Genomic DNA, 51,566 nt, shown 5'->3' on the forward strand with positions numbered 1-51,566 from the left:
CGCAAGTGATCTTCTACGCCGGGCGCGACCGCGATCTCGCCGATCTCGTCCGTGCCCTGTCCACCCGCAGCCAGTGCGGTCACGACGCGCCGATCACGGTGATGACCGGGGCGACCGGGGCGTTCGCGCAGGGACAGCAGATACGGAGCCTGCTCAGGGACAACAAGATCACCATTCTGGACGTCTCGGCGACGAGTCCCGCCCAGTGGGTCCGCGGCATCCATGCCCCGTCCGGCTTCAAGCCCTTCCACCAAGCCCTGCGGGACCTGCAGTTCCCCGACTCGGTGATGGATGACGGCTACGCGATCATGCACCACGACGCCGTGCTGACCGCGATCTGGGCCACTCGCAATGTCACCGGCCAGACCGGCAAGGAAGCGCCCGACGTCCAGGACGTTTACAACGAAATCACCAATCTGCATGACGCGAGCACCGTTCCCGCGGCCGGCGGAGAGCTCAGCTTCGACGACGCCTCCCACGGCTGGCCGCACAACAAGCCGGTTCCCGTGATCCGGCTGCCCGAGCCCCTCAAGGATCCCGGCCCGCCCTACCTGGTGCCGTGACCTGGGACGGAGCAAGGGAGCGCCGCCCGTACGCCGAGACCACGTGAGGCGGCGTCAACTTGGTGGTTAAACTTTCCAATACCGACGTGGCGATGGCGGCGTCCCGGGCAAGGGGAACTCGATGGCAGACGGACTCAAGGCGGACATCGGGTCGTTGCGTACGGGCGGCACCGACTTCGACCGGATCGGCAAGGACTACCAGTCCCTCGTCGACACGCTGCAGAACGGCCTGACCTCCCTCGAAGGCCAGGACACGCCACCGTGGGGGGACGACGACCTGGGGGAGAAGTTCGGCGTCGTCTACGAGGGTCTGCGGGACGGCATGTACGAGTCGATGGGCCACCTGGCGTCGAAGCTCCAGGAAATCGGCGGCGGGTTGGCCAACATGGCCAAGAACCACGAGGCCGACGAAGACTTCAACGAGTCCATGATGAAGCAGCATGTGGCGAACGAAGAAGCGGAGAGCCGGCTGATCGCCCAGGTCAAGCGGCCCAGCGTTTAGGTTCTCCGGCCTCCGGCCCGGTTCACCGACGGGCACCCGCGCCTTTTGCCGGGGTCGGCTCTCGCTCGCGCTCGGCTCCCGATCCGCCTCGATTCCCGCTCACGCTCGATTCCCGCTCACGCTCGATTCCCGCTCTCGCTCGGCTCCCGATCCGCCTCAACTCCCGCTCCGGCTCGGCTCCTGCTCTCGCTCGGCTCCCGCCACCTCAACTCCCGCTCCGGCTCGGCTCCTGCTCTGCCTCGATGACGCCGTCCTGGCATCCGCCAGCAGTCCTTGATCCGTACGTACCCGAACCTCCTCCGTACGTGCCCAAGCCTCCGTACGTAACCAAACCTCCATACCCACCCGAATCACATCAGCCAAGGGGAACGCCGCCGTGTCGTTGATGCTGCCGGACGCACTTGAATGGGTCCTGGAAATGCTGGGGTTCAACTGGCCCACGGCGGACGAAGACAAGTTGATGGAAACCGCCCAGAAGTGGCGGGACTTCGCGGCCGGGGTGGAGGATCTCCAATACCAAGGCGTCAAGGCGGCCGGCAATGTGACGTCGCAGAACTCCGGCGACTCCATCGACGGTTTCCACACCACATGGGAGAAGTTCGCAGGCGGCTCGGGCTACTTCGCCGACGCCCGTAGTGCCGCGAACGCCATCGCGACCGCTCTCGACGCCGCGGCCGGACTCGTCATCGGGATGAAAGTCGCGGTGATCACGCAGTTGGCGATCCTCGCCGCGGAAATCATCGCGGCCCAAGCAGCGGCACCGTTCACCTTCGGGTTGTCCGAGGCTGCGGCCGTGGCAGCGACCGCCGCGACCCGTGCGATCGTGCGGAAGATCATCAAGGAGGTCGCCAAGCAGCTTCTCGACGCGGTCCTGGAGACGGCGAAGGAACCCGCCGTCTCGGCACTGCAGGCCATGATCTCGGACGTCATCGCGCAGTCCGTGAACATGAGCTTCGATGCGCAGAACGGCTTCGACGTCGGCCGTACGGTGAACAAGGGCGCCGAGGAAGGCGTCAACGCGCTCAAGAACTCCGGCCAGACATTCGCCGAGTCGCTGCGTGACGGTGCGGGCGCCAAGGCCGGACATCACGTCCGCAACGGGCTGGACTCGGCGGCGGGGCACGGCTCCGACACAGATTCCGGGCACGATTCCGCCGCGGCTCCGGACGGAAGGTCCGGTAAGGGGTCGTCCGGTAGCGGCAGTGAGACCAGCAGCGGCGCCGACAGCGGTAGTTCGGGGGCGGACTCGTCTTCCGCGTCGCCCCCGTCTTCCGCGTCTTCCGCGGGATCCTCCGGGTCCGGGGAATCCGGTTCGGGAGACTCGTCGTCATCAGGTGGGACGTCTTCCCCGGGGGTGTCGGGTGGTGCTCCGGGCGGCGCTTCGGGTGGTCCTTCGGGTGGTCCTTCGGGTAGTCCTTCGGGTGGTGACGGATCGTCCAGTGGCGGCGCTTCACCGAGCGGCGGTTCGGACGGCGGCAGCTCCGACGGCGACACCGGCGTTTCGGCCGACTCAGCCCCCAGCAGCGCTGGTTCTCCGTCCGACGCCCACGGCGGCCCCGCTTCCGATGGCGGCCCTTCCCCGGACGGCGGCGGTCGGACCGGACCTTCGCATTCGGACTCCCCGTCTTCGGAACACCTGACTCCGTTCGACGCGGGATACCGCGCATCGCAGAGCGACGGCGACGCGCCGTCGGGTCCCCCGGCCGATTCCTCGCACTCGTCGTCCACGCCGCCGACGCCCTCGTCCTCATCCTCGGCGTCCCCGTTCTCAACGTCCTCCCCTTCGGCGTCCCCTGACTCAAGCCCCTCCCCCGACTTGAGCTCCTCCCCCGACGCAAGCCCCTCTCCTGACGCCGGGCCGTCCCGGCCCGATGCGCCGCCGCCCTCCGACTCCTCGGCCCGTCCGGACGGGGCTCCCCCCACCGATTCCGGGCCAGGTACCGGGCCGGACTCCGGCGCGGGGCCGTCCCCGGACCAGAGTGCCCGTCCCGACGTGAGCGGTACCCCGGACGCCGGCTCACCTCAGGGCAACCCCCCGGCCGCACCGGAGCCTGCGCACGCCCACGCCCCTTCCGCCCAAGGGCCTGACACCACGCCCGATACACAGCGGGACACCACACGGGACACGACACCGGACGCCGCACCGGCCCCCGACCGATCCCCGGATTCGGGAAACCGGCCGGAGGCGCATGTCCCCTCTCCTTCGTCTCCTTCGTCTCCTTCGCCCGCACCCGACAACACCCCCACGGGGTCGGACTCCTCCTCTTCGCCGTCGCAGAACGACAGCGGCGACAGCGGCGACAGCGGCGACAGCGGCGACAGCGGTAACGGGAGCAGAGGCGGCGCCGACAACGGCAACGCGAGCGGAAGCCGGGTCGGGATGCCTTCGGCCGCTCCTATGCCTCATGCGGCTTCGTCGAACGCCTCCCCCGCTTCCTCGTACGGCTCACCTCAGCAGCACAGCCCTCACCAGCCGCACGACGACAGCGACGTCACCATGCACAGGGACGGCGCGGCCACGCTCGCGCCCCCCTCCGGTGTGCCGAACACGTCGCAGACCGGCAGCGATCCGTCCCACTCCCAGACCTCGCCCACCCCCGCGGCTGCCGCCGCGCCGCCCGGTGTGGCCACGGGCGGCGGCGTCCCCGTGCCCACCCCGAGTGCCCCCGCCGGAGCCCACGCTCCATCGGACACTCGGCCCGCCCCCGCGCCCCCGCGCTCCACACCGGCGGACAACGGCACCTCACACCGCAGCACGCCCACCCGGGACCCCCGCACCGCGCCCCATGGCGATCCGCGCAGTACTCCGCCGCGCCAGCGCCCGGGCACTCCCGACCACGCCTCGCGTCCCCGGCCCACGACTCCGCGCGACAACCCGCCTCGTACCGAGCAGCCGCGCGGCGACGAGGCGTCGCCGCACCAGCCGCAGACTCCGCCGCCCAGCACGGCACCGGAGAACCACGGCTCCGGCCAACACACTCCGGAACAGCCCACTCCCGGTCCGCAGCCCCCGCGAAGCGACGATGCACCGCCCGCACCCGACCGCGGCACGGATACACCCGAGTCCCGCCCCACGGACCATCCGGCCCCCCACACGGACGGCGACCGGACGCCGGACGCCGAGCAGCAGCAGCCGCCGCCCGACGACATCAAGAACGACAACAGCACGAGCGACGCCGCCCGCGGGGACGATCCCGACCCCGATGGCAAGGACTCGCCTGAGCCGGACCCAAACGCAGACGCGGACACAGACGCGGACTCAGACGCAGACTCCCCCTCAGACGCAGACTCCCCCTCGGACGCCGAGTCCCACCCGCAGGACGACCGGCCCACCCTCGATGACATCCGCGCTGGTATCCACGAGGGGCCGGGCGGCCTGTTGCCGCCCGACACCGCGGATCAGCAGGCACTCGTCGACGCCATCCCTCGTAACGGCGACGGCACTCCCCAACGCTTTCCCGATCCGTTCGGGGGCTGGTCCCAGTTGCAGAACGACGGCGGTACGAATGTGCCGGGACGGTCCAACAACTGTGCCGACTGCAGCCGCTCGTTCCTTGAGACCTGGTACGGAAACCCTCAGGTCTCGGCGCCCCGTACGCCGGATCTCGCTGCGGACGGGACCCCGGACCACTGGTCGCCGGAGGCGGACGCCAACGAGAACATCATCGGCTGGACCGGTGCGCCGCACTCGTATGCGGGCACCAGCCCCGACGGCCACGCCGCGATCGCCCAGGATCTCCTGAAGGCCGGTCCGGGCTCGTCCGCGATCGTGCAGGTCAACTGGGACGGCGGCGGAGGCCACGCGTTCAACGCCGTCGACCACAACGGCCGCATTGTGTGGGTGGACACCCAGAGCGGCGAGGTGAGCGAGCAGCCGATCAACACCAAGGGCGCCACCGATGTGTTCTACATCCCGCTGGACGCCGATCGAAACCCGCTGCATCCCGCTCAGGATCCGGCAGCCGACTCCGACCCATCACAGGAATCCGACCCGTCACAGGGCAACCACGCCACCTCGAACACGAAGGGCCCCACCGACCACCCGGCGGCCGGTGACGCCCCGCACGAGTCGCACGGGAACCACGACGTCAACGCGAGTGACACCGCGCCCCACACACCCGCGGAGGGCACGCCGGACGCCGACTCCGGCAGCTCTTCGGGCACGGACACCGCAACACCCGGCCCGGACAACACACCACCCGCCCCGGACAACGCCCAGGTCGGCCGCGGCGGTCAGGACGCCCAGGACGACCACGGCGACCACGGCGACCAGAAGCAGGACGGGCCGGAGCCGGCGCACGGGCAGGGCCCGGTGCGCGGGCACGAGCCAACGCACAGCCACGGGCAGGGGAACGGGCACGAGCCCGTGCACCGGAAGGAGAACGGGCACGAGCAGTCCACCCCCGAAGCTCCCGGCGGGAAGCGGAAGGCCAGCGATCCGCCCCCCACGGACCACCAGCCGTCCGGCTCGGGCACCGGGTCCTCGTCGGGTCCCGGAAACAGCCACAAAAGGCCGCGAACGGAGCCGGACCACCACGGACTCGCCGCGCTGAAACTGGACGACTCCCCCTCACCGTCACAGCCACAGTCACCACCATCGTCGTCGGCGCCACCGAAGAGCGATGACGACGCGATGGACGTCGACAAGAAGGAGCCCTACTCCGACCCGCACGACCGCGGGGACAGCGATACCTCCGAACAGGAGCGGAAAGGTGATCGCACCCTCGACGCGGAGGCGGAGGGAGCCAAGGAGTACGGGATTCCGCCGGACAAACTGCAGAACGAACTCCGGCGGGACCGGGACGTACACCGCGTCCCGCTCGACAACGTCCACAGCCATCTGGACAGTTGGGCCAAGGACGGGAATCTGGCGCAGGTTCTGCGTGCCTCGACCGGTGATGCCACTCCCTCTTCACCCGATGCCGGAAAGGGGCCGCGCGCATTCACCCAGAGCGATCTGGAGCAGCGGCTGCCCGGCTTCAAGGACTTGGAGCGCGGTGAACGGCTGGCGGTCGTTTCGTCCCTGGCCCGGCTCAGCGTCGGATTCCACGAACAGCACGGCGTGGGAAAGAATCCGGAGAACGTCGACAAGCCGTACCGCAAGAAGGGCGAGGGTGAGCCCAAGGCGGAGAGCCCGGACAGTGCGGCCAAGAACTCGGATGAATCGCTCGGTGTGCGAGGACACCGGAAGAGCAGCGACAAACTCCTCAACGGCCTCAAGCTCGGCACCATTCCCCCCAGCCTGAAGCACAACAGCCCCGACCTCACGGACCGCAACTATGCGGTGCTGGAGGTCGAGGGCCCGCTGCCCGGAGGCGAGACGCACTACGTCACCGACTCCTCGGTGCCGGTGGGTGAGAAATACGTGTCGGGCCGGCACTCGGAAAAGCATCTCGCCGAATGGCTCAAGCGGGTCAATCAAGGCGACGGGACCTACACGCCCAAGTCCGTTTACACGGAGCGTGAGCCCTGCGGAATGGGGCAGGGCCATGCGAAGTGTTCCACGGTGCTGCGGGACAAGACACTCGACGGCACAAAGGTGTACTACAGCACGACCTATCGCACGGACCCGGCCGATGTCGCGGCGAAGAAGAAGCTCGATACGGAGAAGACCGCGGAGAAGAAGAAGGTCGACAAGATGACCGCTGCCGATGTGCAGCAGAACATCGCCGACCGTATCAACGCGCGCCCGGACAAGTCCGCCGAGCGGGCCGCCAAGGAAATCGCGGCAGCACAGAAACTCGGTGAGGCGGACGCGCGCAAGGAACTCAAGAAGATCATTGAGCGTGAATACAGCAAGCGGAAGGAAAATTCGACGACGGAGGAGAAGCAGGCCATGGTCCGGGAGATGGACCGGCACATCGATCACCTGGATGCGACCTGGCGGAAGATCCAGCCGAGTCTGAGGTGACCTGCCTCCCCGGCCCCGGGTGCCGCGCCCGTACGGGGGCAGCGGCACCGGGACCCGTCCTGGCCCTCAGATGTCCAGCGCGCCCCTGAACCTGCCGTGCCCGACGTCCGCGCTGGTCACAGCGAGCCAGCCATGGCCCACCCGGTCGAGCACCTCGACGGTCGTCGGCTGGATGGAGATCCACGACGCCACCTCCTCCGGGTCGCGGACCCCTTCGGCGTACTCCTCGGCCTCTTCGGGGTCGTACAGTTCGTCGTCCTCGTCCTGCATCAGGTCCCGCTCGAATTCCATGGGTTCGCCGACCCATTCGGGATCTCCGTAGGTCCGGTAGCCACGCTTGTCCTGCCCGTTCTCCGCGACCCACCACACCCGTGCGCCATTGTGCTCGTCCACTGCGTAGAAATGGGCTTCCCGGCACCGGGTGCTGAGTTTTTCGATGACCTGTGCCCAGTTGTCGTCGAGATAGTCGGCACCGTAGACGAGCCGCCAGCCGTCGAATTCGGGAGTGATGAACACGCGGTATTCCGTGGTGGTGGCACCGTCAGCGGAAAGATGGTCGAGCGAATTCTCCTCGTGGATGGCGGCGGACACACCCAGAGCCGTGGTGACGGGGCGCGCGTCGTGCAACCCCAACGCCCGCACGATGTCCTGTACTTCCGCCCGCGGCACCGCCACCCAGGACCACGCCGGAAGATCGCCGGGCGTTTCGTCCAGCAGCTTAATCCTTACGAGTCGCTCGACGGCCGCCCGGTCGGCGGGAGCCAGCGCATCGGCGCCGCCGACGCTCGCGAGCATGCGGAGTGCGGCCGACCGCAGACCGCCGGGGCCTGCGCTGCGCACCCTCCTCAGGGGCTCGATCGCCGCGGCGCCGAGGCGCTGCACGCACGACTCCGCGGCCGATCGCCCAGTCCCTTCCCCGTCGGCGACCAGCGGCAGAAGGTGCTCCACGGCCGGGGCGCCGAGCGCGACCAGCCGGTCCGTCGCTGCCCTGCGCTCATCCCGGTCCACGGCGGCCAGTTGACGTACCAGCCCGGCGATGTCCTCACTCATGGGAAGGACCCTAGCCGAGCAGATAACGCCCTGACCGAACAGGTAATGCCCCTGGCCGATCGGGTAGCGGGCACTCCAGGGGCGAGCAGCCGGAGAACCATGTGCGCTCCTCACTGGCCGGCCACGGCCACCTGTTGCGCCGCCCGCTGCTGCTGGTCCACGAGCTCGCGCACGACAATGTGGCCGCCGCGCACACCCTGGGTTTCCCGGCAGGGCTGCTCGCGGCGGGCAAACCGCGCAGTGTGCTCCCGCTCCCCGGCGCGGCCCATCCGGCGGCCGACGACGCGGGCAATGCGCAGCTGCTGCACTTCCAGCGGGACGTCCTGCTGGATGCGCTGGCGGGGCGCGTCGACGGGGACTGAGGGCTCTTGCGATCGACTCCGGGTCGTTCAGCTCGGTGGATTCCGCAGCCGGGTCCCTTCGGGCCTCCCCCGCCCGTCGTCCGACCTGGCGGTTCACCCTCGGCGCTGCGCCTGCGCAAAGGGATCGCGTCCCGCATTGAACACGCCGGGCCGTCCCTCCGTATGGACCTTGTGCAACGCCCATGGAGCACAACGCGCACCGCAGGCACCACCATGAACCGGAGGCAGACCATGGCTCGACAGGCAGCGTCGCAGCAGACGGAGACCGAAGCGATGATCGCGACGGAGGAGACCGGACAGACGGCGGCAGGGCGCGGGGCGGCGCGGCGGACCGTCGTCGCGGCGGTCGGCGCGGCCGGGCTGACGGCGGCGCTCGCGGCCTGTGGAGGCAGCATGGCGGACGCCGGGAGTGGCGATTCCAAGGCCGAGGGCGGCGGTCAGGCCGGCAGCTCGGGGGCGAGCGGTGGAGGCGGCGCGGCGGGTGGTGACGCCGCCGGTGGGGGCGCCGGCACCACCCTCGCCAAGACGTCGGAGATCCCCAAGGGCGGCGGCAAGATCTTCAAAGCCGACAAGGTCGTCGTCACCCAGCCGCAGGACGGCGACATCAAGGCGTTCTCCGCGATCTGCACCCACGCGGGCTGCGTCGTCGGCGAGGTCTCCGGCGGCACCATCAACTGCATGTGCCACGGCAGCAAGTTCGACATCACCGACGGCAGCGTGAAGAAGGGCCCCGCCACCAAGGGGCTGGCACCCGCCAAGGTGAACGTGAAGGGCGGCTCGGTCACCCTCGGCTGACGGCGCGGCCGCCCAGCCGCCCGCCGGGTTGCAGCCCCGGCGGGCGGGTGTCACGGGCGCCGCAGAAGCGCCATTCTCGACGCCCGGGCGTGCGGTGCCGTCCGTCGCGTCGGCTAGCGGACGACGTGGATGGTCACCGGCGCAGAGGTACGGTCCGTCTTCGCGTGCTGGTGGTTCTCGTCGGTCGAGTACAGCACCGAACGGAACTGCAGCTCGCCCGTGTGCGTGGCCTTGACGTCCGCGTGCACATCGAAGCTGAAGCTCTGCTTCACGGTCTGCCAAGGGCCCCAGTGGCCGGGCTTGCCGGACCTCTCCTGTATGACGAGCGTGGTGTACCGCTCGGCGTCGTCCCCGCCCTGGCCGTCCACCTTCACGACGTGGCCGACCTGCACCGTATGGGGAGTGGCCTGGATCGAGATGTCGCTCTTCGCGAACGCCGGGGAAGCTGCCAGTGCCGTCGAGGCCACACCCAGCGCGCCGATCACCGCGAACCGCTTCAGGTCACGCTTCATACTCGCGTCTCCTTGGATACCTACGTTCCCAATACGCCAACTAGGCCTCAAGAGTCCCTAATTGACGCGTTTACAACGAGATAGAGCTGCCGGCGTGCCACGAGGTTGACTCCCGATGGTCACTACCTCGTAACTATGGTCGGCCCATTCCCTCCCAAGGCACGCACCTGCTCGGTCGAAGACGCCCGCGCCCCGGAGCCCCTCTCCCACCTGGACGAGGCGGCCACCCGGCTGAGCGACGAGATCGCCCGGCCCTGGCCCCGCACTTCCGGGGCCCCCGCTCCGAGCCCTGCGGGGGGGGCGCGCCGCCACATCTCGCAGCCATGCTGAAGGTCGTGGATGCCGAGGTCGGAGCACACTACCGATCCGAACCGCTGGTCACCCACCGATTCTCGGCGATCTTGCACATGCTTCGAGCCACCGGAGCTTCAAGCGGTGGCTGAGTCTGTGGGCGGTTCCTCGATCGGGAAGAGGATCGGGCTGAGCAGGTACCGCGCGCGGTCGCTTGTGGGCTGGTTGGCCAGCCGGGGCGCGATCGCGCTTCGCAGTTCACCGATCAGCTCGTGGAGTTCACCGCGACTGAGCCAGACCGCGTGCTGCCGGTAGCCGACGAGGTCCGCGGCCGGGTCGGCGCCCTCTTGTTCGAGGTAGGCATGAAACTCCGCGGCCAACACGGCGAGTGCGGTGGCGAACGCGCCGCGGTGATCGTCCAGCGAGAGCGACTTGGCCGTCTCGGCGTCGATGACCGCGCGGTCCTGGCGCAGGCAGAAGGCCCGTTCCACCGCGCCCCGCACTCGCCGCTCCTCCGCCACTTCGAGGATTCCGCCCCCACAGAGCACGTCGACATGCCGGTAGACCATCGCCTTCGATACGTCCGGCAACAGGGCGCACATCTGGGCCGTGGTCAGCATCCGCCCGCCACGCATGGCGTGCACGATCCGCAGGCGCACCGGGTGCGCCAGGAGTTCCAACGTGTCCATGAGTCAATATTCTCGCAACATGCTACCGTTCGCAAAAAATGAGAAAGGTAGTGGGGGATGGGACCGAGCGCGATACAGAGTGCGACGCGAGTGGTCGACCTGGCATGCAGCGGGCAGTTCACCGAGATCGAAGAGCTCTTCGCGCCGCGGCTGCGAGCAGTCGTATCCGCGGAAACGCTGCGGACGGCCTGGGCGACCCAGACGAGCGCGCAAGGATCGATCTCGGAGATCGGACAACCGACGACCGAGCAGCGCCAACCGGGACTGGTCCACGTGAGCGTCCCGGTGATCTGCGAAGGCGGGGGCCTGACCGTGGTCATGTCGGTGGACGACACCGGCATGCTGCACGGCCTGCAGCTCGCACCCCCGTCCACCACGTCCTGGACACCGCCGCCCTACGCGGCCCGGAGCGAGTTCACCGAGCAGGAAGTCACCGTCGGCAGCGGGCCATCCGCCGTGGCCGGCACGCTCACGCTGCCCCGGAGGCGTGGTCCACGGCCCGGCGTCGTACTCCTCAGCGGCGGTGGCCCCTTCGACCGCGACGGGACCAGCGGACCGAACAAACCGCTGAAGGACCTGGCCTGGGGACTGGCCGGCCGCGGCGTGGCGGTGCTGCGGTTCGACAAGGTGACCCACACCCACCCGGACGTCGCCTCCGCGCCCGGTTTCACCATGTCGGAGGAGTACGTGCCGCACGCGGTAGCCGCCGTCCGCCTACTGCACCGTCACCCGGCCGTGGACGCGGAGCGAGTCTTCCTGCTGGGCCACAGCATGGGCGGCAAGGTAGCGCCGCGAGTGGCAGCCGCCGAACCGTGCGTCGCCGGCCTGGTGATCCTGGCGGGGGACACCCAGCCGATGCACCACGCCGCCGTCCGGGTCACCCGCTACCTCTCCACCGTGAGTCCCGGCCCTGACATCGAAGCCGCCGTCGCCATCGCCGCCGAACAGGCCGCACGTGTCGACAGCCGGGAGCTGTCTGCCGCGACGCCGGCCGCGGACCTGCCGTTCGGCTTCCCCGCGTCGTACTGGCTGGACATGCGCGGCTACGACCCGGTCTCCGCTGCCGCCGGTATGGACAAACCGATGCTCATTCTCCAAGGAGGACGCGACTACCAAGTGACCGTCGACGACGACCTCGCGCGCTGGAGGCGTGGCCTCGCCCACCGCTCGGATGTCACGATCCGCATATACGACGCCGACGACCACCTGTTCTTCCCCGGCGAAGGACCCTCCACGCCGACTGACTATGCAGCGCCCCAACACGTCGACCGTGCCGTCGTCACCGACATCGCGAAGTGGCTGGCACCCGGGCGATGACGCCACCAGGCCGGTGTCCACCGCGCATGCCCTGCGGTGGGCAGCCGGTCGGCTCGCTGGATACGGAAGGCCTGCGGCTGCTGATCAGCCAGAGCAGAGCCTGCCGTTGCGCCCGTAAGACGCAGAATCACGGCGCCGCCGTCATCAGGAGCGATCGCGTACCAGCCATTGCGGGCGACAAGCCGAGGCCCGCACGTGAAGACCACGATGTGCCGGCGGAGCGCTAACCGCCCCAACCGGTAGCGGCCACCACCTCACGGGCGATGTCGGCGACGAGCCGCCCGTCCGTCACCACCCGCACGATGTCAGCAGCTGCCCGCTCGTCCAAGAGCCGTGCTTTGCGGGCGCTCGCCTTCAGCTCCTGTTCCAGTTCCGAGCCGAGCTCCCGGCCCGCCAACCGCTCGCCGGCGGTGATGTCAGATGCGGTGAGCAGAACCCGTACGATCCGCGATCCGATATCGCTCTGTGCCCATGGCCGCAGCCCTACCCCACCAGCAAGATCACGATCTACAGGTGACGTACGAAGGGCCGTACACCCAGCGGCTCATGGGGTCTGCTCGTCCTCGGCGAACGCGGTGATCAGGCTGTGGGGTGTGTGGTCGCCGAAGAGGAGTTCGTGGAGCCGGGTGCCATCGGTGGCGGCTTCGGTGCCGCGGGGGAACATGGCCTGCTCGTACTCGGTAAGGGCGGCTTCGACGTCGTCGGGGTGCGCGGCGATGGCCTTGCCGAGCTCGGCGCCGTCTTGCAGGGCCAGGTTGGCGCCTTCGCCGTTCGGGGCCGAGAGGTGGGCGGCGTCGCCAAGAAGAGTCACGCCCGGCACCCGGTCCCACTGGTGCCCGATGGGCAGGGCGTAGAGGTGGCGCAGGGCCGGCGCGGTGTCGCCTTCGGTGATCAGCGCGGTGAGCTCCGGTGCCCAGCCGTCGAACTCCTGGGCGATCCGCGCGGCGGCCGCGGCGGCATCGGTGAAATCGATGGCGGCGAACCAGTCCTGCGGCTCGGTGAGCGCCACGTAGGTGTGCAGGGTGCCGCCCCTCTCCCGGTGAGCCTGGATCCCCTTTCCCGGCGCGAGCGCGAGCAGCGACCCGCCGCCGACCGCCTTCGCGGTGGCCGGGTGCCGGGCGTCGCTGTCGAACAGGTACGTCTCGATGAACGACCTGCCGATGTACTCGGGTGTGGCGTCGGAGAGCAGCGGCCGGACCCGTGACCACGCGCCGTCCGCACCTACCAGCAGGCTGGTGACGACGGTGACGCCGTTGGCGAAGGCCACCTCGTGGCGGGCGTCGCCGACGGTACGGACGCCGTCGGCCTTGTGGCCCCACCGGACGGTGCCGGCCGGGAGCGAGTCGAGCAGGATCTGTCGGAGCTCACCACGCTGCACCTCGGGGCGTCCACCCGTGCCGTCGTCGGGTTCGTCGAGCAGAACGGTCCCGTCCCGGTCGAGGACCCGCATCGCCTCGCGGCCCTCCAGAATGAGGCCGCGGAACTCGTCGGTCAGGCCTGCCGCCTGGAGAGCCGGTTGGCCGTTGTAGTCGTGGATGTCGAGCATCCCGCCCTGCGCGCGCGCCGTCGGTGCGGCCTCCGCCTCGTAGACCGTGGCCGGGATGCCGTGGACGTGCAGGACGCGGGCCAGAGTCAGTCCTCCGAGCCCGGCGCCAATGATCGTGACGTCAGTGGTCATGGTGATTCCTTGTGTGTCGCACGCCTGCCGGATGGGTATCCGGCAGGATCTCCGGCAAATTGCCAGGCCCCGCCGACAAGCCGCCGACATCGGACCGACAGCCCCCGCTATGTGGCCGACACCCGACACCGCACATCAGTCCCGACACCTCACCGGAATGGTGTTCCAGAGGGAGGAGGCTGAGCGCTGAGTCAGCACTGGCGCAGCACTGACTCAGCACTGACTCAGCGCACGATCCGATGCGGATGTTCCAAGCGCCGCCCCTTGGATCGGAGGCGAACTGGCGAGGAAATCGATGGCGCGTTCGTCGAGTTCGGCCGCGCAGCATACGCCGCGGGCGCGGAGGCCGGCGAGGCGAGGACACTGCGCAGGTGGGGGCGGCCTTCCGGGAGACAGCCTTGCGGGAGACGGCCTTGCGGGAGACGGCCTTGCGGCTGCGGACAGGGGCGCGCCTCGCCTCTTTGGGGAAACCGGTGGTCCGCCCTCCGGGGCTGCGGCATCGTCGTCTCCGGCGCCCCGCCCCGGGCGCGCTCGGGTGAAAGCGAAGCGGTTGGAGGGTGCCATGAGCGAACGGGAGACATGGACGACGGAGGAGTTCGGCGCCTCGCACGAGGGCGCGGTCGGTGTCCTTCTGGCTGACGGCACCGTTCCGGGCCCGGTGTTCTTCCAGATGAACTCTGGTGGAGGCGGGCAGTCGGTCGCGCAGTGGAGTGTCTACGACGGCCATTTCGCGCACGTACCGCGGGCGGCGGCGCTGCGCGCGGTGTGTTCCTGCGGCTGGACCGGCACGGAGCACCGGCTGGACTGGGACGAGTTCGGCGAACAGGAGCTGGCCGAGGCGGGCGCGTTCGCAGCAGACGTGTGCCTGCAGGACTGGGATGAGCACACCGTTGAGGTGGAGAATTCGGCCGTTTCCCTGCCGGAGGCGGTCACCGGACTGCTGACCCGACTGGAGGAGGAGATCGAGAAGTTGGCGAAGTCCTCACCGCTGACGGCCGTACGGGCAGCCCGTCGGCTGGAGGTGACCGCTGTACGGGTCGGGTACTGGCCGGCCCACGATGCCCGGCAGGACGCGACCGCCGAGCAGGCCGCCGCCGCACTCGGCCTGGACGAGGACGAGGCACGGAAGCTGATGGCACGTTTCGGCCGGTGGAGCCCCTACCTCTGAGCACCGGCCTGGTCGTGACGGCTCGGGAGCGGCCGGGCGCAACCGAGTGCGCCGTTCTCGTCGAGGCTCGGCGAGTTGAGCCGCCCTCCGTGGACCCCGCACCGGGGCTGCCTGTGCTCGCCGGACAGGAACCGCGCCCCCGGCATCGTTTCCGTATGTGCCTCGATAAGTCCTGCACCTCGAACTCGGCTCGGTAGGACGCGGCGTGGACTCCGTCGCGCCGCTCTTTGCAGCGTCCGTCCGGACGAGCCGCGTGCCGGAATTCCTGGCACCGAAGGCTTTGGACGGAGTGATCGGAACGGCGAATTTCCGTGCCGGACCGTCATGCGAAGTTCGGTCCGGACCGTCACGCGAAGTTCCGTCGGACCGCCGCACGAGGAGAGTGCAGGATCTCTCCACCCCAGGGCGCCACCGCCACCGGCACCGGCACCGGCACCGGCACCGGCACTGGCCGGAAACGGACCCGGACACTCCCGGACGAATTCCGGCCATTGGCCGGAGGAACCGTCCCACATTGTCATGGGTGCGGTAGGAAAGGTGCCGGTCCGTGGAACTTCCCCAACCGGTAACGGAGGAAGTAGATGAAGGACATGGGCGGTATCTGCACGAGGCTCAGCCGGCGCCGGAGGTCCGTCTCGTCCCACGGGCATACCTGAACCGCCCGGCCGCGGACCGGTGTGGATCGTCCGGATGCCTTAGGAACCATTCCCTGGGCTCCCTTTCCCTGGGCGCCCTCTCCCTGGGCTCCCGTTTCCTGACCTCCCGCACTGATTCCTGAAAGCTCCCCCAAGCCACGGGAGTCTCCTGGAATCCATGGGATGCCCCAGGAAGTCACGGGACTTTTCGGCTCATGCGGAAAACTCTGCAACATCACGGGGAATCCCGGCACGTCGCGGGGAATCCCAGCGCCTCACGGACCGCGCAGAAACTCAGTCACTCTCTGCTCCCTTCAAGTGTTCACGGCACATTCCAGCGTTGATGACGGGGGACCTTCCAGTGTTCTCGAAACGGAGACCATGATGCGAAGACATATCCGTGCCGCGGTGGCAGTTGTCGCGGCCGCATTCCTCACTCCCCTGCTGACGGCGAGCCCGGCTCCGGCCGCGCCGACCGCACCGACCGCACCGGCCCGGCCCGCCGACGGCGCCGGCAAGCCCACGGACTGCCGGCCCGCCCTCCAGGTCCTGGCCTCCCTGCCCGGTTCAGGAGGCAGCCAGGTCAAGGGACTCGGACCGAAAGCCCTGGCGGTGGGAGCATCACGCGGCCTGCCCGTGTACTGGACCGGTACCCGGGTCCATCGCGTACCGCTGCCCGCCGGATTCACCGGCGGCGAGGTCGCGGCCGTCAACGCGCAGGGGCTGATGGTCGGATCCCTGAACGGAGCAGGCCGTACCGCCGCCTTCAGCTTCCGCTCCGGGGCCCGCACGGTGACCCTGCTCCCGGACGGGGCCCACGCAGCGGACGTCAACGACCGGGGTCTGATCGTCGGCGACGGGGTCAAGGGCGGCGCTCTCCTCGGTCTCGAATGGGAGGGCGCCCGGATCCACCGCCGGCTGACGCCGCCGGCCGGATACTCGCTCAGCTCGGTGACCGCCATCAACAACGCCGGGCAGATCGCCGGTTCCGGCGAGGCCGTCAAGGACGAGGAGTCGTGGTCGGCGGGCCTCTTCTGGTCCGCCCGGAGCGACGCCGCGGCCGTACCGCTCCAGCGGTACTGGCCCTCGGGAGTCCCCTACGACTACTGGTACCCCCGGGACATCGACCGCGCCGGACGCATCGTGGGCACCCACGACTTCACCCGGCTGGACACCCGGACCCCCACCCAGTGGCTTCCGCCGTACGCGACCGAGAGCGAACCGGGGCTGCTCGGGGAGCGCACCAGCGGCACCTTCGAGGCCATCAGCCCCACCACCGATGTGAGTGTGGGCACCGCTCTGGACAGCCACATGGTCGGGCCGTTCCCTCCGGAGACGGCTCCCCCGGAGCAGGCCCAGATATGGCCGGGCACCGGCCCCCTCCTGGCGCTGCCCCGGCTCTCCCCGGAGGGCGCCTCCCAGGCGTACGCCGTCGGCGACGACGAGCGCGTAGGCGGTTCCGCGGCCGACGCCACATCGACTCCCCGTGCCGTCATCTGGACCTGTGCCCTGCGCCAGGCGTACCAGCCCTGATATCCCGGTGCCGCCCCTGGCTTCCGGTGTGGGGCATGAATCCTTAACTTCCGGTGCCGCCCTGACCTTCCGGTGCCGGTCATGACCTTCCCGTGCCGTACGTGCCGTACGTGACATCCGGGAGCGTCAGGCGGTCCAGCCGACGTCGGGCGCCCCGGACCCGGGTCAGCGGCCACCGCGCGGTCGTCGCCAGTTGGTCAGAACATCATCGGTGGTGGTGACGGTGGCGACCAGAGCGAGGGTGTTACGGACCATCGCGGTGGTGTAGTCGGCGGGCACCCCCGCGATGGCGTCCGCGGGCACCACGGCCGTGTACCCGAGATTGACCGCATCGAACACGGCATTGGGGATCGCCACATTCGCCGACACCCCGGTGACGACGAGCGTCCGGCATCCGAAGTTACGCAGCAGCGCATCCACTTCGGTGCCGGCGAGCGGCGAGAGACCGTGCAGTCTGCGCACCACCAGGTCGTCCTCGGCGACGGGTATCGGATCGGCGATGCGTACTGCGGTGGATCCGGTGAGCTGCTGGACGGGCAGCCGCTCGGCCGCCCGGAAGAGGCGGGCGTTGCGGCTGGCGCCGCGGCCGTCGGGACGGCGTTCGGCCACGGCATGCAGCACCTGGACGCCGGTGTCGTGGGCAGCCGCCACCAGCCGGGCCACCCGCGCCAGCGCACCCGACTTGCGGACCGCGTCCGCCAACTCGGGCAGCGCGCTGTCCGGGCCGACCACGCCGCGCTGGCACTCGACGGTGAGCAGCACCGTTGAGGCCGGGTCCAGTTGATCGGTGAGCTGTGCAGCGCCCGAAGACATCGCATTCCCCTCTGGCGGACGTGATTCCCTGCCGGACTCCCTCCAGCCGGACGGACTGATTCCTGTCGAGCCCTACTTCCGCCGGGCCGGCATCCTGCCGTGCCTGATTCCTGGCGTGCCTGCTTTCCTGGCCTGCCTGATTTCCTGCCGCGCCTGCATTCCCGGTGGGCCAGGCCCCTGCTCGCCGTGATTCCTGGCGGACCTGGTTCCTCGGCCGGCCCGGGCCGGCCGAGGGTATCGGGCATTGCGCACGCCAGGAAGAGCCCGCATGATTTCTGACACCTCGTCAGATAGTCGCGAGGCCGGTGTCAGGCAAGCGGGTCAGTTCAGTGCCGCCCCATGAGCGGGGGCACACGGCGGAGGGCGATGAAGGATGGCCGACACACAGCGGCGCGGGCGCCGGATCATGATGACGCAGAGCGAGCTCGACGCGTTCCTCGGGGCGCAGCGCACCTGCCGGGTCGCGACGGTCGGTGGCGACGGTATGCCGCACGTCGGGGCGCTCTGGTTCGTCTGGGACGGCACGGCGCTGTGGCTGTATTCGATCACCCGGAGCAAGCGGTGGGCACAGCTTCGCAGGGACCCGCGGCTCGCGGTGATCGTCGACGACGGGCACGAGTACGGCGAGCTGCGCGGGGCCGAGCTGACGGGCCGCGCGGACTTCGTCGGCGAGGCGCCGCGCACCGGCGAGCCGTGCCCCGGGCTCGATACCGCGGAGCGGCTCTTCGCGGAGAAGTACTTCGGGATGTCCGCGATGCCACACGACGGCCGCCATGCGTGGCTGCGCCTGACGCCGGAGTCGGTCGCATCGTGGGACTTCCGCAAGCTCCCGGGGTGAGCATCAGGGCGCGGGCGCGGTGACGTGGGGGCGATCACCGCCCACGGAGGGATCGGACCCGGGATCCGATCGCGTTGTCGGTGGTCTCTGCGAGAGTGGTGTGGGTCAGCCCGTTTCGGTACCGGCAGGGGTACGGGAGCGGGACGGCCCGGCCGCGACGGGCCGGGCGCCGACGAGGACGAAGGAGATCCGGTGAACGTGCTCTTCCCCGCGCTGCGCGACGCTTCGCCCACACCCGCGCTGCGCTTCGGTGACCGCACCCTCAGCTATCGCCAATTGGCGTCGGTGGCGGGTGCGCTCGCCGAGCGGATCGCCGGTGAGACCCGTATCGCCGTGTGGGCGACGCCGACCCTGGAGACGTCGGTCGGTGTGGTGGGCGCACTGCTCGCCGGAGTGGCCGTGGTGCCGCTGAATCCGAAGATCGGCGAGCACGAGCTGGCGCACATCGTGGCGGACAGTGCGCCGTCGCTCGTCCTTGCCGAACCGGGCGCCGATCTGCCGGGGCCGCTCGCCGCGCTTCCCCGCGTCGACATCGAGGCAGCCGAGCCCCCGGAGGACGCCGAGCCCGGCCCGCTGCCGTACGAACCGGGCGACGAGGCACCGGCCCTGATCGTCTACACCTCCGGCACGACCGGCCCGCCCAAGGGCGTTGTCCTCCCCCGGCGTGCCATCGCGCACACCCTCGACGCCCTGGAGGACGCCTGGCAGTGGACCGCCGACGACGTCCTCGTCCACGCCCTGCCGCTCTTCCATGTCCACGGCCTGATTCTCGGCGTCCTCGGACCGCTGCGCCGCGGTGGTTGCGTCCACCACCTGGGGCGCTTCAGCACCGACGCGGTGGCCCGTGAGCTCTCCGCGGACGGCACCATGCTGTTCGGCGTGCCGACGATGTATCACCGCCTGGCCGCCGAGGCCGGCAGTGACCCCGCACTCGCCAAGGCGCTCTCCCGGGCCCGGCTGCTGGTCTCCGGCTCGGCCGCACTGCCGCTGACCGATCATGAGCGGATCGCGGCGGCCTCCGGCCGACGGGTGATCGAGCGCTACGGCATGACGGAAACGCTCATGAACACCAGCGTGCGGGCGGACGGCCCCGATGCCACGGGCACGGTGGGGGTACCGCTGCCGGGGGTGTACGTCCGGCTCGTCGACGATGCGGGCCGGGCCATCGAGGAGAACGACGGCGAGACGGTGGGCGAGATCCAGGTCCGGGGTCCGAACCTCTTCGTCGAGTACCTCAATCGCCCCGATGCCACCGCCGCCGCCTTCGACGGGGGATGGTTCCGCACCGGCGACATGGCGGTCCGGGACGGCGCAGGAAATTACCGCATCGTGGGCCGCAAGGCCACCGACCTGATCAAAAGCGGCGGCTACAAAATCGGCGCGGGCGAGATCGAGAATGCGCTGCTGGCCCACCCCGGGATCGCCGAGGCCGCCGTCACCGGCGCGCCGGACGAAGATCTCGGCGAGCGGATCGTCGCCTGGGTCGTGGCGGAGACCGGTCCGGACGCAGGCCCGGCACCCTCCGGCCAGGAGCTCGCCGATCATGTCGCCCGCCAGCTCGCCCCGCACAAGCGCCCACGCACCGTGCACTTCCTGGACGCCCTGCCGCGCAATGACATGGGCAAGATCCTGAAGCGTGAGCTCCGTGCGTAACGGCGGGCGGGACACGGCCGGGGCCGGAAACGCGGCCGGGGCCGGGGCCGGAAGCGGGCGCCGCGGCGCGGACGACAGCCAGGGCGCGGGAGGCGCGGGCCACGAGGCCGCGGACAACGACCGGACCCCGGCCACCCCGGCCACCCCGGCCACCACTGCCACCACTGCCACCACTGCCACCACTGCCACCACTGCCACGACTGGCACGACTGGCACGACTGGCACGACTGGCACGACTGGCACGACTGGCACGACCATGCCGTATGCCCGGCTGACGGCGCGTCAAGCCATTGCGGCGGTAGCGGATACGTACACCGAGACGACTGTTCCCGCCGGCCGTGAAACGCCGGCTGCTGCATCGGCCCCACCGGACGGTCCGCTCGGCTGGCGCGGTTACGACGACGCCCGGGCCCGCGCGCACGCACGGACCGGCGAGGAGGAGTCGGTGGTCACCGCCCTGGCCACGATAGGTGGCAGGGAAAGCGTGGTGCTCTCCTTCGAATTCCGCTATCTCGGCGGCTCCCTCGGCGAGCGTACCGGCGACCGGCTGGAGGCCGCCTACGCGCACGCCCGCGAGCACGGTCTGCCGGTCGTCTCACTGATCGCCACGGGCGGCAGCCGGATGCAGGAGGGGATGCGCGCGCTGACCCAACTCCAGCGGGTGGCCCGGCAGTCGGCGCTGAACCGTGCCGCGGGGCTGCCGCAGATCGCCGTGCTGCGCGATCCGACGACCGGTGGTGGCTGGGCCACCCTCGGCGCGGCTGCCGATGTGATCCTCGCGCTTCCCGGGGCACAGGTCGGCTTCGCGGGCTCACGGGTGCGCCCCCCGGATGCCGACCCGTTCGCCTACTCCGCCGAGGGGCAGCTGGCCTCCGGCCAGATCGATGCCGTCGTGCCGCCCGACCGGCTGCGGGACACGCTCCAACGGTGGATGCACCTGCTGTGCCCGCCCCAGGAGTCCCGTACGCGCGCCGTGGAGCCCGCGCCTCTGCCGTACGCGCTCGGGGCCCGCGGGCTGCCGGAGACCGGCTGGGGTGCGGTGGTCCGCGCCCGCGAGCCCGGGCGGCCGCGTGCCGAGGCATATCTGCGCGCGTACTTCGACGACCGTGAGGAGATCAGCGGCGACCGCTGTGGCGGCGTCGACCCCGGGATACGGTGCGGTTTCGGCCGTCGTGAGGGGCGCACGATCGCCTTCGCCGCCCAATGCGGCACGGCCACCCGCCCGGCCGGCTTCCGTACCGCCGCGCGTCTGGTCCGGCTCGCCGACCGGCTGGGCATCCCGGTCCTGACCCTCGTGGACACCTCGGGCGCCGCCAACGATGCCGCGGCCGAGCGGGCCGGTGCCGGCGCGGCCATCGCCGATGTCTTCGCGGCGCTCGCCACGGCCGAGGTGCCGGTCACCTCCCTGCTCATCGGTGAGGGCGGTTCGGGCGGTGCACTGGCCCTTGCCGCACCGGACCGGCTGTGGGCGACTCCGGACAGCTACTTCTCCGTGATCGCCCCGGAACTGGCCGCGGCCATCCTCAAACGCGACGAAACGCAGATCCACGACACCGCTGACCAACTCCGCATCCGCCCGCAGGACTTGCTGGAACTGGGCGTCATTCACGGCATCGTTCCACCGCCCTGAGCGGGGGGCGGCGGGAGGCAGCAGACTTCCGGCAGGAGACGGCCGGCAGCAGGCTCCGGTCCGGCTCCGGTCTCAGCGGACCTCCACGCCCTTCCCGGCCGCGCGGAGCGCTCCCACGGCGGCACGGATCGAGGGCCTGCGGTCAGCGTCCGCGCGCCAGATGGCGTAGACATGACGGCGCATCGTATGGCGGACGGGCACCACACTCACCCCCTCCGGTACCGGTCCACGGCCGAGGCGCGGAGCCACCGCGACTCCCAACCCCGATGCGATCAGGGCCAGCTGGGTGTGGTGCTCCTCGGCCATATGCGCGATATGCGGTTCGATGCCCTTGCCGCGCAGCGTGAACATCAGCCATTCATGGCAGAACTCCCCCTGCGGCCAGGAGATCCACTCGTCCTCCGCGAATTCCTCCAGCTCCACCGACCGCCGGCCTGCGAGCGGATGGGTGCACGGCATCGCCACATCGGCCGGATCATCCAGGAGCGGGGCCTTCGCCAGCCCTTCGGGCAGCGACAGCGGCCGGTTGTACCAGTCGAGGACGACGGCCAGATCGATATCGCCGCGCACCACGCCACGCACCGATTCGTCCGGTTCCATTTCCGTCAGCCGCGCCCGTAGCTGCGGGTGCTCGGCCCGGAGGGCGACCAGCGCGGCCGGGAAGAGCCCCCGTGCCGCGGTCGGAAACGCGCCCAGCCGCAGTTCGCCCACCGCCTGGCCGCGATGCGCTTCCAGTTCGGCCTGGGCCAGCTCGACCTGGGAGAGGATGCGCATCGCATGGTCGGCGAGCAGCCGTCCGGCGTCGGTCAGCCGGACCCCGCGCCCGTTCCTCGCCAGCAGTTGCTGTCCGGTCTCCCGCTCGAGTTTGGCGATCTGCTGCGAGACGGCGGAGGTCGTCACATGCAGTCCGTCGGCGGCCGCGCTCACCGAGCCGTGCCGGGCGACCGCACTCAGCGTCCGTAGGCGATCAAGGTTCAACATATAAGCAATGCTAAGCGATACCCGCCACGAATTCTCGCTTGTGCTACGAAGTTGTACGCCGCATCGTGGTCGTCATGAGCACCGCCACCGGCGCAGCCACCGCCGCCTCCGCCACCACCACGCACACTTCGGCCACGACCGCGCCGCCCGCCGCCGACGCGCGCAGCACGGCAACCGCGACCGCCTCAGCTCGCTCCGGCGCCTCGACTCGCTCCGGCGTCGCGGCCCCGAAGTCCACCGGCCGAGCCCGCGGTTGGCCGCTCCGCTTCGCCGTCCTCTCGCTGGTCTGGGGCTTCAGCTTTCTCTTCATCAAGGTGGGCACCCAGGGCTTCGCCCCGCTGCAGGTCACGCTGGGCCGGGTGGCGTTCGGTGCGCTGGTGCTGCTGATCATCGTCGTGATCAAGCGGGAGCGGCTCCCCCGCTCCCCCCGCGTCTGGGCGCACCTCACCGTCGCCGCGTTCTTCCTCAATGCACTGCCGTTCTCCCTCTTCGCCTACTCCGAGCTGACCATCCCCTCCACACTGGCCGGCATCTGCAATGCCACCTCTCCGCTGTGGGGCATGGCGCTGTCGGTCATCGCGCTCTCCGAGGACCGCCCCAGCCGGCGCCGGGTCGCGGGGCTCGGCCTCGGATTCCTGGGTGTGCTCACCGTGCTCGGCGCCTGGCAGGGCTTCGCCGGTACGGATCTGACGGGCACCGCGATGGCGCTGGGCGCCTCGCTCAGCTACGCCATCGGCTGGATCTACGTTCGCCGCACCCTGGCGGGCGTCCCGCACTCCCACCTGTCCCTGTCCAGCGCCCAGCTGCTGCTGGCAACCGCCCAACTGGCGGTGGTGACCCCCCTGTTCACCACCGCACCGGCCGGCTACCCGGTCATCCCGCTGCTCGCCGTCTTCGCCCTCGGCGCCCTGGGCACCGGCCTCGCCTTCCTCATCCAGTACGGGCTGGTCGCCGAGATCGGCCCCACCACCGCACAGATGGTCACGTATTTCATCCCCGTGATCGCCACCGCGGCCGGAGTGGCCCTCCTGCACGAACAGCTGAGCTGGAACACACCCGTCGGCGCCCTTGTGGTCCTGGCCGGCGCCGCCCTCACGCAGAGCAAGCCCCGCCCGAGCACCTCCACGCTCTCCCGGCCCGGTTCCACCACCGGCTGACGGGTCCGTCCGGACAACGAGCCCAGGCTCCCGAGCCCCCGAGCCCCGGGGGCTCCGGCACTTCGCACGAGGTTGCCGCACTTCGGCGCGGGGGCTCCCGCACTTCGGCCCGGCCTTCTCACTCGTACCGCCGTGCCTCCCCCACCCCCCTTGCCGCGGCAACGGCGTCCGCCACGGGGGCGATGTCGTCATCGGTAAGGGCGGAGACGGTGATGCGGATGCCGGGCGGGGAGTGCAGACGGAAGCGCGCACCGGGCGCCACCGCCCAGCCGGAGTGCAGGAGCCGGGACACCGCACCGGTCTCGTCCGGAACCGGTACCCACACGTTCATTCCGCTGCGGCCCCGGGCGAGGATTCCACGCTCCGCCAGGGCCCGTATCAGCGCCTCACGCCGTCGCCCGTACGCTCCGGCCACCGCTTCCGGGTCGACCGCGGACGTCCGCCAGAGGTGGACGACCGCATCCTGGAGCAGATGGCTGATCCAGCCCGGCCCGAGGCCCTGACGGCCCCGCACCCGGTCGACGGTCAGCGCATCGCCGGTGAGCACCGCCAGGCGCAGATCCGGACCGTACGCCTTGGCCGTCGAGCGGACCAGGACCCAGTGGTCGGTGACGCCGGAGAGTGGATGAAGCGGGAGGTCGACGATGCCGTGCCCGTGGTCGTCCTCGATGAGGAGGGCACCGGGGTGGGCGGCCAGGAGGGTGCGGAGTTCGGTGGCGCGGGCGCGGCTGACCGCGGCTCCGGTGGGATTCTGCGCCCGGTCGGTGACGACAACGGCACGGGCGCCGTCCTGGAGCGCGCGCGCCAGTTGCTCCGGCAGCGGGCCTTCGTCGTCCACCCCGACCGGGGCGGGGCGCAGCCCGAGCGCCGGGATGAGATCCAGCAGGCTGCCCCACCCCGGGTCCTCCACCGCCACGGTGTCACCGGGCCGCAGATGGGCGGCCAGCACCCGCTCGATGGCGTCCAGTGAGCCGCTGGTGACGGCCACGGGGCCGGCCGACACGCCGTCGCCGTCGAACGCCGCACGGGCGAGGGCCGCAAGGTCGTCGTCCACCGCAGGCGTGCCATAGAGCACGGGGCGCCGCGCGCTGCGCGCCGCGGCCTGCGCCAGTGCCCGTTCGAGCGGGGGCAGCAGGGACGGATCGGGGTTTCCGTCGGAGGCGTCACGGACGCCGGGCGGGACCTCCGCCCGCAGCGCCTCACGGGTCGTGCTCGCGGGACGGGGGCGCACCCGGCTGCCGCGCCGCCCCGCGGTTTCGATCACCCCGCGGTCGCGCAGCGTGCGGTACGCGGCCGCAACCGTATTCGGATTGACTTCGAGATAGACGGCCAACTCCCGCAGTGGGGGCAGGACTTCGCCCGGTTGGAGCTCACCGGCACCGACGGCGCGCTCGACACTGGCGGCAATCTCCGATGCGCGCCGCCCTGCGATCCGATACTCTCCTAGCACAAACATGATTATGCACTAATGCAATGGAGTTGGCAATGACCTGCAGCGAGGCGTACGAACCCACCACGCGCACGACCCCCACCCGCGCCCGTGCACGCGCGGCCTACGACCATGAAACGGTGCACGCCATCCTCGACTCGGGATACGTCTGCCATCTGGGCTTCGTCCGCGACGGCTCCCCCGTCGTCCTGCCGACGCTCTACGGCCGCGTCGGCGACCGCCTCTATCTGCACGGATCGTCCGGTTCCCGTCCGCTGCGGATGGCGGGTGAAGCCCCGGACCCCGGCCTGGAGGTGTGTGTCACGGTCACCCACGTCGACGGTCTGGTGCTGGCCAGGTCCGCGTTCCACCACTCCATCAACTACCGCTGCGTCGTGGTGCACGGCACCGCGCGCCAAGTGACCGACCCCGACGAGAAGAAGGCCGCCCTCGACGCCCTCGTCGATCATGTGGTGCCGGGACGTGCCGCGGACTCCCGGCCGGGCAATGCCAAGGAACTGGCCGCGACCGCCGTGATCCGTCTCGACCTGCGCGAGGTCTCCGCCAAGATCCGCAGCGGTGGCCCCAACGACGAGCCGGAGGACCTCGCGCTGCCGTACTGGAGCGGTGTCCTCCCCGTGGCACCGGTCTACGGCGCGCCCAGAGCCTCCGACGATCTCGCGCCCGGCACGCCCGAGCCGGCGTACCTCTTCGCCCGCTGAGGAGCGACGTGCTGATCCATCCCTGGGACGCCCCCACCGACGATGCCGAGTGGCAACAGTGGCTCGCGGTACACGACTTCGGCCAGCTGGCCGCCAACGGACGGCCCGGCGAGCCTCCGGTGCTGCAACCGCTGCACTTCGCCTACGACCCCTGCCGCCGCGAGGCCGTCACCCACCTCGCCCGCCCCCACCCCCTCTGGGACGCGCTGGAGGAGCGGCCGACGGTGCTGCTGAGCGTGGTGGACGACTACACCTACATCCCCGGCCCCTGGCAGGCGGCCGAGGACCAGCCGCCCGAGCACGGCGTCCCCACCAGCTTCTATGCAGCGGTCCAGCTGACCTGCACCGCCCATGTGGTGGACGCTCCGGAGGCGAAGGCCGAGCTGCTGCAGCGACAGCTGGGCCACTTCCAGCCGGACGGCGGCTCGGCACCCGTCGCCGCCGGCGCGGCTCCGTACGGGCGGCTGCTGTCCGGCATCCGCGGCCTGCGCCTCGAAGTGCACGAGGTCCGCGCCAAATTCAAGTACGGGGGCAAGCGGAGCGAGGCCGTCCAGCAGCGCATCTCGGAACGCCTCACCGAACGGGACGGCCCCGGGGACGCGGCGGCCTGCACCCACCAACAGCGCCGACTGGCAGCAGCCGGCACGGTCACCGGCGCGTCTCACTCCTGAAACGACGCGCCGGCGCCCCGCCCCGCGACAGCCCCTAAGAGGTCGAGGACGCCGGGGACACACCGCCTCCCGGCACACCGGCGTCCGCCCCGCCCTCCGTGCCGGCGTCCGCCCCCTCCGCCACGCCGGTGCCCGGCCCGGCACCGGCGCCCGCCACCCGCACCGTCTCCGTCGCCTTCGGCTTGGCCGACTGTGCGATGAAGGCGCCGGCCAGCACCACCGCGCCACCGACGACCTGCGGCGCGGAGAGGTGTTCGCCGAGCAGGACCCAGGCAAGGACCGTCGCGATGACCGCCTCCAGGCAGGCGACCACCCCGGCCACCTGTGGCGAGAGCCGACGGATCGAGACCACTCCGGCGAGGTACGCGGCCACCGTCGCGATCAGCACGATCCAGGCGAGCAGCAGGACAGCGGGCACCCGGGCACCGTTCAGCTCCGTACCGCCACCCAGCACCGACCAGTCCATGCCCCAGGGCCGGGCGATCACGGTGAGGACGACGGCGCCGATCAGCAGGCCGTAGGCGATCACGCCGAGCGGGTCCACCGTGTCGTCGCCGTCGGTGCCGTGATCGGAGAGCACGAAGTAGCCGACCTGACAGCAGGCCGCGCCGAGCGCGAGAGCAAGCCCGATGGCATCGAAGCGCAGTCCGGACCAGACCTCGACGACGCAGGCCAGTCCGCCGACGGCCAGCACCACGCCGACCGCGGCAGCACGGGTGACCGGCCGTTTCTGAACAAAGCGGACCCATCCCAGCACGAGGGCGGGCGCCAGATATTCGATGAGCAGCGCGACACCGACGGGTATACTGGAGAGGGCGGCGAAGTAACAGGCCTGCACCCCCGCGACGGCAAGCAGTCCGTAGCCCGCGAGCAGCGCGGGGCGGCGCCGCGGCAGGTCCCGGTGGCGCCAGGCGAGGGGCAGCATGACCAGCGCGGCGCCGGCGACCCGCAGCCAGGTGACGTGCAGCGGTTCGAGACCGGCGGATATCAGGGGCTTGGCGGCGACGCCCGAACCACCGAAGGCGAGGGCGGACAGCAAGGCGATACCGAGGCCGGCGCCGCGCCCTCGGGGCGATGCGCTACGGCTCGCCCCGAGGGCGGGTGGTGACGACCGGGTCTCCCGGGACCCGGACATTCCCTGGCCCGGACCGGTCGATGAACCTGCCGGGCTCCCCGATGACGCGTGCATCGGGTCATCATGGCAGCCGCCGTCAGCAGTGACACCCCCGATGCCCCTGTCCTTATCCGGCGGGGTTCTCCCCGTCAGTCGCAGCCGGCGCGCTCCCCGTCCAGACGGGCGGCGAGCCGACCGGTGTCGACGGAGGCCCGGCGCAGCACTTCGACGGCCCGGGATTCGGGATCGTCCACCAAAGCGGCGAGCAGGTCGAGGCAGCCCGCGCGGGTGGCGTAGCGGGCATGGGCACGGTCCAGGGCGCCGTCCATGGCAGCGGCCGCGGCCGGGGACCAGCCGGGGACCCCGCCCTCGGCGACCATGGGGACCGCTCCTGAGTCCTCGATGGTGCCGTGCCATTGGAGTCCGTAGCCGATGCTGCGCTGGACGAGGTAGCCCAGCAGCCGGGCGATCTGCGGGGTGCCGTCGAAGGCGTCGCGTACGGCGGGGTCCGATTCCAGGAGGCCGTGCAGCAGATGCGCGGTGTCGACCTGCCGGTCGCCGTCGCGGGTGGCCCGCCTGCGGGCGGCGGAGACGACCGTCGCGAGCTCGACGGTGAGCAGGCTGTCGAGCTCCTCCTGGGCGGGCCCGTCGCCACCACTGTACGCAGTACGGTTTTGCACACCACCCACCCCACCAGCCCCCGAGCGCCGGAACATCCCCGGCGGGAAGCATTTATGCATCCGACGATGGTTGGGCACGGCCGCACACGATCTCATCCTTACGGAGGAGATGCGGGGGAATCGTGGAGGCCGGACATGCGAGCCCGGGGCGGCCGCTGCTACGTCGCGGCCACCCCGGACAGACCCTTCTCGGATCACTGACGACCCATCAGCAAGAGACGGTCATCGGTATTGAACCTTCACCTCCGTGCGGCTACGTTCCGCGGCATCAGCCAGGGACCGTCACCGAAGGGGTGATCGCATGGCCGAAGTGACCGCGCAGGCCCGTATCGAAGCGCCGGCCGAGAAGCTCTGGGACCGGCTCACCGACTTCGACTCGTACGGGGAGTGGAACGCCACCCACACCGCCTTCCCCCAAGGCGGGCCGGCATCGCTCGAGGTCGGCGCGGACTACGAGGAGAGCATGAAACTGATGGGCTTCCCCGCGGAAGTCGTCTGGACCGTGCGGGAACTGGAGCCCGGACGGCTGCTCGGCATCCAGGGCAAGGGCCCGATGGGGGTCGGCCTGGGGATGCGCTACGAGCTCGTTCCGGACGGCGGGGCGACGACAGTGCGGATCGACGGGGCGTTCACCGGCGCCGCGGTCTCACTGATGGCCGGCAAACTCAGGGACTCGGCGGGCGCCGCACTGAACGAGTCACTGCGCAGGCTCGCCGGGCTGGTCACCTGAGCCTTCGGGAGCCACCCACGCGCCGTGCTCCCGAAGCCTCCGCCGCCCGCAGCCCCGTCACCGTCACCGCCGCTCAGTCCTCCTCGGCGAGGATCAGGTACAGCTCCTTGCGTGCCTTGTTGACCACCGCCATCGCCTTCTCCCGCTGGGCGGGACTGCCCGTGGCCCACACCTGGCGGAAGGCCTCGACCAGGCCGCTGCCGGCCTTGCGGATCTCGTTCATGGCATCCCAGTCGACGCCGCGGCCGGCGTCCTCCCAGGGGGCGTCCGAGCCGCTGTCGGCCTCGGAACGCCCTGCGTCGGTCAGCGAGAACAGCTTCTTGCCGCCCTCGCTCGCGCTGGCGATCAGCCCCTCGTCCTCGAGGAGTTGCAGCGTCGGGTAGACCGAGCCGGGGCTGGGCTTCCACGCCCCGCCGCTGCGCTCGGCAATCTCCTGGATCATTTCGTAGCCGTGCATCGGGCGGTCCTTGAGCAGGGCCAGTATCGAGGCGCGCACATCGCCGCGCCGCGCCCGGCCGCGCGGTCCGCCGCGCCCCCGTCCGCCCATGGGCGGCCCACCGAAGGGCGGGCCCCCGAACGGCGGGCCGAACGGGCCGAAGGGGGAACGCCTCCGCTCCCCGCCGCCCGCGAAGTCGCCGCGGCCGCCATGACGGCCGGGACCGCAGCGCTCATGTCCGTACTCATGTCCGTGATCGTGTCCGTGGGAACGCATGAGGGCGTCCCCCCTTTCTCTCATTGATCGGTCGCGATACCTCAACGATATATCGGGACTGTTCGTCGAAGCAAGCCCCCGAGCGGGTCGGTGGACGTACGTCTCGTGCAGGCGGTACGCCACGGGCAGCGATGACCGGCCCCGTGCCCGTGGCCAATTCCCTCGGATTGGCCTTGGCCTGCGGCTTTGCGGCACCTCTACGCTCGCGACCATGAGGATTCGTATCGTCGACGCCTTCAGTGAGCGTCCGTTCGCCGGAAACCCCGCGGGAGTCGTGCTCCTCGACTCCCCCGCCTTCCCCGAGACGGCCTGGCTGCAGCAGGTCGCCACCGAGGTCAACCTCTCCGAGACCGCCTTTGCGCACCCGCTGCCCGAGGGCGATGACGCCGACTGGGCGCTGCGCTGGCTCACCCCGGCCGCCGAGGTGAACATGTGCGGGCACGCCACGCTGGCCACCGCACATGTGCTGCACACCACCGGGACGGCCACCGGTACGGTCCGCTTCCGCACCCGGAGCGGGGTGCTGACCACGACGGTCGGCACCGGCGGGGCGATCACCATGGACTTCCCGACCGCCCCGCTCACGCCCGTCGAGGTGCCGCCGCTCGTCGCGGGCGCGCTGGGCACCGAGATCCGCTCGGCGCACGACACCGGCCCCGCTGTCGGGGATCTGCTGGTGGAGCTGGCCGACGAGCTGTCCGTACGGGCGCTCGCCCCGGATCTCAAGGCCCTGGCCGGACACGGCGGCCGGGGCGTGATCACCACGGCCCGCGCCGATCACCCCGGCGGCGGCTATGACTTCGTCTCGCGCTGCTTCTTCCCCGGGGTGGGCATCGACGAGGACCCGGTGACGGGCAGCGCGCACACCGCGCTCGCCCCGTTCTGGTCGGCACGCCTGGGCCGTGACGCGCTCGTCGGCCTGCAGGGCGCCGCCCGCACCGGCTTCGTACGCACCGAGCTGCGCGGCGACCGTACGCTGCTGACCGGCTCGGCGGTCACGGTCATCGACGGCGAGCTGTTGGCCACCGGCTGAGCCGGACCGGGCGGACCGGGCGGACCGGGCGGAAGCAGTCGCTCGGGTCCCTTGGGGGCGCGGCCGGCACCGACGGTGCGCCGCGCCTCGCCCGTCTCACGCCGTCGGCAGCCACCCCACGTGCCCCGCGAGCACCGCGTAGCCGACGAACGCCACGCTGTCGATCAGGGCATGGGCGGCGACCAGCGGCCCGACCCGCCCCCATCGCCGATAGAGCAGGACGAAGATCACGCCCATCACCATGTTGCCGACGAAGCCGCCGATGCCCTGGTAGAGGTGGTAGGAACCGCGCAGCAACGAGCTGGCCGCGAGCGCCGCCATCGGAGACCAGCCCAACTGCCCCAGCCTGCGCAGCAGATACCCGACGACAATGACCTCTTCCAGGACGGCGTTCTGCACCGCGGAGGCGATCAGCACCGGGATCTTCCACCACACCGCGGGCAGCGCCTCGGGGACCACCGTCAGATTGACTCCGGCCGCCCGCGCGCCCAGGTAGAGCAGCAGCCCGCTGCCGCCGATGACGGCAGCCAGCCCGACCCCCCGGCTCAGGTCGAAGCCGGGCCGCCGCCGGTCGAAGCCGATCGCGCGCAGCCCCCCGGCCCGTTCGCGCAGCAGAAAATGCGCCACCAGCACCACGGGGACGAGGGCCGTCGCGATACCGAACAGCTGCCAGGCAAGATCCAGCCAGGGCCGGCCGGGCGCATGGGACCCGTTGAGCGTCGCCGCCTGGTGCTTGAGGCCGCCGGGCTTGGTCAGCGATCCGACGAAGCTGATCAGCGCCGACACCCCGCTGGCGCCCAGTGAGAGAGCCAGGACGATGAGCGTCTCGCTCCGCAGGATGCTCCGGGACGGCTCCTCGGCCACTCCCGCCCCCGGCCCCGTACCGGGCCCTTTACCGGGAACGTCCGCATCCGCCACGGGACTTGTATCCGACTGCACGCTTCCTCCACTTCCGCATTACCGCCTCTTCGCCACCACCGCCCCGCTAGGGTCTCGGCAGCAGGTACGAAGATCGCGCGCGACAGGCCGGGGACGGGCGCCATCCACGTGGCGCGCTTCCCCTCTCCCCATCGAATCCCGATCGAGCTCCGAGAAGGAGAGGCGCTACCGCAATGGGACGACACAGCTTGCCCGACGGCTCCGCACCGGAGCGCACAGGGGCCCGCCCAGGTGTACGTCGGCGCCCCCTCGTCCTCGCCATCGGCCTCGTGCTGGCCGTAGCCGCGGGCTCGGTGGTGGCGCTGCGCAGCGGTCTGCTCCCGTTCGGAGGACCGTGCGACGGTCAGTCGGCGCGGCTCGACGTGGCTGCCTCGCCCGCTATCGCCCCGGCGCTCGAAGCGGTGGCCAAAACTGCCCGCGAGGACGCGACGCGCACCGACGGCAGATGTCTGGACGTCAGGATCACCGCGCGCGCCGCCAACGACGTCGCCGACGCGTTCGGGCAGCGGCCGGTCAACCCCGAATTCCAGGTATGGATACCGGATTCGAGCCTGTGGGTGGACCGGGTCGATGCGGAGCGTGGCACTCCGCTGACCGCAGCCGGCACCATCGCCTCGTCCCCGATCACGCTGGGCGCCGTCCCCAAGGCCGCGACCTCGCTGGGCTGGCCCGAGAAGAACTACACCTGGACGAAGCTGATCCGGACCGCGACCTCCGGCGACGCACTGCGCCTGGGCGTCGCCGACCCGGCGCGCAGCGCCACCGGGCTGCTCGCCCTGGACCGGATCGACGCCGCCAACGCCAAGGACGCCAAGGACAGCGGCGAGGCCGGCACCCGCACCGCCGCGACGGCCAAGCTTCTCCGCCAGCGGATCGCGGACAGCGACGGACAGGCCCTGGCCACCCTGCCGCGTGACGACTCCGGTGCGGAGCAGGGCAATCCGCGCCGCAACCAGGCGCTGCTACTGTCGGAACAGGCCGCGTACGCCCACAACACCGCGGCGGGCGGCGGCCCCCGTCTGGACCTCTTCTACCCTCAGGACGGCACGGCCCGGCTCGACTTTCCGTACACATTGGTCGACGACGTGGAGATGCGTCCCGAGCAGACCCGCGCCGCCAGCCGTTTCATGACGCTGCTGGGCGAGGACGACGGACTGCGCACGCTGCGCCGGCACGGCTTCCGGGCCGGCAACGGCGAGGCGGACCCGAAGGTGATCGCCGCGGCCGGCGGGCGCGCCCCGCAGCCGTACTCCGCCGCCCCCGCCGATCCGCCGACCGTCAAGGAACTCCAGGCGGTGATGGGCAGGTGGACGGTCACCGTCCGGAACATCCGCCTCACTGCGGCCGTGGACGCCTCGTCGTCGATGGGCAGCCCCGTCCCGGGCGGCGGCGGCCGGTCCCGGATGGATCTCGCCAAGCATTCCCTGCTCCGGGCGCTGGCCACCTTCACGCCCGAGGACGAGATCGGGCTGTGGAAGTTCGCCACCTTCCTGGACGGCGACAAGGACTATGTGGAGCTGTCCCCCACCGGCCGCCTCGGCGACCGGGACCCGGCCGGCGGCACCCACCGCGAGGCCCTCACCACCGCGTTCAGCTCACTGGCCCCGGTGTCTCGTGGCGCCACCGGCCTGTACGACACCACGCTCGCCGCGTACCGGGAAGCCTGCGCCACATATACGAGCGGAAAGCTCAACTCCCTGGTCATCGTCACCGACGGGGCCAACGACGACGCCGGCAGCCTCGGCCCCGACGCCCTGGCCGGCAGGGTCAAAGAGCTCTTTGACCCCAAGAGACCGGTGCCGGTGATCGCCCTCGCGATCGGCCCGGCGGCCGACACCGCGGCCCTGGACCGCATCGTGGCGCCGACCGGCGGATCGGCCCACCGGGTCGGCGACCCGTCGCAGCTCCACCAGACGCTCCTCAACGCCCTGATGACGGCGGGCGGCAAGGGGGCGCGCTGAGCACCGCGCGCGGGCCGGAACCCGTCCGCCGCACCGGTACCCACCGGGCACACCCCGCCGCACCGGTACCCACCGTGCACACTCCGCCGCCCCGCTACTTCCCCTCGGTCGCCGCCTCCTGTGGCTTCCGCACGACGGGCCGCCGGCCGACCGGCCAGGCGACCGGCCAGGTGTGCACCGGCTCCCCGGTGTGCATCAGCTCGCTGTAGCGCCGGGTCATCGCGGCGAGCGCGGCCTCCCGGTCGAGGCCCTGGCGCCGGGCGTGGTGGCAGGCGGCGGCCTGCCAGGACGCGCCGTTGACCCGGCGTCGGCAGCGTTCCTCGATGATGCCGAGGTAGTGGTCACGATCGGCCGGTTCCACCCCCCAGGCGTCCAGCCCGCGAGCCGCCAGTGGCAGCAGTTCTCGGCGTACCAGCCGTACGGCCGGGATTTCGGCGATCCCACCGGCCCGTCCGGGGCGGGGCCAGTCAAGGGTGGCGTCGATGCCGTACCGGCAGGCGGCGTCGAAGTTGCGCGCCGCGGCGGCGAACGGGAGCCGCGACCAGACAGGGCGCGGCTCCTCGGCCAGCGCCCGTACCAGTCCGTAGTAGAAGGCGGTGTTGGCGATGACGTCGGCGACGGTGGGGCCGGCCGGCAGCACCCGGTTCTCGACCCTCAGATGCGCGACTCCGTCGGCCACCGCGTAGACGGGACGGTTCCAGCGGTAGATCGTGCCGTTGTGCAGCACCAGTTCGGCCAGGTCGGGGGCCCCGCCCTCGTCGAGGATCTGCAGCGGCTCCTGCGGTCCGCATACCGGCAGCAGCGGCGGGAAATAGCGCAGATTCTCCTCGAACAGGTCGTATGCGGAGTCGATCCAGCGCTCGCCGAACCAGGTACGGGGGCGTACCCCCTGGGCCTGCAGCTCGGGCACCCGGGTATCGGTGGCCTGCTGGAAGACCGGCGGACGGGACTCGCGCCACAGTTCACGGCCGAAGAGGAACGGTGAGTTGGCACCCACGGCCACCTGCACGGCGGCGATGGCCTGTGCCGCGTTCCAGACCGCGGCGAAGCGGCCCGGTGTCACCTGGAGGTGCAGCTGGACCGAGGTGCAGGCGGCCTCCGGCGCGATGGAGGGCGAGCGGGAGACCAGATGCTCCACGCCCCGGATGTCGAGTGCGAAGTCCTCGCCGCGGGCCGCCCGCATCTGGTCGTTGAGCAGTACATAGCGGTCGTTCTCGGAGAGGCTGGCGGCCGTGAGGTCGGTCGCGTGCAGGGTGGGCAGGATGCCGATCATCACGATCCGGGCGGCGACCTCGCGTGCCTTCCTTTCGGCATAGTGGAGTCCCGTACGGAGTTCTTCGGCGAGCTGGTCCAGGACGCGGCCGCTCAATCGGTGCGGCAGGATGTTGACCTCAAGATTGCACTGGGCGAGTTCGGTCTGGAAATCGCAGCTGGCGATGCGCTCAAGAACTTGAGAGTTCATCATTCGGGGCAGCCCGTCGGCGCCCGCCAGATTGAGTTCGATCTCCAGGCCCATGAGATTCTTGGGCCGGTCGAACCTCTCCTCCTCCAGGAGCCTCTGCAATCCCTCGAGGCACTCGTGGAGCTTTCTTCGATAACGCTCCCGGTCCGCCAGGTCGATCCCGTCCGCGGCGACCTTCTCGCCCATCGAAGGGTCCTTCCTCGAGTGAACGTCCCGCGACCACGGGCCGCTTGGGGCCTTCCCCGACTGCAGCGGGGCTCACGCTACGGTCGATGATGCCCCGGCAATCTGATCGATAACGCCGCGGCGGCACGCCGGTACCGATAGGCTCGAAGTGGACCGGCCTCCGGCACCTCCCGCAGGCATATCTCGGCGGCGATCGCCTTCCGCATTTCTTCCCGAGAAATACCGGCGAGATCCGGCCTACCGCGCCGCCGACGGAATGCGAGGTAGCGCCGTAAAAGCGATGCACAAAGCGGAAGAAAGCGCCGCACACAGGGGTCTGGATTTCCCCTTGCCCGAAATCCGCAAGGCCGGTAGTCGAAACACTTTCAGAACATACGTCGTATAAACTCCGCTTACGAGGCAGAGACTTGGCGCCCAGCGTCCCGGTGTTCCCACCGGCACGGGGGCACAGCGACTGACCTCGCCGGGCCGCAGCCCCGGCCGGCCACGCTCTGACCCCGCACGCAGACAGCGTCGTTTGCACCTGCCAGGCTCCACCGTGTCTCCGAAGTGAGAGGCGACCCACCATGCCGCTGCACCTCCCCCCTGCCCCCACGCCTGCCCTGCGCTGCGTTCTCGCTGCCCTCGGCTCACCCACCGCGGTCCGCGAGGCCCCGGTCTCCGCGCTGCGCGCCCATCAGGGCCCGCTCAGCCCCGACCACCCGCTGCCCGTCCACGTCTGGGAAGACGTCAGCCGGACCGGTGGCGCGCCGCGGACCCGCCTGGCCGGCTGGCGTTTCCTGGTCCGCGGCGGGGAGCGGGCCGTGGCAACCGCCGAAGCGGTGCTCACCGCGGACGGCTGGACCTTCGCACGGTTCTGCGGCGGCCCCTATGTAGCCGCCACCGAGCAGGCACTGGCGCAGGCCGAGTCGCTCGCCATCCCCTACCAGCCGCGGCTGCTGTCCGTACCCGAGCTGTACATGCTCACCCTGTGGCTGCACCACGACGTCACCTCGGACGGCACCGAAGGACTGGCCGCTCCCGGTGACCTGCTGGTGCCGCTGGCGCCCGCCCCGCCGGGGATCGCCGCGCACCGTCCGCAGCGCATCGCCGACCTGCTCCCCCGGCTCACACTGCGCCTCACGCCGGCCACCCCGCTCCTCGCCGAACCCGCCTGAACCCATCCGCCGGCCCCGGTCTTCCGCCGGGGGACACCGGCGCCCGCCACCCGGCATGAGCATGCCCCGCGGCCCCTTCCGGCCACGGGGCGCTCTGTCGCGCTCACCCGCGCGGGCTAGTCCGCGGCCACCACTCCCAACCCTCTTGGGGAGGAGTGCAATTGGGAGCAACCGCCCGCATGGGTGACGCGTCCCTACCGAGTGAGTACCGCTGCTGCGAAATCCCTGCGGAATCCCGCCCGTGGGGCAACACTGGGACCGACCGATGGAAACGGGGGAGCGGCCATGCACACCTCATCGAGCCGCACAACGACGTTCACCACACCGCAGCGAAAGACAACTTCCATGTGCCAGCACCAACCGCCCTGCCCGTCAGCCGCCTCCACCGACCGGGAGGCCGCACACCCTGTGGCGCACCACCCGGAGCAGGGCTGGAGCCTGCTCTGCAACGGCGTCCTGCTCTTCGAGGACACCGGTGAGCTGCTGCCGGACGGGCAGGTCATCGCCCCGCACCGCGCTCGCGCCACCGCCGCCGCCTGACCCGCGAGCGCGCCACGCACCACTGGGCCCCCGGCAGATCTGCCGAGGGCCCTTGAATGTTGCGGTGAGTCCGTTGCGAGGAACCCCTCGCCGTGACTCGGTCGCCGTGACTCAGTTGTCGTACGCGTCCAGCGGCGGGCAGGAGCAGACCAGGTTACGGTCGCCGAAGGCACCGTCGATGCGGCGCACCGGCGGCCAGTACTTCTCCGAGGCCTCGACGCCGGCCGGGAAGACGGCCTCCTCACGGGTGTACGGGTGCGACCAGTCGCCACCGAGCGCGCCCGCGGTGTGCGGAGCGTTGCGCAGCGGGTTGTCGTCCTTGTCCCACTCCCCCGTGCCGACCTTCTCGATCTCCGCACGGATGGCGATCATCGCGTCGCAGAACCGGTCCAGCTCGCCGAGGTCCTCGCTCTCGGTCGGCTCGATCATCAGCGTGCCGGCCACCGGGAACGACATCGTCGGCGCGTGGAAGCCGTAGTCGATGAGCCGCTTGGCGACGTCGTCGATGCTCACACCGGTCGCCTTAGTCAGCGGCCGGACGTCGATGATGCACTCGTGCGCGACCAGACCGCCGGGGCCGGTGTAGAGCACCGGGTAGTGCGGCTCCAGGCGCTTGGCGATGTAGTTGGCGCTCAGCACCGCGACCTGGGTGGCGCGCTTGAGGCCCTCGCCGCCCATCAGGCGGACGTAAGCCCAGGAGATCGGCAGGATGCCGGCCGAGCCCCAGGGCGCCGCGGAGATGGGTCCCACGCCCGTCTCCGGGCCCGCGCCGGGCTGCAGCGGGTGGTTGGGCAGGTACGGCGCCAGGTGGGCGCGTACGCCGACCGGGCCGACGCCCGGGCCACCGCCGCCGTGCGGGATGCAGAACGTCTTGTGCAGGTTGAGGTGCGAGACATCGCCGCCGAACTTGCCGGGCTCGGCGAGCCCGACCAGCGCGTTGAGGTTGGCGCCGTCGACGTAGACCTGGCCGCCGGCGTCGTGCACCGCCGCGCAGATCTGGGTGATGTGCTCCTCGAACACGCCGTGGGTGGAGGGGTAGGTGACCATCAGGACCGCGAGCTCGTCACGGTGCTTCTCGATCTTGGCGTGCAGATCGTCGGTGTCGACCTCGCCGTCCTCACCGGTCTTGACGACGACGACCTTCATCCCGGCCATCACCGCGCTGGCGGCATTGGTGCCGTGCGCGGAGGACGGGATCAGGCAGACGGTGCGCTGCTCGTCACCGTTGGCGCGGTGGTAGGCACGCACCGCCAGCAGACCGGCCAGCTCGCCCTGCGATCCGGCGTTGGGCTGGATGGAGACCTTGTCATAGCCGGTGACGGTGGCGAGGCGCTCCTCCAGCTCCTGGATCAGGGTGAGGTAGCCCTGGGCCTGGGCGGCCGGCGCGAACGGGTGCAGCTGACCGAAGGCGGGCCAGGTGACCGGCTCCATCTCGGTGGTCGCGTTCAGCTTCATGGTGCAGGAGCCGAGCGGGATCATGCCGCGGTCCAGCGCGTAGTCCTTGTCGGCGAGGGTGCGCAGGTAGCGCAGCATCGCGGTCTCGGAGCGGTACTGGTGGAAGACCGGGTGGGCGAGGTAGTCGTCGCTGCGCAGCAGGGCCTGCGGCAGCGTTTCGGCGGCGGCCGCGTCCAGCTCCTCGACATCGCCGTGCACGCCGAAGGCGCCCCAGACACCGGCCAGCTGCGCGCGCCCCGTGGTCTCGTCGCAGGCGATGCCGACCAGGTCGGCGTCGACCTGCCGGAGGTTGACACCGGCCTCGCGGGCGGCGGCGACGACCTCGGCGGCCCGGCCGGGCACCCGCGCGGTCAGCGTGTCGAAGTACGCGCCGTGCACGATCTCCACCCCGCCGGCCCGCAGGCCCTCGGCGAGGACCGCGGCGTAGCGGTGGGTGCGCCGGGCGATCGTCCGCAGACCGTCCGGGCCGTGGTAGACCGCGTACATGCCGGCCATGACGGCGAGCAGCACCTGCGCGGTGCAGATGTTGCTGGTGGCCTTCTCGCGGCGGATGTGCTGCTCGCGGGTCTGCAGCGCGAGGCGGTAGGCCTTGTTGCCGTCGGCGTCGACGGAGACGCCCACCAGACGCCCCGGCAGACTGCGGGCGAACTGGTCGCGTACGGCCATGAAGCCGGCGTGCGGCCCGCCGAAGCCCATCGGGACACCGAAGCGCTGGGTGGTGCCGACGGCGATGTCCGCGCCGAGCTCACCGGGCGAGGTCAGCAGCGTCAGGGCGAGGAGATCGGCGGCGACGGTGACGACCGCGCCCAGCTCGTGGGCCTGCTCGATGACGGCGCGCGGGTCGCGGACCGCACCGGAGGCGCCGGGATACTGCAGCAGCACACCGAACACACCGCGCTCGGCGATCCCGGCCGGAATACCGTCGGACAGGTCGGCGACCACGACCTCGACGCCGGTGGGCTCCGCGCGGGTCTGGATCACGGCGATGGTCTGCGGCAGACAGTCGGCGTCGATCAGGAAGACACCCTGCTTGACCTTGCCGACCCGGCGGGAGAGGGCCATCGCCTCGGCGGCCGCGGTGCCCTCGTCCAGCAGCGAGGCGCCGGAGGTGGGCAGTCCGGTCAGGTCGGCGACCATCGTCTGGAAGTTCAGCAGCGCCTCGAGGCGGCCCTGCGAGATCTCCGGCTGATAGGGGGTGTATGCCGTGTACCAGGCCGGGTTCTCCATCACGTTGCGCAGGATCACCGGCGGGGTGAACGTGCCGTGGTAACCGAGTCCGATCATGGACGCCAGCACCTGGTTACGGTCCGCGAGGCCGTGCAGCTCCTGGAGCACCTCGGCCTCGGTACGGGCCTGCGGCAGGCCGAGCGCCTCCGCGCTCTTGATCACATCGGGAACGGCGGTGGCGGTGAGCTCGTCCAGCGATCCGAACCCGATGTGCGCGAGCATCTTCGCCTGCGCCTCGTGGTCGGGACCGATGTGCCGGTGCTCGAAGGGGGTGCCGCGTTCCAGCTCGGTCAAGGAGATGCGATTGGTGGTCATCTGCGGGGGCCTCCTGGTCGGTGCGACCTACGAGGGGCACCACGGCGCGGGTGCCCGGACGGCCTCCCCCTCTGTCATCTCAACCTGAGAGCTTCACCGGCCCGCGCGAGGCGGCCCGGCTTTCACCGTCGGTGAGGATGGGTCCCGGAGCTGTGCCTTCCGGGGCCCGCCCTGCTTTCCAGAGTGACCTCGCCCATGCGGTACGTGTGCCTGAGAGATTCCGGGGAGGATTTGCTCCTTCGGCGCCCTGGTCGCGAACGACAAGGACTCTCCCGCACGGGGTCTGCGGCCATTGGCCAGCCTACCAGCGCGGCACTCGAAGGATCCTTCGAGTGGCCAGGGCATGAAATGTGCCGTTTGGTAGTTGTCAGAGGGCAGTTGCGACCAATTGGAGGGACCGTGCAAACCGATATCGATCCCCGGAGCCTGATCGGCCGCAAAGCGTTCGACCGTAACGGCGCCAAAATAGGCACGATCGACGAGGTGTATCTCGACGACGCGACGGGGGAACCGGAGTGGGCGGCCGTGCGCACCGGACTCTTCAGCCGCGACGCGTTCGTCCCCCTCGAACCCAGCAAGATGGTCGGTGAGGGCCTGCACATTCCTTACGACCGCAAGCTGATCAAGGACGCGCCGGACTTCGGCGTCGGCCGTCATCTCTCCCCCGAGCAGGAACTCCAGCTCTATCACCACTACCGACTGGATATCTCCTCCCCGGTCTCCGATCCGGTGTCCTCGCCCGGCTCCGGTGACAAGGACTTCGGCAAGATCGCCGGCTCGGACGACTGACCGTCCGCCGGTCCCCCGCCCACCAGCGGCAGGGGCTCCCCCGGCCGCAGCGCCGGATCCTCGACAGCAAAGGTCCGCACCCTTCCCGGTGCGGACCACGGCGTTTCGAAGCGTACGGTCACTCTCCCCACCCCGCTCCCCTGCACCCAGCCGGCGCCGTACTCGTCGTGCACCACGTCCAGGCCGGGATGCCAGCGCCGCGGCCGCTCCTCTTCGGCCTCCGGCGGCGCCGTCCCGCCACCGGACGGCTCCGCCGCCGCCTTCGCCGCCTTCTCCGCCTCCTCGGCCTCCCGCTCCGTCGCCAGCTGTGCGAACAGATCCTCCTGCGTGAAGTCGGCCAGGCCGCTGACCCCCACACCCAGCAGCCGCACCCCGCCGGTGGTGTCCACCATCTCCAGCAGCCGCACGGCGGCCTCCCGTATCACCGCAGGGTCGTCGGTGGGTCCACGGAGCGTCTCGGAACGGGTCAGCGTCGAGAAGTCGTAGTTGCGCACCTTGATGACCACCGTCCGCCCGGAACGCCCGGCGGCCCGCAGCCGCTCCACGCAGCGGTTCGCCAGCCGGAGCACCTCGCTCCGTACCCGCGTCCGGTCGGTCAGATCGACCTCGAAGGTGTCCTCGACCGAGATGGACTTCGCGTCCCGCTCGGCCACCACCGGCCGGTCGTCCCGGCCCAGCGCCATCGCATACAGCCCGGCGCCATGTGCCCTGCCCAGCAGCCGCACCAGCTCGGCTTCGCCGGCCTCCGCGGTCTCCGCGACCGTGTGGATCCCGGCCCGGCGCAGCGTCTCGGCCGTCGCGGGCCCCACTCCGGGCAGCGTCCGCACCGTCATCGGGCCCAGCAGTTCCCGTTCGGTGCCGGGCTCGATCACCACCAGACCGTTCGGCTTGGCCGCCTCGGACGCGATCTTCGCCAGCATCTTGGCGCCGGCCAGCCCCACCGAGCCGGTCAGGCCCGTGGCGGAACGGATCTCGCGGCGCAGTTGCTCCCCCACGACCTGCGCAGCAGCCGTCTCCGGCGGCACCCCGCCCGCTTCCAGATCGACGAAGGCCTCATCCAGACTCAGCGGCTCCACCAGCGGCGACAGCGCGTGCAGCAGCTCCATGACCGTCTCACTCACCTGGCGGTACAGCGAGAAGCGCGGAGTGAGATAAGCGGCGTTGGGACACAGCCGACGCGCCTGGGCCGTGGGCATCGCGGAGCGGACGCCGAACACCCGGGCTTCGTACGACGCCGTGGAGACCACCCCGCGCACGCCGATCCCGCCGACCACCACGGGCTTGCCGCGAAGGCTCGGCTTGGCCGCCTGCTCGGCGGCCGCGAAGAACGCATCCATGTCGAGATGCAGGATCGTCGGCGCAGGTCTCACATCTCCGATGCTGCCCCATGCCACTGACAATCGGCCCCATGCCGGGCCGGTGGTGCCGTCAGGGACTCAGACCGCCCGGTTGCGCCGCCGTGCCAGCTCGTCCTGCGGGTTCTTCCCGATCAGGGTCTCGCCGGTGTCCACCCGCTCCCCGTGGAGCTGTGACAGCACACCCTCCACGTCCCGCCACACCACGCCCACGGCGATCCCGAAGACGCCCTGGCCGCCCTGGAGCAGGTCCACGACCTGGTCGGGCGAGGTGCACTCGTAGACCGTCGCACCGTCGCTCATGAGCGTCATCCGCGTCAGATCCGCCAGCCCCCGCGCCCGCAGATGCTGGACGGCGGTGCGGATGTTCTGCAGCGACACCCCGGTGTCCAGCAGCCGCTTGACGATCTTCAGGACCACGACGTCCCGGAAGCTGTAGAGCCGCTGGGTGCCGGAGCCGTACGCCGGCCGGATGCTCGGCTCCACCAGGCCCGTACGCGCCCAGTAGTCGAGCTGCCGGTAGGTGATGCCCGCTGCCGCACAGGCGGTCGGGCCGCGATAGCCGATGTTCTGCGCCTCGCAGTCCCCCGACACCGCCGCGGCCGGTGCCGGGGCAGGGTTCGCTGCTGCGCCCGAGTGGAGCGGCAACGCCCCTTCCGCCGCCATACCGTCGCCGGTGATTGCCACGCCGCCCTCCGTCCTCCACGTCCCGGACGGGACCTGCCACATCGACGGTATGCAGTCACTCGGGGTGCGTCAACGATCGCCGCGCTCGCCACGCCGAGTGATAATCACCCTACGAGTGGTTTCTCGTGACCCCACACGGGGAACGGCTAAGGGTTTGGCCGGAAACAGACGGTTCGCTTGGCCGGTATTACTGGCTGTTGGTCCCGAAGTCCTCGGGCGAGATCTGGTCGAGGAACTCGCGGAACTTCTCCACCTCGTCCTCCTGCTCGTCCGGGATGGCGATCCCCGCGTCGTCCAGCACACCGTCGGTACCGAAGATCGGCGTTCCGGTGCGCAAAGCCAGCGCTATCGCGTCGGACGGACGCGCGCTGACCTCGACTCCGCTCGCAAAGACAAGTTCGGCATAGAAAACCCCCTCGCGCAGATCCGTGATGCGGACCTGCGTCAGCTCCTGGCCCACCGCTTCGAGCACGTCCTTGAAAAGGTCGTGCGTCAGCGGCCTGGCAGGGACCATGCCCTGCTGGGCAAAGGCGATGGCGGTGGCCTCCCCTGGCCCGATCCAAATGGGCAAGTATCGGTCGCCTCCCACCTCCCGCAGGAGCACGATCGGTTGGCTGGAAGGCATTTCCACCCGGACACCCACGACGTCGAGCTCGTTCACACAGCAACCCTAGGACGTGCCCGGCCGGTTTGGGTAGTCGGGCACTCGTTTGCTCACTACAGCCGGACCCGCAAAGCGCTCTGCACCAGTGCCGCATGCAGCCGCACGGACAGCGTTGCCAGCTCCCTGGCAGTGGCTTCGGCATGCGCCCTGGTCTGCGGATTACGGTGCCGCCGAAGGGGTGCAACGACCTGCTCGACCAGGCCCGCCTCGCGCTCGGCGGCCGCCTTCACGGCACGCAGATGCCGTGGTTCGAGACCAAAACGGCCCAGGTCCGCAACGAGCTTGGCCACCGTGACGGCCTCGATGTCGTATCCGCCCTCCGCATGAGGGACGATGAGCCCGTAGGACTCCCAGTCGGCGAGTGCCGCCTCGTCCACCTCCGCGGCGGCCAGCAGCTCCGCCCGGCCGATGCGGGCAGCCGTAGGGCGCTCCTCACCCGGGTCGTGCACGCCTTCGACGAGATCACGGGAGGGAGTGGCCGGAGCGGGCAGCTGCACGCGCTCACCGCGCTCCAGGGCGTCCAGATGCTCCCGGATGACCTTCAGCGGCAGATAGTGGTCCCGCTGCATCCGCAGGACGGCGGCCAGCCGCTCGACGTCCGCCGCCGTGAATTTGCGGTATCCGGAAGGCGTGCGCTTCGGCTCGACCAGTCCCTCGGCCTCCAGGAAGCGGATCTTGGAGATGGTGACCTCGGGAAACTCCTCGCGCAGCAGGGTGAGCACCGTGCCGATGCTCACCGGCTTACCGTCCGAGGAGGCGGCGCCGGCGAAGCCGGGACCGCCTTTCGGTGTATCGCGCATATGCCTTCCCCGGCCGGTCAGATACCGGCGCCTCGCTGGCTGGCGTAGAAGACCAGGCGGAACTTGCCGATCTGGACCTCGTCGCCGTTGGCGAGGGTGACGGAGTCGATCCGCTCGCGGTTGACGTAGGTGCCGTTCAGGCTGCCGACGTCGGCGACCGTGAAGAGCCCGTCCGGCCCCCGGCGGAATTCCACGTGCCGGCGCGAAACCGTCACATCGTCGAGGAAGATGTCGCCCTGCGGATGCCGGCCCGCCGTCGTCAGCTCACTGTCCAGAAGGAAGCGGCTGCCCGAATTCGGACCCCGGCGGACGACCAGCAGCGCCGATCCCAACGGAAGGGCGTCGACGGCCGCCTGGGCCTCGGGGGACAGCGACGGCGACAGATTCTGGCCCGTCGCCTCCGAGTCGTAGGCCTCCAGCCCCGAAATGGAGATGGTCGAGGTCGTCTCGGACGCCCGCTCGGGCTGAGCGCCCGGACGCAGCGGCGCACCACAGTTGGAACAGAACCGGCTCGCCTCGGCATTCCGGTTCCCACACCTCGTACAAACCGGCAAGGCAGACCCTCCACCCGTGCGTGCGGCTGATGGTTCCTGGGAACCTATGCGGCCGGCACCGGAGGGGTCAACAGAACCCGCGCCGTGCCCCCCGGACGGACCGCCGACCTCGTCACGGAAGAGCGGACGGTCCTCGGCCGCACCGCTCTCGTCGGGCCGGCCCGACGCGCGGTGCCGCGCGGAGCCACTGCCGCCATCCTGGCGCGCGCTCTTGCCGAACAGCTTTCCAAACAACTTCACGGGCGATTCCCCTTGAACGAAATAGACCCGCCCGTGGGGCAGGACGAACCCTCGATACACACACCGGCCGATCCGGACATCCTGTGAACGTCCGTGGCCTTCAGACAGTTTCCACCACACACCACACACACGGTGCGTCGACCCCCCGCTACCTCATGCCCTCGCCGGGCACTCGACATACGTGTACGCCTCACTGCGATGACGACCGAGCGTAGTCAGGCCGCTTCGCCTCTCGCAAGGCGTCCACAACGATCTTCTCCTCACGGGTCACAGACACCTTGGCCTGCTCCTTCTCCAGAGTCTGGACCACTCCGCCGGGGATGTTCAGCGCCGGTTCCAGGTCCTGCGGCCTGCCGATGACCTTGAAGCGGTACGGCTGCACGACGCGCTTGCCGTCGATCCCCACGCCGCCCCGGAAGTCCGAGAGAGAGGTGTTGGCGACGACCCGGACATCATTGACCTGGATGGCCTCGGCGCCGGCCGCCCGCAGCTCCTGGATGGTGTCCAGCAGCTTGTCCGCCTCGACGGAGTGCGTCGGGTCGTCGATGGTCAGGTTGATGCCGGGCCCTTGCGCCGCGACGGTCCCGGCCAGCACACCCAGCTGCTGTTCCTTTTCCACGGTCTGCTTACGGGCCTCCTCGGCCTGGTCCGAGCTGTTCGCCAGCTCGGTCTTCTGCCCTTCCAGGCGCCGCTGTTCGTCGGTCAACCGCTGGGAGCGATTGTCCAGCTCGTCCAGAATGCGCACCAAGTCCTCCTGACGCGCACCCCGCAGCGCACTGCTGTCACTTGTGGAACGTACCTGAATCGCCAGGCCGAGGCCGAGAATGAACAGGAGCAACGCAACGATCAGTTGAGCCCGGGTCAGCCGCAGCGGCCACAGGCTCGCCACCAGCCGCTCCCGACCGCTCTTCGGGCGCTCCGCACTCCCGTTATCGGCAACCGCCTCCGGAGTCGAGGAGTCTGCCCCTTTGTCGGCCTTCTGTCCAGCACTGTCCGGTTCCGGAGCTTCGGTATCTTCCTCGGCCTCCGCCCGCTCCGGGGTGCTCCGGCTCTCGGGCGGCATCGGCCGCCGGCCGCCCGGGCCACTGTCCTGGTCCCGCTCCGGCTGCTCCGGCTCTTTCTCGGGCTCCGGCTTCTTCTCGGACTCCGGCTTCTTCTCCGGCCCCGGCTGTTCCGGCTGATCCGCCCCCGCCGGCTGCTCTGACTGCTCCGACCGCTCCGGCTTCTTCTCCGGCTCCGGGATCTCGTCCGTCGACATCCGCCTCACGCCCGGAAGACGTGCCGACGGATCGCGGCGGCGTTGGAGAAGATCCGGATACCCAGCACCACGACGACGCCGGTGGAGAGTTGGGCACCGACGCCCAACTTGTCGCCGAGGAAGACGATCAGCGCGGCGACGACGACATTCGACAGGAAGGAGACCACGAAGACCTTGTCGTCGAAGATGCCGTCCAGCATCGCGCGCAGACCGCCGAACACGGCATCCAGCGCGGCGACGACAGCGATCGGCAAGTAGGGCTCGACCACCGTCGGCACCACGGGTCGGACGACAAGCCCGACCACGACTCCCACGATGAGGCCCAATACGGCGATCACGATGTGCCCTTCCCTGTGTCGGTGCCGTCCGCCTTGGCGGCACCGGCCTGCGGCTTTGCGGTACGTACGATCAAACTGGGCGCGGGCGTCAGCCTGACCTCGTTCTCCACGGAAATCCTGGTGCGCACGCCATAGTTCTCCTGCAGCACATGAAGGTACTGACCGTCGGCGCTGTCCTGGAAAGCGGTGCTCAGCCGTTGCCCGTCCCCCACCGCCAGCACCGTATAAGGCGGCACCAGTGGCTTGTTGTCGACCAGTATGGCGTCTCCTGCGGCTCTGATCGCCGAGAGTGACGTAAGCCGCTGCCCATTGACGGAGATGGCCTCCGCACCGGACGCCCACAGGCCGTTGACCACGCGCTGCATGTCTCTGTCGCGTACCCGCCCGGTGTCCGAGAAACCACTGCTCTCGCGCGGTCCGCCGCCGCTGGACTCCGCGTCCTTGGCATCGTCCACGACCAGTTTCACGCCAGGCCCGGAGACCTGGGTCGAGCCGGACAGCAGAGCCAGCAGTTCGGCCTTGTCGCCGCCGTGCTGCTTCAGCGCCTCGCGCTGCATCGTGCTGACGTCGTCCCGGAGGGCATCGACCCGCTGTTGCTGCCGGTCCGCCTCGCCGGTGCCCTTCTGGATGCGGTTGATCAGCTCTTCACGTTCCTTGGCGAGCGTCGGTGCGGATATCCGCGCCTGCGCCGCTCCCACCGTCACCACCAGCGCGGCGAGCACCAGACCGGCCGCGAGGCCCAACTTCGCCCGCAAGGTACGCGGCAGACCGCGCACACCGGCTTCGGACTTCCGAGCGGCCGCCTCGGCGTATCCGTCGTCGAGACTGTGATCCATCACATTGGTCAGCAGCGACATGGACGCATCGGGGCGCGCGGCCGAAGTGTTCGTGTTGCTCCGATCGGGGCGCTGCTGCGACATGCCGCACATCGTCGCACGTCGGCCGCGCGGTCTCCCAATGGCCCCACCGGCGTGCCGAGGCACGGGCCGCCGGTGGGGTCCGGGTCAGCGTCCTGCGCTGTCCACCACTGCGGACCACTCGTCCAGCAGCTGCTGGGCGGAGGCGTCGTCCGGTCCTTCCGCCCACAGGTGGGTGACCGCCTCGGCGGGGTCGGGCAGTACCAGGACCCAGCGGCCGTCGGGCTCCACGACCCGTACGCCGTCGGTGGTGTCCACATCCCGGTCACCGGCCGCCTCGACGACATGCCGCATGACGAGCCCCTTGACCGCCCAGGGGGTGGCCAGGTCACGGCGCTGGACGTGCGCCCGCGGGATCCGTGCATCGATCTGGCTCAGCGTGAGCTGGGTGCGGGCCACCAGGCCGATCAGCCGGACGAATGCGGCAGCGCCGTCGAAGACGCTGCTGAACTCGGGGATGATGAAGCCGCCCCTGCCGTCCCCGCCGAAGATGGTGCCGTCTTCACGCCCCACCCGGGTCAGATCGTCGGGCGAGGTCGTCGTCCACTCCACCTGCGTCCCGTGGTAGGCCGCCACCTGCTCCGCAATCCGGGTCGTGGTGACCGGTAGCGCCACCCGCCCGGTGCGCCGCTCGGCCGCCACCAGATCCAGCATGACCAGGAGCGCGCGGTCGTCCTCGATGATCCGGCCGCGCTCGTCGACGAGGGACAGCCGTTCGCCCACGGGGTCGAAGCGCACCCCGAAGGCGGCCCGGGCCGAGGCCACGATCTCGCCGAGCCGGACGAGCCCCGAGCGCCGCGCGTCGGGCGTCTCGGTCGGCCGGGACTCGTCGAGCCCGGGATTGATCGTCAGGGAGTCCACGCCGAGCCGTCCCAGCAGGCTGGGCAGGACCAGGCCCGCGCTGCCGTTCGAGGCGTCCACGACGACCTTCAGCCCGGACTCGCTGATGCCCGTGATGTCCACGGCCCGCAGCAGGGACCCGGTGTAGGAGTCGAAGACGCTGGCCGGGAAGATCAGATCACCGATCTCGCCAGGGAAGGCGCGGCGGTACTCCTGGCGGGCGAAGACCCGGTCGAGCTTGCGCTGTCCGGCCTGCGAGAGGTCCGCGCCCCGCTCGTCGAAGAACATGATGTCGACGGAGTCCGGCACGCCGGGCGTCGTCCGGACCATGATGCCGCCGGCGCTGCCGCGGGCGGTCTGCTGGCGGGCGACGGGCAGCGGGACGTTCTCCAGATCGCGTACGTCGATGGCGCTGGCCTGCAGTGCGGAGATCACCGCGCGCTTGAGGGCCCGGGCGCCACGGGAGTGGTCCCGCGCGGTGGTGACCGTGGAGCCCTTCTTGAGTGTGGTGGCATACGCACCCGCGAGCCGTACGGCGAGTTCCGGCGTGATCTCGACATTGAGGATCCCGGACACACCACGAGCGCCGAACAGATGCGCCTGGCCCCGGGACTCCCAGATCACCGACGTATTGACGAATGCGCCGGCCTCGATGGTCTTGAACGGGTAGACCCGTACATTGCCCTGCACGATCGATTCTTCACCGATGAGGCATTCATCGCCGATGACGGCGCCGTCCTCGATACGGGCGGCTCGCATGATGTCGGTGTTCTTGCCGATCACACAGCCGCGCAGATTGCTCTGCTGCCCGATGTAGACGTTGTCGTGGACCACGGCACGGTGCAGGAAGGCACCGCTCTTGACGACGACATTGGAGCCCACGACGGTGTGCTCCCGAAGCTCCGCATCCGCTTCGATCTTGGCGTAGTCGCCGATGTACAACGGTCCGCGGAGCACCGCGTCGGGGTGTACCTCGGCCCCCTCGGCGACCCATACGCCCGGCGAGATCTCAAAGCCGTCGATCTCGACGTCGACCTTGCCTTCGAGCACGTCGGCCTGTGCCTTCACATAGCTTTCATGTGTGCCGACGTCCTCCCAATAGCCCTCGGCGATATAGCCGTAGATCGGCTTGCCTTCCTTCATCAGCTGCGGAAAGACATCGCCCGACCAGTCGACCGACACATCGGGCTCGAAGTAGTCGAAGACCTCCGGCTCCATGACGTAGATACCGGTGTTGACGGTGTCCGAGAAGACCTGGCCCCAGGTGGGCTTTTCCAGGAAACGTTCGACCTTGCCGGCCTCGTCCACGATGGTGATGCCGAACTCGAGCGGGTTGGGGACCCGTGTGAGGCAGACTGTGACGAGGGCTCCCTTTTCCTTGTGGAACCTGATCAGATCGGTGAGATCGAAATCGGTGAGGGCATCACCGGAGATGACGAGGAAGGCGTCGTCCTTGAGGGCTTCCTCGGCGTTCTTCACGCTGCCTGCGGTACCGAGTGGCTTTTCCTCATTGGCGTAGGTGAGCTCCATCCCGAGCTCTTCGCCGTCGCCGAAATAGTTCTTGACGAGCGAGGCAAGGAATTGCACGGTTACGACGGTCTCATGGAGACCATGCCGTTTCAGCAGCCTGAGCACATGCTCCATGATCGGCCTGTTGGCGACCGGAAGCAGGGGCTTGGGCATGCTGGACGTCATGGGGCGAAGGCGTGTTCCTTCGCCGCCGGCCATCACAACGGCCTTCATGTCGGAAGCGTCCTCCTCTAAGAGACGACGGTCTTGCCGACTTCACCTGTCCAAATCGCCCGCTGATCCTGTTTCACGTACGGGCGCCGGGCCCTGGCACAACCTGCCGGTTCGGAGAGCTCAGTCGGCCGTGGCGTCCGCCCTGATGATTCGACGGACCTGGACCACGTAGAGGATCCCTGCCCACCAGTAGAGCGCCGTACCCCATCCTGCGAACGCCCATCCGAAAACAGTGGCGAGTTCGTGAAGCCAGCCCCTCCGGTCGCTCAGGAGGAGCAACGGGAAGGCATACATCAAGTTGAACGTAGCCGCTTTGCCCAGGAAGTTCACCTGGGGAGGACCGTAGCGGTGGCGTCCGAGGAATCCGACCGCGATGAGCAGCATCAGCTCCCGTGCCAGCAGGGCCGCGGTGAGCCAGAGCGGCAGGATCTCGCGCCATGTCAGACCGACGAGAGTGGACAGGATGTAGAGGCGGTCGGCAGCCGGGTCGAGGATTCGCCCGAGACTGCTGATCTGGTTCCAGCGCCGGGCGAGTTTGCCGTCCAGGTAGTCGCTGACGCCGCTCAGGGCGAGGATCAGGAGCGCCCAGAGATCAGCGTTCGGGCCACCGAATTCCGGCCACAGGATCAGCCACAGGAACACCGGCACGCCGACGAGACGCGCCATGCTCAGGATATTCGGGATGGTGAGGACGCGATCCGTCTGGACCCGCGTCTCCTGGACCTCCACGCGGGGGCCTCCTGTGGGGAAATGTGCCAACGATGCCCCCTGACCTTACCTGCCCCGTCGGCCGGGCCGTGCCCCGGGTCCCAAGATCATGAAAAAGCAGAAAAGCCCCGCAGGAACGTTGGTTCCCACGGGGCTTTTCTCAAAATTTGTTCGGCGGCGTCCTACTCTCCCACAGGGTCCCCCCTGCAGTACCATCGGCGCTGAAAGGCTTAGCTTCCGGGTTCGAAATGTAACCGGGCGT

The 51,566-nt window shown here is 70.2% G+C and carries 43 protein-coding genes, 1 rRNA gene, 1 pseudogene and 1 riboswitch (1 of these 46 running past the window's edge); of the genes and pseudogenes, 20 read left to right on the top strand and 25 right to left on the bottom strand.

Annotated elements, in window-relative coordinates:
- The 3 genes from ACF088_RS24615 to ACF088_RS24625 form a co-directional block, all read left to right on the top strand.
- A protein-coding gene (locus ACF088_RS24615; RefSeq protein ID WP_392377932.1) for an ABC transporter substrate-binding protein crosses the window boundary here: on the top strand, positions 1-563 show its end. 985 nt of this gene lie to the left of the window's left edge; the window shows 563 of its 1,548 coding nt (coding positions 986-1,548); the start codon falls outside the window, past its left edge; its stop codon occupies positions 561-563.
- Positions 564-684: 121 nt separating this feature from the next.
- Entirely contained in the window at positions 685-1,065 is a 381-nt protein-coding gene (locus tag ACF088_RS24620) for a hypothetical protein (RefSeq protein ID WP_392377933.1), read from the top strand.
- A 385-nt stretch (positions 1,066-1,450) separates the two neighbouring features.
- On the top strand, positions 1,451-6,976 hold the full coding sequence (locus ACF088_RS24625) for a toxin glutamine deamidase domain-containing protein (RefSeq protein WP_392377977.1): 5,526 nt from the start codon (positions 1,451-1,453) through the stop codon (positions 6,974-6,976).
- Between the two features lie 66 nt (positions 6,977-7,042).
- Here ACF088_RS24625 and ACF088_RS24630 read toward each other — a convergent pair whose 3' ends face one another.
- Positions 7,043-8,026, bottom strand: coding sequence for a hypothetical protein (locus tag ACF088_RS24630; RefSeq protein WP_392377934.1), 984 nt, complete (start codon positions 8,024-8,026; stop codon positions 7,043-7,045).
- Between the two features lie 101 nt (positions 8,027-8,127).
- Between ACF088_RS24630 and ACF088_RS24635 the strand changes: the two genes are divergently transcribed.
- The gene (locus ACF088_RS24635) at positions 8,128-8,388 is read left to right on the top strand and encodes a hypothetical protein (RefSeq protein ID WP_392377935.1); all 261 of its coding nucleotides are present in this window, start codon (positions 8,128-8,130) and stop codon (positions 8,386-8,388) included.
- A gap of 231 nt (positions 8,389-8,619) precedes the next feature.
- Positions 8,620-9,183 (top strand): Rieske (2Fe-2S) protein, encoded by a 564-nt coding sequence (locus ACF088_RS24640; protein ID WP_392377936.1) that lies wholly within the window; start codon positions 8,620-8,622, stop codon positions 9,181-9,183.
- 113 nt (positions 9,184-9,296) lie between these two features.
- Here ACF088_RS24640 and ACF088_RS24645 read toward each other — a convergent pair whose 3' ends face one another.
- Together ACF088_RS24645 and ACF088_RS24650 are read right to left on the bottom strand one after the other, a co-directional pair.
- Positions 9,297-9,695, bottom strand: coding sequence for a hypothetical protein (locus ACF088_RS24645; RefSeq protein WP_392377937.1), 399 nt, complete (start codon positions 9,693-9,695; stop codon positions 9,297-9,299).
- 428 nt (positions 9,696-10,123) lie between these two features.
- A complete protein-coding gene (locus tag ACF088_RS24650) occupies positions 10,124-10,675 on the bottom strand; it encodes a helix-turn-helix domain-containing protein (protein ID WP_392377938.1) in 552 nt (183 codons plus the stop codon).
- A gap of 57 nt (positions 10,676-10,732) precedes the next feature.
- Here ACF088_RS24650 and ACF088_RS24655 point away from each other — a divergent pair, with 57 nt between their 5' ends.
- Entirely contained in the window at positions 10,733-11,992 is a 1,260-nt protein-coding gene (locus ACF088_RS24655; protein ID WP_392377939.1) for an alpha/beta fold hydrolase, read from the top strand.
- A gap of 223 nt (positions 11,993-12,215) precedes the next feature.
- Here the strand turns inward: ACF088_RS24655 and ACF088_RS24660 are convergent.
- Together ACF088_RS24660 and ACF088_RS24665 are read right to left on the bottom strand one after the other, a co-directional pair.
- Positions 12,216-12,446 (bottom strand): annotated as a pseudogene (locus ACF088_RS24660) (hypothetical protein); the annotation flags it as partial.
- A gap of 90 nt (positions 12,447-12,536) precedes the next feature.
- Positions 12,537-13,670 carry an FAD-dependent oxidoreductase gene (locus ACF088_RS24665; protein ID WP_392377940.1) on the bottom strand — a complete coding sequence of 378 codons (1,134 nt, stop codon included), beginning with the start codon at positions 13,668-13,670 and terminating at the stop codon, positions 12,537-12,539.
- Between the two features lie 562 nt (positions 13,671-14,232).
- Here ACF088_RS24665 and ACF088_RS24670 point away from each other — a divergent pair.
- Positions 14,233-14,838 carry a hypothetical protein gene (locus ACF088_RS24670; RefSeq protein WP_392377941.1) on the top strand — a complete coding sequence of 202 codons (606 nt, stop codon included), beginning with the start codon at positions 14,233-14,235 and terminating at the stop codon, positions 14,836-14,838.
- A gap of 1,019 nt (positions 14,839-15,857) precedes the next feature.
- Complete coding sequence (locus ACF088_RS24675) at positions 15,858-17,006, top strand: hypothetical protein (protein WP_392377942.1); 1,149 nt, start codon at positions 15,858-15,860, stop codon at positions 17,004-17,006.
- Between the two features lie 165 nt (positions 17,007-17,171).
- Here the strand turns inward: ACF088_RS24675 and ACF088_RS24680 are convergent, their stop codons facing one another.
- Positions 17,172-17,819, bottom strand: coding sequence for an isochorismatase family protein (locus ACF088_RS24680; RefSeq protein ID WP_392377943.1), 648 nt, complete (start codon positions 17,817-17,819; stop codon positions 17,172-17,174).
- A gap of 373 nt (positions 17,820-18,192) precedes the next feature.
- Between ACF088_RS24680 and ACF088_RS24685 the strand changes: the two genes are divergently transcribed.
- From ACF088_RS24685 to ACF088_RS24695, 3 genes are all read left to right on the top strand, one after another.
- Entirely contained in the window at positions 18,193-18,657 is a 465-nt protein-coding gene (locus tag ACF088_RS24685) for a pyridoxamine 5'-phosphate oxidase family protein (protein ID WP_392377944.1), read from the top strand.
- Positions 18,658-18,849: 192 nt separating this feature from the next.
- Positions 18,850-20,310, top strand: a complete 1,461-nt coding sequence (locus tag ACF088_RS24690) for an acyl-CoA synthetase (RefSeq protein WP_392377945.1) — start codon at positions 18,850-18,852, stop codon at positions 20,308-20,310.
- Between the two features lie 256 nt (positions 20,311-20,566).
- Complete coding sequence (locus ACF088_RS24695) at positions 20,567-21,940, top strand: carboxyl transferase domain-containing protein (protein ID WP_392377978.1); 1,374 nt, start codon at positions 20,567-20,569, stop codon at positions 21,938-21,940.
- Positions 21,941-22,012: 72 nt separating this feature from the next.
- Here ACF088_RS24695 and ACF088_RS24700 read toward each other — a convergent pair whose 3' ends face one another.
- The gene (locus tag ACF088_RS24700) at positions 22,013-22,921 is read right to left on the bottom strand and encodes a LysR family transcriptional regulator (protein WP_392377946.1); all 909 of its coding nucleotides are present in this window, start codon (positions 22,919-22,921) and stop codon (positions 22,013-22,015) included.
- Between the two features lie 74 nt (positions 22,922-22,995).
- Between ACF088_RS24700 and ACF088_RS24705 the strand changes: the two genes are divergently transcribed.
- Positions 22,996-24,078 carry a DMT family transporter gene (locus tag ACF088_RS24705; protein ID WP_392377947.1) on the top strand — a complete coding sequence of 361 codons (1,083 nt, stop codon included), beginning with the start codon at positions 22,996-22,998 and terminating at the stop codon, positions 24,076-24,078.
- 118 nt (positions 24,079-24,196) lie between these two features.
- Here ACF088_RS24705 and ACF088_RS24710 read toward each other — a convergent pair whose 3' ends face one another.
- A complete protein-coding gene (locus ACF088_RS24710; protein WP_392377948.1) occupies positions 24,197-25,528 on the bottom strand; it encodes an aminotransferase class I/II-fold pyridoxal phosphate-dependent enzyme in 1,332 nt (443 codons plus the stop codon).
- A 35-nt stretch (positions 25,529-25,563) separates the two neighbouring features.
- On the opposite strand from ACF088_RS24710, the gene ACF088_RS24715 reads away from it, so the two are divergent.
- Positions 25,564-26,229 carry a pyridoxamine 5'-phosphate oxidase family protein gene (locus ACF088_RS24715; protein ID WP_392377949.1) on the top strand — a complete coding sequence of 222 codons (666 nt, stop codon included), beginning with the start codon at positions 25,564-25,566 and terminating at the stop codon, positions 26,227-26,229.
- A gap of 8 nt (positions 26,230-26,237) precedes the next feature.
- Positions 26,238-26,900 (top strand): FMN-binding negative transcriptional regulator, encoded by a 663-nt coding sequence (locus ACF088_RS24720; protein ID WP_392377950.1) that lies wholly within the window; start codon positions 26,238-26,240, stop codon positions 26,898-26,900.
- 34 nt (positions 26,901-26,934) lie between these two features.
- Here ACF088_RS24720 and ACF088_RS24725 read toward each other — a convergent pair whose 3' ends face one another.
- Together ACF088_RS24725 and ACF088_RS24730 are read right to left on the bottom strand one after the other, a co-directional pair.
- Positions 26,935-28,089: a DMT family transporter gene (locus ACF088_RS24725; RefSeq protein ID WP_392377951.1), complete on the bottom strand. Its 1,155-nt coding sequence runs from the start codon at positions 28,087-28,089 to the stop codon at positions 26,935-26,937.
- A gap of 74 nt (positions 28,090-28,163) precedes the next feature.
- On the bottom strand, positions 28,164-28,694 hold the full coding sequence (locus tag ACF088_RS24730; RefSeq protein ID WP_392377952.1) for a Clp protease N-terminal domain-containing protein: 531 nt from the start codon (positions 28,692-28,694) through the stop codon (positions 28,164-28,166).
- Positions 28,695-28,995: 301 nt separating this feature from the next.
- Between ACF088_RS24730 and ACF088_RS24735 the strand changes: the two genes are divergently transcribed.
- Positions 28,996-29,424: an SRPBCC family protein gene (locus tag ACF088_RS24735; RefSeq protein WP_392377953.1), complete on the top strand. Its 429-nt coding sequence runs from the start codon at positions 28,996-28,998 to the stop codon at positions 29,422-29,424.
- 73 nt (positions 29,425-29,497) lie between these two features.
- Here ACF088_RS24735 and ACF088_RS24740 read toward each other — a convergent pair whose 3' ends face one another.
- Positions 29,498-30,136: a PadR family transcriptional regulator gene (locus ACF088_RS24740; RefSeq protein WP_392377954.1), complete on the bottom strand. Its 639-nt coding sequence runs from the start codon at positions 30,134-30,136 to the stop codon at positions 29,498-29,500.
- Between the two features lie 211 nt (positions 30,137-30,347).
- Between ACF088_RS24740 and ACF088_RS24745 the strand changes: the two genes are divergently transcribed.
- A complete protein-coding gene (locus tag ACF088_RS24745) occupies positions 30,348-31,169 on the top strand; it encodes a PhzF family phenazine biosynthesis protein (protein ID WP_392377955.1) in 822 nt (273 codons plus the stop codon).
- Between the two features lie 96 nt (positions 31,170-31,265).
- Here ACF088_RS24745 and ACF088_RS24750 read toward each other — a convergent pair whose 3' ends face one another.
- Positions 31,266-32,108 (bottom strand): CPBP family intramembrane glutamic endopeptidase, encoded by an 843-nt coding sequence (locus ACF088_RS24750; protein WP_392377956.1) that lies wholly within the window; start codon positions 32,106-32,108, stop codon positions 31,266-31,268.
- Positions 32,109-32,281: 173 nt separating this feature from the next.
- Here ACF088_RS24750 and ACF088_RS24755 point away from each other — a divergent pair, with 173 nt between their 5' ends.
- Positions 32,282-34,069, top strand: a complete 1,788-nt coding sequence (locus ACF088_RS24755; RefSeq protein ID WP_392377957.1) for a substrate-binding domain-containing protein — start codon at positions 32,282-32,284, stop codon at positions 34,067-34,069.
- A gap of 94 nt (positions 34,070-34,163) precedes the next feature.
- On the opposite strand, the gene ACF088_RS24760 is transcribed toward ACF088_RS24755, so the two are convergent.
- A complete protein-coding gene (locus tag ACF088_RS24760; protein ID WP_392377958.1) occupies positions 34,164-35,717 on the bottom strand; it encodes a glutamate-cysteine ligase family protein in 1,554 nt (517 codons plus the stop codon).
- Between the two features lie 566 nt (positions 35,718-36,283).
- Here ACF088_RS24760 and ACF088_RS24765 point away from each other — a divergent pair.
- Together ACF088_RS24765 and ACF088_RS24770 are read left to right on the top strand one after the other, a co-directional pair.
- Positions 36,284-36,874, top strand: coding sequence for a hypothetical protein (locus ACF088_RS24765; protein ID WP_392377959.1), 591 nt, complete (start codon positions 36,284-36,286; stop codon positions 36,872-36,874).
- A 345-nt stretch (positions 36,875-37,219) separates the two neighbouring features.
- Positions 37,220-37,414 (top strand): DUF5999 family protein, encoded by a 195-nt coding sequence (locus ACF088_RS24770; RefSeq protein WP_392377960.1) that lies wholly within the window; start codon positions 37,220-37,222, stop codon positions 37,412-37,414.
- A gap of 111 nt (positions 37,415-37,525) precedes the next feature.
- Here ACF088_RS24770 and gcvP read toward each other — a convergent pair whose 3' ends face one another.
- The gene (gcvP, locus tag ACF088_RS24775; protein WP_392377961.1) at positions 37,526-40,411 is read right to left on the bottom strand and encodes an aminomethyl-transferring glycine dehydrogenase; all 2,886 of its coding nucleotides are present in this window, start codon (positions 40,409-40,411) and stop codon (positions 37,526-37,528) included.
- A gap of 188 nt (positions 40,412-40,599) precedes the next feature.
- A riboswitch (glycine riboswitch) is annotated at positions 40,600-40,696 on the bottom strand.
- A gap of 114 nt (positions 40,697-40,810) precedes the next feature.
- On the opposite strand from gcvP, the gene ACF088_RS24780 reads away from it, so the two are divergent.
- On the top strand, positions 40,811-41,200 hold the full coding sequence (locus tag ACF088_RS24780; RefSeq protein ID WP_392377962.1) for a PRC-barrel domain-containing protein: 390 nt from the start codon (positions 40,811-40,813) through the stop codon (positions 41,198-41,200).
- On the opposite strand, the gene ACF088_RS24785 is transcribed toward ACF088_RS24780, so the two are convergent.
- From ACF088_RS24785 to rrf, 11 genes are all read right to left on the bottom strand, one after another.
- A complete protein-coding gene (locus ACF088_RS24785; protein WP_392377963.1) occupies positions 41,104-42,570 on the bottom strand; it encodes a DNA polymerase IV in 1,467 nt (488 codons plus the stop codon). The two genes, ACF088_RS24780 and ACF088_RS24785, sit on opposite strands and share 97 nt — an antisense overlap.
- 66 nt (positions 42,571-42,636) lie before the next feature.
- Complete coding sequence (locus ACF088_RS24790) at positions 42,637-43,242, bottom strand: MerR family transcriptional regulator (protein WP_392377964.1); 606 nt, start codon at positions 43,240-43,242, stop codon at positions 42,637-42,639.
- A gap of 187 nt (positions 43,243-43,429) precedes the next feature.
- Positions 43,430-43,903 carry a bifunctional nuclease family protein gene (locus tag ACF088_RS24795; protein WP_006606439.1) on the bottom strand — a complete coding sequence of 158 codons (474 nt, stop codon included), beginning with the start codon at positions 43,901-43,903 and terminating at the stop codon, positions 43,430-43,432.
- A 56-nt stretch (positions 43,904-43,959) separates the two neighbouring features.
- Positions 43,960-44,706, bottom strand: coding sequence for a MerR family transcriptional regulator (locus ACF088_RS24800; RefSeq protein ID WP_392377965.1), 747 nt, complete (start codon positions 44,704-44,706; stop codon positions 43,960-43,962).
- Positions 44,707-44,723: 17 nt separating this feature from the next.
- Positions 44,724-45,572, bottom strand: coding sequence for an FHA domain-containing protein (locus ACF088_RS24805; RefSeq protein WP_392377979.1), 849 nt, complete (start codon positions 45,570-45,572; stop codon positions 44,724-44,726).
- 118 nt (positions 45,573-45,690) lie between these two features.
- Positions 45,691-46,758, bottom strand: a complete 1,068-nt coding sequence (locus tag ACF088_RS24810) for a DUF881 domain-containing protein (protein WP_392377966.1) — start codon at positions 46,756-46,758, stop codon at positions 45,691-45,693.
- Positions 46,759-46,763: 5 nt separating this feature from the next.
- Positions 46,764-47,096 (bottom strand): small basic family protein, encoded by a 333-nt coding sequence (locus tag ACF088_RS24815; RefSeq protein ID WP_003984969.1) that lies wholly within the window; start codon positions 47,094-47,096, stop codon positions 46,764-46,766.
- Complete coding sequence (locus tag ACF088_RS24820; RefSeq protein WP_392377967.1) at positions 47,093-48,016, bottom strand: DUF881 domain-containing protein; 924 nt, start codon at positions 48,014-48,016, stop codon at positions 47,093-47,095. The genes ACF088_RS24815 and ACF088_RS24820 overlap by 4 nt, the downstream gene beginning before the upstream one ends.
- Before the next feature lie 84 nt (positions 48,017-48,100).
- Positions 48,101-50,596: a sugar phosphate nucleotidyltransferase gene (locus tag ACF088_RS24825; protein WP_392377968.1), complete on the bottom strand. Its 2,496-nt coding sequence runs from the start codon at positions 50,594-50,596 to the stop codon at positions 48,101-48,103.
- A 120-nt stretch (positions 50,597-50,716) separates the two neighbouring features.
- A complete protein-coding gene (locus ACF088_RS24830) occupies positions 50,717-51,325 on the bottom strand; it encodes a CDP-alcohol phosphatidyltransferase family protein (protein WP_088796473.1) in 609 nt (202 codons plus the stop codon).
- 148 nt (positions 51,326-51,473) lie between these two features.
- Positions 51,474-51,566 (bottom strand): 5S ribosomal RNA (gene rrf / locus ACF088_RS24835); the annotation flags it as partial.

The organism is Streptomyces sp. NPDC015125, from assembly GCF_043080045.1.
Taxonomy (GTDB): domain Bacteria; phylum Actinomycetota; class Actinomycetes; order Streptomycetales; family Streptomycetaceae; genus Streptomyces.

Coding starts and splice junctions, on each gene's coding strand:
- ACF088_RS24800 (WP_392377965.1), bottom strand. CDS start 44,706: ATGCGCGATACACCGAAAGGCGGTCCCGGCTTCGCCGGCGCCGCCTCC.
- ACF088_RS24620 (WP_392377933.1), top strand. CDS start 685: ATGGCAGACGGACTCAAGGCGGACATCGGGTCGTTGCGTACGGGCGGC.
- ACF088_RS24725 (WP_392377951.1), bottom strand. CDS start 28,089: ATGCACGCGTCATCGGGGAGCCCGGCAGGTTCATCGACCGGTCCGGGC.
- ACF088_RS24670 (WP_392377941.1), top strand. CDS start 14,233: ATGAGCGAACGGGAGACATGGACGACGGAGGAGTTCGGCGCCTCGCAC.
- ACF088_RS24675 (WP_392377942.1), top strand. CDS start 15,858: ATGCGAAGACATATCCGTGCCGCGGTGGCAGTTGTCGCGGCCGCATTC.
- ACF088_RS24820 (WP_392377967.1), bottom strand. CDS start 48,016: ATGTCGCAGCAGCGCCCCGATCGGAGCAACACGAACACTTCGGCCGCG.
- ACF088_RS24680 (WP_392377943.1), bottom strand. CDS start 17,819: ATGTCTTCGGGCGCTGCACAGCTCACCGATCAACTGGACCCGGCCTCA.
- ACF088_RS24645 (WP_392377937.1), bottom strand. CDS start 9,695: ATGAAGCGTGACCTGAAGCGGTTCGCGGTGATCGGCGCGCTGGGTGTG.
- ACF088_RS24705 (WP_392377947.1), top strand. CDS start 22,996: ATGAGCACCGCCACCGGCGCAGCCACCGCCGCCTCCGCCACCACCACG.
- ACF088_RS24715 (WP_392377949.1), top strand. CDS start 25,564: ATGACCTGCAGCGAGGCGTACGAACCCACCACGCGCACGACCCCCACC.
- ACF088_RS24825 (WP_392377968.1), bottom strand. CDS start 50,596: ATGAAGGCCGTTGTGATGGCCGGCGGCGAAGGAACACGCCTTCGCCCC.
- ACF088_RS24630 (WP_392377934.1), bottom strand. CDS start 8,026: ATGAGTGAGGACATCGCCGGGCTGGTACGTCAACTGGCCGCCGTGGAC.
- ACF088_RS24625 (WP_392377977.1), top strand. CDS start 1,451: ATGCTGCCGGACGCACTTGAATGGGTCCTGGAAATGCTGGGGTTCAAC.
- ACF088_RS24770 (WP_392377960.1), top strand. CDS start 37,220: ATGTGCCAGCACCAACCGCCCTGCCCGTCAGCCGCCTCCACCGACCGG.
- ACF088_RS24665 (WP_392377940.1), bottom strand. CDS start 13,670: ATGACCACTGACGTCACGATCATTGGCGCCGGGCTCGGAGGACTGACT.
- ACF088_RS24760 (WP_392377958.1), bottom strand. CDS start 35,717: ATGGGCGAGAAGGTCGCCGCGGACGGGATCGACCTGGCGGACCGGGAG.
- ACF088_RS24745 (WP_392377955.1), top strand. CDS start 30,348: ATGAGGATTCGTATCGTCGACGCCTTCAGTGAGCGTCCGTTCGCCGGA.
- ACF088_RS24695 (WP_392377978.1), top strand. CDS start 20,567: ATGCCGTATGCCCGGCTGACGGCGCGTCAAGCCATTGCGGCGGTAGCG.
- ACF088_RS24655 (WP_392377939.1), top strand. CDS start 10,733: ATGGGACCGAGCGCGATACAGAGTGCGACGCGAGTGGTCGACCTGGCA.
- ACF088_RS24810 (WP_392377966.1), bottom strand. CDS start 46,758: ATGTCGACGGACGAGATCCCGGAGCCGGAGAAGAAGCCGGAGCGGTCG.
- ACF088_RS24650 (WP_392377938.1), bottom strand. CDS start 10,675: ATGGACACGTTGGAACTCCTGGCGCACCCGGTGCGCCTGCGGATCGTG.
- ACF088_RS24735 (WP_392377953.1), top strand. CDS start 28,996: ATGGCCGAAGTGACCGCGCAGGCCCGTATCGAAGCGCCGGCCGAGAAG.
- ACF088_RS24640 (WP_392377936.1), top strand. CDS start 8,620: ATGGCTCGACAGGCAGCGTCGCAGCAGACGGAGACCGAAGCGATGATC.
- ACF088_RS24765 (WP_392377959.1), top strand. CDS start 36,284: ATGCCGCTGCACCTCCCCCCTGCCCCCACGCCTGCCCTGCGCTGCGTT.
- ACF088_RS24755 (WP_392377957.1), top strand. CDS start 32,282: ATGGGACGACACAGCTTGCCCGACGGCTCCGCACCGGAGCGCACAGGG.
- ACF088_RS24740 (WP_392377954.1), bottom strand. CDS start 30,136: ATGCGTTCCCACGGACACGATCACGGACATGAGTACGGACATGAGCGC.
- gcvP (WP_392377961.1), bottom strand. CDS start 40,411: ATGACCACCAATCGCATCTCCTTGACCGAGCTGGAACGCGGCACCCCC.
- ACF088_RS24685 (WP_392377944.1), top strand. CDS start 18,193: ATGGCCGACACACAGCGGCGCGGGCGCCGGATCATGATGACGCAGAGC.
- ACF088_RS24700 (WP_392377946.1), bottom strand. CDS start 22,921: ATGTTGAACCTTGATCGCCTACGGACGCTGAGTGCGGTCGCCCGGCAC.